Genomic DNA, 57671 nt, shown 5'->3' on the forward strand with positions numbered 1-57671 from the left:
GCGGCTGAGAGAGCCGAGAACAGCAGTGCTGATAATGCGCGGCGGTTTCTAAGCGGCCCCCAATTTTTTGCAGCGATTAACAAAACGCCCGTTACCGCAAGGTCAAACGCGAATGCGTTCTGATTCCGGGCGAATCCTTGCAGGGGTATGAAAACGACATAGGTGGGAAGTGGGTAGATCGAGTTGAACAACAAGCCAATCAACTGCAATGCGCAAATCGTTACAGTTGCGCATATTAGAGCCCCAGCGATCTTCTCACGCCCGGTTTCGCCTGCGAGCTTCACAGTGGCAGCTCCCAGCGACGCATATCCGAGGATTACAACCCATCCCCATCCGCGGGTGAAGACCGCCCAACTTCCAAGATGCCCATACGCAAATGCGTCGATTATCCCGACCGCGATGGAGCCGGTCAGTAGGATCAGCGAGGACCACAATCTTGAGGGGAAAAGCTCTCGAATACGTCCTGCTGCAACCGTCAAAGCAATGACGGTAAATGCAACGATGACGACAATATCCGCGACGTTGATATTGATCAGTAGATCGCGGTCAGAAACAGGCACGCGAACCCGGAAGAAAATCAGGACCGCGCACGTCAGCGCGAGAAACTGAATGGTGATCGAGTCGGTGAGGAGTTTTCGTCCGGTTGACGGTGTTGACTCTTCAGGGGCGGGTGCCTCGGTTCTTGCTGTCAGTGGCAGCGCAGCCAATCCAAAAAGTCCGGCCACACCTATGTAAATCACGCCTACGAGGACGGAGGCTGCGACCGCGACCGATGGTTCGATACCCACGATGGACAACGTCGCCGCTGCACTCAGCTCGCGCAATCCGAAGCCCGCGAAGCTGATAGGCAGACTTGTAGCGAGCATTACAATCGTCAGTGCGGAGACCAGCTCGATCGATGCGGTGGTGTGATCGAGCGCATCAAACAAAACGAGATAGGCGGCAAGTCCTGCACCGAATCCAAGGATGGTCCAAAAAGAACTCGGCCCCAACCTCGCAATGAGCCTCAACGTCTCCGCGGCTCCTTCCATCGCGCGGCCGCGAAGCACGGTGGCTAGGACTGTGACACTAACAATGACAATGCCGACGGCGGAAAAGATCAGGTCGCCTACGCCTTGAATGAAGTCGACCTGGATACCGCGGTACAAAATGAATACGGCTATCAGGCTGAGAAGAAAGAGGATGCCAGCGGCGAGAACGCGCTCGATGTAGGTGGCCACCACCGTGATGCCGAACGGCACGCCCGATCGCTGGAGAATTGCAGCGCGGGAAAGGCTCTGACCGAAAACGTTAAATGCCAAGGTGGCGAGGTTGCCAGCGGCGAACGCCAGGAAGATGTCGCGCCAGCTTGCGGTAAAACGGAGCGCTCGAATGGCGCTCCGTGACCGGATCAAGGCGAATAAGTTGGCAAGGATCGCGAGCCCAGACACCCATGCCAGCGTTCCGGGTGAGATCTTGGAGCTGAGTGCGAAGACGTCTTTGAGATCAACCAGCCAGAGGATTCCGGCGAGGTAAATCAAGGTCAGAGCCGCGATGGCCCAACGCTTTTTCATCTTAACGGCTGCTCCCCGTGGAACTCCATAATACCACAGGTTGAATCCGGCGGAAGCCCTCCGTCATAATTGCGGCGAACAGTTGAAAGCTTTGTTACAAACCCAAGGAATTTGAATGTTTCGCATCATCTTTGCGGCCGCACTCCCCTGTGCGCGCCGACGATTGCCTATGCCGAAACCTGCATCGCGTCGGTGATGCCTACGGCGGCCAGCGAACGGCTTCCGACGAAATCATGAACCCGCGCGCGATGACGGCGGCGCATCGGACGCTCCCCGTTGGCTCACGAGTTACCGTGACCGATCTGCACACCGGTCGGAGCATTGAGGTCCGCATCAACGATCGCGGCCCGTTCATCCGTGGCCGCTGGATCGACCTCAGTTATGGCGCTGCCCGCGCGCCCGGCATGGGCGGGACGGCGAGGGTGACGGTGCAGTGATTAACCCCAACATGGTCGTCAACACGATTGCCGTCCTGGTGCTGATCGGGCTCGTCGCGTGGCTCCTGGTGGAGTGGCGGTCGTGGTCAACCTCGAATTGCGGAAGCGTAACGGCTGGATCACACACTTACGCGCGAATATCGAGGGGCAGTACGGATAGAAAAAAGACCCGACCGGGCAATCAACAAACCGGCCGGGCCGAAAGTTGAGCGCTACCCCGTGCGAGCAGGGTAAGCGGCACTCAAATACCAGAAGTTGCATATCCCAACAAGAAGGCCGGCCGGATGGGGGATCCTGACCGGCCAAGTTAGGCCATCGAGAGCATCACCAACTCGACGGCAGAAGCCTCGCTATCTCATAACCATCAGGAAAATCGAATGTTCCTTCGCATCACCGCTTTCGCGGGCGCTTTGCGGTGCCTGCTGTTGCTGCCTGCGCGTGCCGAGATCGTGTCTCATCCATCCGGTTGCCCGACGCGGGCGTTTTGCGGCTGCGGTGCGGCTGTCCGGGTATTCGGGCGGCCAGTGCGTGATCTGTGGCTGGCGAGGAATTGGTATCGCTTTCCGCGCTCGGTGCCTGCGCCGGGGATGGTCGCCGTTCGGCGTCACCACGTCTTTGTGCTCGAGCATCACATCAGCGGTTCAACGTGGATGGCCTACGACGCGAACAGTGGGGGCAGGCGGACACGCATTCACGCCAGATCGATCGCAGGCTTTGCCATCGTGAACCCGCACGGGAGCCGATGGGCCAATGCTGATTAACCCGCGCACGCTCGTGAATACCGTCGTGAGCCTACTGCTTATCGGCCTGATCGCCTGGCTAATCTGGGAGCATCGCCATGATTAACGCGCGCGGCTGAGTCGTTTTCGGTCTGGCGGCGGCGGTGCTTCTATGTGTCTCGGGCTTCGGGCCGTCCTAAACAGCAGCACGGTGTGAATCTTCGAAATGTATTAGAAAAATCAATGCATTAATCTTTGTTTACATCTCGATGAAGAATCCTGGTGAGGACTACTCTTAACTATATTAGCCCGTTTAAAGCTCGTCATGGTTGTGACATTCTCCCGGCGACGTGGCCGGGGGACTATTGTGGCGGACGACGATTTTCAGCGGTTTGTAATTCTCAATCGTTTGGCGAGTGCTTCTACATCGCATGCACCTCCAGAATATAAGCCGCCGCTGGTCGGGGGCGAGGCCCTTCTGTCTGTTTTGCAAGACAGGAAAAATGCTGGCCACGCCATCGAGTTTATCGGCGGCGCCGATGCTGAACGGGATGCGGATGAGACAGAGGATGCACGAATTGCGCGATGCAGCGGGCTCAATTTCATTTGGCTCCGCGATATCAAAGTTAAAAAGTCAGGTCAGTATTCGTATGCGAAGCTGCTGCTGGAATACGTAGATCAAGGAAAACGGACATTTTCTGTCGTCGACACTGAAAGTCTGGAAGGGAGAGATATTGCAGGTAGGAAGAACGAACGTGGTGGCGTCTCCGCTCATATTGTCGTTCGCCTTCCAACTACACAGCATGATGATGGGCAATATCGCTGCGCTATAGAGGTTGCACACTCAATCAATCGATCAATGATCGAGAGCTTCATTAACCGGCAATTGCGACGTTGGGCACGCGCGGACGAACTCACTTACGAAGTCCATTCTCCTGATAAGAAAAAACCTGGGAGGATGAACACCAAGACATACAAATATACACCGCGGCTTGAGTTGCTCGCGGATGTCGGTAGGTCGCTGTCCTTCGCCACGGCGGGCGGGCGAGAGCTTGCTCATATGATCTTTTCGAAGCGCTCGGCTAAGCAATCAATCGGCGGCAAGGACCATGTACTGGATGAAGAAATCATTGCCGACGTTGTTCTCAAGATAAACGCACATCGCGGACCGAATGATCCAGTTGAGCGCATAAAGTGGCTCACTGGCCTGCGAACCCTCTATGAAACGAATGGGTATAAGACCAAGCTGACATACCGTCAGATAAATGGCGGGACGATCACGGGAAAGGTACATCAAGCTTTGGCCGGCGCTACCGACCTATTGATGTGTCAAAAAGAGCTGATGTCGCTAAAGCATGACTACCGCGACTGGTATTCCGAAATAGATGATCAAGTAGCCGATCAAATGGCCACATTCGTGGACAAGGATGAGCTATGGGAACGCGGCAAATAAAGCTTCTGGACGTACAGCAAGGAGGTAAGCAGTCACGCCTGCGCTTGCTTGCGCCATTGCGATATCTCGAAATTCGTCATCCGGAAAAGTTCAAATACGACGTCATCATACCCGTCGTCGTCGGAATACTTTGTTGGGCCATCTATATGGTCATTGATCCTCGCCCCGCCCTTTTTGGGGAGGGAGGTCTCCTGAGATTTGCCCGAGATCTGCTCGTAATGGCGGTCCCCTTCATGATCGGCGCACTTGCAGCCGTGTCAATGGGAGCGCCAGGTCCGAATATAGACAAACGCCCGATCGGTGCAGAGCTGTGGCTCGACAATGATGCGCTTACGATGCGCCAATTTCTATGCTTTCTGCTTGGCTATCTCAGTTTCCTTGGACTTGTGACGCTCTTCGCTGTTGTAGGAGCAGGTTTGATGAAGGATGCGGTGCTGGCTTGGACAGCCAAATTGCCGTACTTGCGTTTTGCCCTTCATGCAGGGGGCGCTTTAACGCTATCGATGTTGCTTTCCTTGCTTTCAGTGACAGTGCTGTGGTCGCTTTACTTTCTGACGGATGTGGCGAACCGCAAAGGCATATAACCGTTGCTCTGTCTGGCGTTATGTAAAGCCGCGCTCCTCAACTGGGGCGCGGCTTTTTTATTGTTCATCGTCTGAAGAGAGCGAAGGCGAGAAGCGCTATCGGTAGAACGCCCAGTATCACCACAGCAATTCGGAAGCGAGTTTCTTTGTCCATGGAAGGAATTTCGCGCCAGGAAATCCCGAACCGCATACCCCAGAGAGGGTATTGCAATCGCTCTAATCTCGCGGGCTGCGATTCGTGGGAGCGAGAGATAGGCCTTCCGCTGCGACTTTGTCGCGAATTGAATCCTCGGTCCGCCCGAGCTTCATTGCAATCAGGCTGGTGGGCGTATTCTCTGTGATGAGCGTCTTCAGGGTCTGAAGATCGTCGCCGCTCCACGGCTTGCCATCGTTTTCTGCTGCCATTGTGCACCTCCATTATGGTGCCAACATCGAAGCGACAATCCGGTTCCTCTCACATTCTCCGCCGCGTAGGCGAACCGAAAATCTCCACAAGCTCGAGACCGCTTGCGTCGTGCAGATGCTTGCCGATGTTCTCCGGCATACGCATGTCGAACTTGACGCCGCACACGGTGCACGTCATCGAGTGTTCGTCCTCATTGTAGGCTTTCCACCCGGAGAGACCGCCGCCGTCGCTATCGTCGATCATCTGAAGCGCGCCCATTCCGTAGCATTGACGCCCGCCGATCGCCGGTCGCGCTTCAAATGCCTCTCATCTGGAAATGGGCAACCAAGTTTCTTGGCCTGCGCTTTCACGCCGGTGACGCTGCGGCGGAACGCGACGGAGGCTCGTGCGGCGGAGATGCCGGCCGCCACCATATTTCTTAAGCGCTCGATATCTTCAGCCTTCCATGTCCGGCTTGTGACGTGTTTCGGCATTGAGTTCAGGCTCGATCTGGGAAGTTGACCGTAAACGCTCAAGCTCCACCTGATGTTCCATGGCGACCTCTCGGAGAGCCGCGGCTGTCGTGGGATCGACCGCCGCGGCGAGTCGAAAGCATCTTTCGATTTGGTCCAATAGATATAAGCGGCGGTCAGCGGGATCTGGCGACATTGCAATCGAATCGATAATTTCGACGAGACGCTTAGTTAACTCCCTTGACCATCATCGTTCCTATGAAAAGGATCGGCCGGGCTCGTGGAACCTCAATTAGCCCGGCCGGCCTTTGCCACCTGCCTGTGAAACCAGGCGGCAAACCTACACGGGAGGCTTTAGCGGACTGTGAGCCCAAGCCTGTGCATCTTCGCTCTTGAGTGGGTCTGTCGGCGCATCGCATTTCGGACATTGCCAGCTCTTCCGCCGTCCTTGGATGACGCGGGTCATAGGCGAACCACAGTTGGGGCAAACCGCTTCGTCGGTCACGACACCGCTCAAAATAAAGGAAACTGCTCGACGTGATATTAGCAGTTCCGATCCCCGCTAGGTAGCCTGTTGAGCGAGGCTGTCACGTCCCGGGTGCCAGTTTCATTGCAGGGTAATCTTGCCGGTCTTTCGGAAGTCGTCCAGAGCACTCACTGCCTCCGCGTTGGCGGCCCGAACGTCTCGATCATTTCGATCTTACCGCCGTGGACATGTTTCAGAACCTCGTCCAGCTTTCGCATGTCGTAACCTTTGCCGCAGGTCGAACAGATCGTCAGATGATCGATATCAGCTTTCGGCTCCCAGCCTGTTGGAATGCCATCGCTCGGTTTGTCGTCGCTCATCTCGCCAGCCGCTTCCCGATCTTCAGGACCTTTTTCTCACGCTTCAGCGCTCCGTCCGGTTTTCCATAAATTAGCTGGGACATTCCCCACTGAGCATGCTGTATCGGACCGGTTCGTGTTGCGGCCAGCAAAAGCGCTTCAGTCGCGGTAAGAACAGGACGTGTTTTTTGCTGCGCTTCAGGGAGGGCAAGAATGTAGTCGCGGGCATCCGCTAACGTTTCTAGTGGTCTACCAGATGGCACCTGCACCGGTTGATGGAACCGATCTTCCCAGGACACAACGCAACTCCGGCACGCTACTAACTGCATTCAAGATCATCTGATTATTTATGTTCCACAAATTCTTATTCGTGCCTCCTGCGGCCCAGCAAGCCGATTCGAAGGCATGATTACGGGCACTGTTGCTGCGGCTTCCGGGGGACGGGCTTCTTCGAATTTCATGCTGGAACATGATCCGATGACGGGCACTGGGCGCTTCTCGGTTGATCGGGTCGGCTTAATCACCTCGCGCGGCAAATATCCCAGAGAGCGCGATAGAGAACAGAACTGCGGAAGCTAGAAGAAACAGCCCGCCAGCGATGAATGCGTACCCTATGACGCCGGCGACACCGCCTAGTAGAAACGCGATAACAGTTTGAACGTGGAGCAGCAGTTTGGATCGGTCGTTGCTTGCCTGGTCAAAGGCTTCCCTTCCGCGCGCGACGTCCAAGAGATTGCCCAGTTCAATTCCAATGTCAGTGGCCATTCCTGACACGTGGGTGGTCCGCACACGGGCATTTGATATCCTGGTCACCACAGCATTTTGAAGCCCCATAAGAAAGCTGAGCGCCATCACGATAAGGGGAACGCGCCAGGCCTCACGCAACCAGATGTCCGCCAACCCAAGCGGTGCCAAAAGGACCGCTTCGGCCAAAATGCTGTACGCAAATATCCCTGGTATTTTCCTCCGCCTACCTGCGTTAATCAGCAGGCTTGAGACAGTAGCACCGCTAATGAACGCGATGACGATCGCGAAGAAACCGAAGGCCGGCAGGAGGTGGCCAGAAGCAACCCGATCCGAGAATATTGAAACGTTGCCCGTCATATTCGCGGAAAAGAAGCCGACCGCATGAAACGCGGCAGCGTTGAGCGCACCAGCAATTGTTGCGAGACTTACAGCTAGCCGGCGGTCGAACGCTTCGGTCCGGCCTGAGCCCTGATGTACGAGCATGTTGTCAGATCAGTCGGTAGGAGTTGTACCGTCCTATCACGGTGGCCAGCGATTTGTCACTGGCATGGGCGGCCTAGTAACTCGGGACGCGATGAGTCCGGCAATCGAAGGCGGCCCATCTTTGCCTGAGCCCCCCGATGCTGCCCCATTGACGACGCGTTTAGGAACGCGGTCAACGTCGCTTTGGGCAATTCGCAGTAGTGATAATAGACGGTCTGAAGCTGGACGATCATGTACTGATTGCAGTCGTCGTAGCACACGCGATTGATGAAGCTGCTGCGTGTGATGTCCTGGCAGGTGAATTCCTTTAGGTCGATCGCGCCGCGATACTTCACTTGGACCGTCTCGGCGCCCGCCCAAGAGGCAGATAACAGAGCGGCAGCGATCAGGGAGAACAGCCTCAGCATTGGACAATCACGGGGGAAATACCGCACCAGTTTCGCGCCAGAAACGATGCGCTTGAAGGGGGAAAATTCAAATACAACAAGAACACTATGCGAACAAACTGTGCCTGTTTTTGTGCCTGACAAAACCGCTTCTGTTCACCGTTTAGGCCGGGTTTGCCGTGGCCTAGAAAGTGCAAAAACCCCGCATAAACACCGTATTTATTGGTGTTCTCCATGCTCAAACCGGCGGTAGAGCAGCGGTTTTGTAAACCGAAGGTCGGGAGTTCAATCCTCTCAACCGGCACCACGTTTCCCTGACTTTTCATTCCTTATGGTGTGGCGGCAACGCGCGGTTTCGCGCGGCCGGGACCGTGCAGCCACCCGCAACCCTCCATTAACCTCAACTTTCCAAAACCTTATCGCAATTCTTCAACATTGAACGTCTGCCAAGGCTTGCGCATTAGCCTTACCGGACGATTAGGGCCCGCCTTTAACCCCTGCCGCGAAGGGCTGGATTAGGGTTGGCCGTCATTTGAAAGGCTGCCCTGGAATGCGCGTGTCAGTGACTTTGGCGATTTTGCTCGGAACGATGGCCTCGGCGATGGCCGACAGCGGTGCGCTTATCGTGATTCCCGGACGGCCGGGCGTCCCCGTGATGATCAATGGCCGCGATGCGTCGTACGGTGTCGTCGAATACGAGTGGGGTCTCGCGCATCACTTCAAGCCGCAGACCATCGTCTATGGCGGCTGGGATGAGTACATCGCCCCGGAAGTCGGTCATTATTATCCGAGTGCGGGCCGCACGCCGGGCTATGGCCGCCTCGAAATCGAACCGCCGGCCAACCGTCGCCTGCCGCAACCGGCGGAAAGCTATCGCCAGTCGTGGTCGGCGCAATCGCCGCAGCCCGCACAGCAGAATATTCCGTATGATCCACCGCCGGTGATCGTTGCGCCGGAAATCCGTGGCGGTCGTCCGAATCGGTTTCAGCAGTTCCGAAATTAAACATCGCTGATCAACAGCGGGTTTTTGAACAGGAGAGTGTCAATGCGTCAGAAAATTGCGGGGTTGATCGCGGGCTTGGTCCTTGCGGCGACCATGTCGGCGGCGCCAGTGCAGGCATGTACGGCGACCGATCCATGCGGCAGCTATGGCTATTATGGTTATGGCAACGGATGCGGCAGTGGCTTGGGATGTGGCTCCAGCTACGGTTATGGCGGTTACCGCTATGGCTACGGTTACAGCGTGCGTGAGCGCCTGCCGGATCCGACCGCGGGATTTCCTTATCAGAGCCCGCAATACTACTACGTCAATCAGGGGCCGACCTACACCGGTCCCGGCAACTACGCTCCGTTCCCGACCTATCAGGAACGTGCGGTGAGCGGTTGGGGGGCTTACAGCCGTCCTTACTATTACGGCTACTATGGCGGGCCGTACGCGAATGCGACCCATCACTATTACGACGGCGCGCCGGGCATCAGCGGAGCGAGGGTTTACACCTATCGCTGGGGCCGCCGCCACTACGCGCATCGCGGCTATCGTCCGCACCGCGCGCCGAAGTATTACTACGCAACGCGTTCCGGCGTCCGGTACGGACACGCCAGCCGGCATGGCTATCCGCATTTCCGTCAGGTGCCGCGCGACAGCCTGGCGCGCGGCGCGCACGTGCCGATGAAGCCGCACACTTACAAGTTCTGATCGCACGTTCTGACCGCGAGCTCTGATCGCTCGCGATCCGCAAACGAACAACGCCCGCTTGCAAGTTAAGCGGGCGTTTTGTTTTGTGTTGAACGAGCGTTAGCTCATCAGGCCGAGACGCGTACTGCCGATGTAGAGTGCAAGCGCCGCCGCATTCGAGACGTTGAGGCTCTTGATCGCGCCGGGCATGTCCATGCGCGCAACCACCTTGCAGGTCTGACGCGTCAACTGGCGCAACCCTTTGCCTTCGGCACCGAGCACCAGCGCGAGCGGCGCCTGCAGCGCGACGCCGGCGAGATTTTCGGTGCCTTCGCTGTCGAGGCCGACAGTCATGAAGCCGAGGTCGTTCATTTGGGTCAGCGCCCGTGCCAGATTCTGCACGCTGACGATGGGAACGAGTTCGAGGGCGCCGGAGGCGGACTTCGCCAGCACGCCGGTGGCTTCCGGGCTGTGCCGGGCCGTGGTCACGATGGCCTTGACGTCGAACGCTGCGGCCGAGCGCAGGATCGCGCCGACATTGTGCGGATCGGTGATCTGGTCGAGCACCAGCACGATGCCCTCGCGCGCAAGCGTATCGAGATCCGGTGAGGGCAGGGCATCGGTCTCCGCCAGCAGACCCTGATGGACGGCATCCGGGCTCAGGCGGCGGTCGATCTCCTGGGGCCGGACCATCTCCGGCGTCACGCGGGTGTCGATGTTCTCCTCCGCAAGGCGCCGGGCGGCGTTCTCGGTGAGGAACAATTTGCGGATGCGGCGGGCAGGGTTGGCCAGTGCGGCCGTCACCGTGTGCCAGCCATAAAGAATCACTGGGCCATCGGCCTGGTCGTCGCGGTCGCGCCAGGCCGGCCGGCCGCCAGGGCCGCGGTTCTGGCCCCGGTCTTTACCGCGGCCTTGCTGATTTGCGCCCCGAAAGCGCGGTTTTCGCGTGGAATCGCTCATGCCGGGGTTGTCCCACGCGGTTGGAATAATGGCAATTTCCGGCGTGGCGCCGGGCGTGAAAATGCCGTCATAATTCTCCCCGCCTTGGTTGACTTTACCCCACGCCTTCGCCCATAAACGCGCCGACCGGGCGCCCGTTTTCGGGCTCGCTTTTTACCGTCATCCATGGCCGTCCAGCCGCCCAATTCGGGTGTGTGAAGGGCCGACGACGTTAAGCGGGGGAGTGTCCCGAGTGGCAAAGGGAGCTGACTGTAAATCAGCCGCCGTATGGCTTCGAAGGTTCGAGTCCTTCTTCCCCCACCATCTTGAAAACGCTCGCGGAATTGATTTTCCGCGGGCGTTTTTATTTGGCCTCGTCTGATCTCGTCTGATCCAGGAACAGTCGTCCGCGCGATCCGTTGCCATTGGGGGAAAACGGAGGTCGCCATGAAGATCGCAGCAACCGCTCTCGCGCTCACGCTCGCATGGATGGTTGGTCCGCTCGCGCATGCTGTCGCCGATGACCCCGGTCCGGATTGGATGCCGCGCGAGCAGATCAGACAAAAGTTGATCGAGGCGGGTTACACTGAGATCACCGAACTCGAAGCCGATGATGGCCACTGGGAAGGTGAGGGTGTGAAAGGCGGCAAGCGGGTGGAATTTCATCTCGATCCCAACTCCGGCGCGGTTCTCTCTGAAAAGGTGAAGAAGCCTAAGAAAGAGTGACGCGCTTCGACGCGGAGTCGTTGCAAGAGACGACGTTCGGTATTGCTGACGCGAAGGCGACTCGCACTCTCGACCTCAAGATATGCTTCGATCTACCAGCGATGCAGCGCTCTTCGATTGTGGTTTGAGAACGCAACGTCTCATTTGAAAAAGAAGTGTTCTGAGTCGCGCATGGAGTTGTTCTCCGCGCAAATGAATTTTCTTCTTCTTGCTCGCGCCTTCAGCAAATCTCGCACTGCGAGATTTGAATCAACATCGCGCGCCACGATCGCGTGGCGTTGTGAACAGGACATTCGTGTCAAATCACGACCTGGTTAATATGGTTAAGAATTCGTCACCAAGTTGTTATGCGTCGCCTCTATAGGATGGAACCAAGCGACGGACGTGCGTCTCAACAGGCGCGCGTGCGTATTTGGCGGCGCGCCAGCGCCATTGATTTGAGGGTTGATCGGCTATCTCGGTCCCGCATGCGTCGGGTGAGATGTCCGGCTGGAGTTTGACGACGATGATGACGACGGCGGTTCCGTTTTCTCACCGACACCACACGATCCAATCTGAAACCGTGCCGGGCACACCGCTGGTTTATTCAATTCACTGATCTGCGAATTTCTCGTTGCCCGGTTTTTGATCGGGCAGCGTCTCACCTCACCAAACGCTCATCGCTTCGCTTTTGAAGCCACCCTTTTGTGCGCCTAAATTTCCGGAGAATTTTCATGGCTACCAATCTCAGCGCAGGTTCGATCGCTTTCACCGGTTACAACGGCAGCGGCAACGACAATCTTTCTTTTGTCGTTCTGACAGACATCGCGAGCGGTACGGTCATTAATTTTACTGACAATACGTGGAACGGAACCAGCTTCGTAAATAGCGAAAGCATCTTCACCTGGACTGCGACTGATAATGTTGCTGCGGGTACGGTGATCGATCTGGACAATCTCAAGAACGGTAATGCCAGCGCTTCAGCCTCCATTGGCACATTAAACTTCACGGACAGCAGCAATCTTGGTCTCTCGAACGATAATGAGACCGTATACGCTTACACCGAGTCCGCAGGTTCGCCCAAGTTCCTCGCCGCTATCTCCAATGTCGGATTCACCGGCAACAACGGCGACAAGTACGGTACTTTGACCGGCACGGGACTTACGGAGGGGGTCAACGCGATCGCCTTCTCGGGTGGTGTTGATACCGTGGGCTATAGCGGTTCACTCAGCGGAATGGGAAGCTTCGCTGACTATCTGAGCGCGATTAACAATTCGGCGAATTGGGCTGCGGTCGCAGCCGGAGCGTTCCCCACAACGCCTTTCACCGTCGCACCCCCGGCAGCTGCGCAGACCGTTTCATTTACGGGCACCACATCCATTACTGTTAATGAAGGCGATGCTGGCGCGCAGACGGTCACCTTCACTGTCCAGCGCACCGGCGGTACGGCAGGTGATTTCCATTTCACCGTCAAGGTTGTCGGATCCTCCGGACTCGTCAATGGCGACGACTTTGGTGGAACGATGCCGGGCTTGATCGAGGGTGTAATCCTTGATGGACAGACCACGGCCACGTTTACACTGACCTACACTGGCGATACGCGCTACGAGGCAAAGGACGGCATTACCGTTCAGCTTATTGCGGCCAGCAACGACGAAGCCCCCGCTAGTGTCGCTACCGGCAGCAAGGGACTCGGCCGCCTCACTCTGACCAACGACGATCCTGTTCCGACCAAGATCGCGGCAGGCGACATCGTCGAAGGTTCGGTGTCGTTGACCGGCGACCAGACGTTCGTGATCGAAAAGGGCGGACTGATGATCGGCAGCACGGGCACCGTGCCGATCACCTGGGCCGGCACCAATTCTCACGTGACGATCGACAACTCCGGAACGATCCAGGCCGGAGCGGGCGGAAGCGCCATCAGTCTTAGCTCGTCGGCCACCGGAACCATGGAAATCGACAACCATCTTGATGGCCAGATTCTCGGATTGCTCAATCTGAACTCGCGTCCCGGGGCAACCGTGACCATCAATAACGACGGTCTGATCAATGGCGGTATCGGTTTTGCCAATAAGATCGGCGGGGGCGGAGGCACCATCAACAATAGTGCCACCGGCATCGTCACGGCGGATACGGCGGATGGCACCGCGATAGGCAATGGCGGCAACGTCGAGATCAACAACTGGGGCAAGATCGTTGTGCCGGCCGATACCGCGGCGTTGAGCGGCGGCGATGCCATCGACTTCAAGGAAACCCAGAACAATAGCGTGCATAACTATAACGGTGGCCTGATCGAGGGCTCCCATCACGCGATCACCGGCAGCCTCGGCGTCACGGTTATCAACGATGCGGGCGGCACCATCATTGGCCGCAACGGCTCGGCGGTGAACATCGACAATAGTGAGGATCCAGCCAACACGGTTTATGTGACCAATCGCGGCGCGATGGAGGGGCGTTCCGCGGGATACGCGGACAGCGACGGCGACGCGATTGACAACGATGGTCTGTTGCGCCTCGACAATTACGGCACGATCAAGGGTCTTGGCGCGAACGGTACGCACGACGGCGGAGCCAACGTTTCCGAAGGCGTGGCCATCGGCGGCGGTGTGATCAACAACTACGCGGGTGCAACGATCTACGGCTATGGCCGTGCGATCCAGGCTGACGACTCAGCAAATGGCGGGGCGCTAGCCGCGACCACGATCACCAACGAAGGTACCATTCAGGGGGACGGCAACGGCCCGCAGAACTTCGATCCGGGTTCGGATGCTGGCATCGTCATTGCTAACCGTGAGGCAATCGACATCCTCGGCACCTTCGCCGACACCATCACCAACAGGGGCACGATCATTGGCGGCGTCTTCACCGACGGCGGCGATGATACGCTGACCAACAGCGGCACGATGACGGCGCTGAAGACCGTCGCCATCGACATGGGCGACGGCAACGACAAGGTGGTCCTGCAGGCCGGCTCGAACATCACCGGCAGCATTCTGCTCGGCGCGGGCGACGACAGCTTCACCGCTATCGGTGTCACGAAGCAGGCCAACGTCGACGGTGGCGACGGCAACGATACCATCGTCGGCACCGATGCCGGGGATATCATTGCCGGCGGTGCGGGTAACGACACCATCACCGGCGGCAAGGGGGCTGACCAGCTGAGCGGCGGTGACGGTGACGACACCTTCAAGCTCGGCTTGGACATGCTCGGATCGGGCACCCGCACCATCGTGCTGGGCGACGGCACCACGGCGACGGTGTCCATCGACGGCCTTGCTGGAACACAGGACGTGATTTCCGGCGGCGCGGGCTACGACAAGATTGTACTGGATAAGGCGGGCACCTCTGGTTACGTGTTCGATACGACGCCTGCCGCTGGTTCGTATACCGGCATCGAGGAAATCGACGGAACATCCGGTAACGACGTCATCATGGTGACGGCGACATACCAGAGCGACGCGGTCGGCGGCGGCATCAAGCTCGATGGCGGTGCGGGTAACGATACGCTCGGCGGCGGTGCCGGCAATGACACCCTTCTCGGTGGCGACGGCAACGATCTGATCTCCGGTCTCGGCGGTAACGACACTCTCCAGGGTGCGGCGGGCAACGATACGATCTATGGTGGCGATGGCGATGATTACATCAATGGCGGCAGCGGCGCGGACGTGCTGTACGGCGATGCCGGTGTCGACACCATCTACGGCAGCGACGGCAACGACGAGATCCATGGCGGCGACGGCAACGATCAGCTGCAGGGCGAGGGCGGCGACGATACGATCTACGGCGATGCCGGCAGTGACTTCGTAGTCGGCGGCGACGGCAACGACACCATCCATGGCGGTGACGGCAACGATCAGCTGTTCGGCCAGAACGGCAACGACACCATCGAAGGCGGTGCAGGTGCTGACAAACTCAGCGGCGACGGCGGCAACGACACGCTGATTGCGGGCGCCGGCGATACGGTGCTTGGCGGCACGGGCGACGACGCCATCTACGTGTCCATCCAGGACGGCAATCCGGCATCGATCGATGGCGGAGACGGCAGCGACACCGTGCACCTAGGTGGTGTGGGCGTCGGCGCATTCGGCAAGACCGCCAATGTCGAGACGCTGGACGTCGATGCCGGCATCTGGACGGCGGATGGCACCGCCAACTACGACGCGATCACCATCGCGGCCGGTGCGGCGCTCATGAATACCATATCGGTCGAGCACAGCATGACCATCACGGTTGGCGGCACGCTGAACTCTGGCGATGACCGCGCCATCACCGCCGACGATGGGCTCGACGACGGCTCGACATTGATCGTCAATGTGCTGGAAGGCGGCGTCATCACCTCGGGTGACGATGCGATCCGCATCAAGGACAACTTCAAGAACGGCACTGTCACCATCGACAATGCTGGAACGATCACAGCGACAGGCGGCCAGGCCATCGACCTGACGGATGTCACTGCGAAGAGCACCGCGATCACCATCACCAACGAAGCCAGCGGCATCATCACGGCGATCGATGCTGACGCAATCCGTGGCGGCGGCAATACCACCATCGACAACTTCGGTTCCATCACCTCGATAGCCACTGGTGACGACGTCAACGACGCCATCGACTTCCAGGATGACGGCGGCGGCACGGTCCACAACCATGCCGGTGGCAGCATCATCGGTGCGCACCACGGCATTACCGGCTCGAAAGCTGTCACCGTCATTAATGACCTGGGCGGCACGATCATCGGCCAGAGCGGCAGCGCGGTGAACATCGACAATGATGTGACCAGCATCGTGACCGTGACCAACTATGGCACCATGCTCGGTATGGCCAATCCAGAGCAGGCGGACAGCGACGGCGACGCGGTCGATGTCGACGGTCTGCTAAACCTGGACAATTACGGCCAGATCCGCGGCATGGGCGCGAACGGTTATCACGACGGTACAAAGGCCACGGACGCCAATATCTCCGAGGGCATTGCGGCCGGTGGCGGCACGATCAACAACTACGCCGGTGCGACGATCTATGGCTACGGCCGTGCGATCCAGATCGACGACTCCGCCAATGGTGGAGCGCTGGCTTCGACTACGATCTACAATGAAGGCACCATCCAGGGTGATGGTCACGGCCCGAGCGGCGTTTCGCCGGAAGACGCTGCGACCATGCAGGCGAGCATCACCGGTCGCGAGGCGATCGACATCCTCGGCACCTTCGCCGACACCATCACCAACAAGGGACAGATCATCGGCGGCGTCTTCACTGACGGCGGCGGCGACACCTTCAATGCTTATGTCGGTTCGACCGTCACCGGCAAGATCGACCTCGGCGACGGCAACGATACGGTCAACCTGCTCGCGACCGATGGCAACACTGCCACCGGCATCCTCGGCAGCGTGACGAACGCCGAGAACCTGATCGTGGAGGGCGGCTCCTGGGCTGTCACCGACGCTTCGTCCTTCAGCAATATCGATGTGAAGGGCGGCGCCAAAATCCGGAACGTTCAGGGCGTAGCTGATTCGTTAGCACTGACCGGCGGCCAGCATTTGACGGTCGAGCAGGGTGGTTCGGTCGAATCCTATTCGATCGGCTTCGATAACGACGGCAATCCGGAGGAAGTGCTCGGGACTTCGCTTCTGCTGAAGGGGGATTTGAACGCGATCATCGACAACTCCGGTACTATCAAGGGTATCGCCGAGGTTGGAACGATGGACGGCGTGATCTTTGTGCCTCCCACGGGCCACGTGACGATCAACAATCACGAGACCGGTGTTATTTCGGGTGGAATGGTTCTGCTAGGAGCCGCGAACACGGTCGATAACTTCGGCCAGATCATCGGAGCCGATGACAACAACACCATCGCGATTAATGCCACCATTGGAGAGACGGTCACCACGATCGTTAATCACACTGGTGGTTTGATCACCACGCGTGCTGATCAGAATGTGATTCAAGCTGGCGACGGGACGACCATCGACAACGCGGGCACGATCCGCAGCATGGACGATTACACCGACAGCGAGGGCAATCTGATTGCAGGCAAGGACGCCATTGCTTTCAAGAGTTCCGATGCGGGTGGTTCGGTGCACAACGAAGATGGCGGTCTCATCGAAGGCTCGCATCACGCGGTGTCCGGCAAGGGCTCGCTGACGGTTGTCAACGATGAAGGCGGCACGATGATCGGCCGCAACGGCTCGGCGGTGAACGTCGACAACAAGTCAGGTGTCGCAAACACCGTTTTCGTGACCAACCACGGCACCATGCTCGGCCAGTCGATGGGCTACGACGATAGCGACGGCGACGCGGTCGATGTCGACGCTCTGATAAAGCTCGATAACTACGGCACGATCCGTGGTGAGGGCGCCAACGGCACGCACGACGGCGGTGCAAATGTTTCCGAAGGCGTGGCAATCGGCGGAGGCGTGATCAACAACTACGCCGGTGCAACGATCTACGGCTATGGCCGCGCGATCCAGGTCGACGACTCCGCCAATGGAGCCGCGAAGGCCGCGACCACGATCACCAACGAAGGCACTATCCAGGGTGATGGTCACGGTCCTCAGAACTTCGAACCAGGTTCTGACGCCGGTATCGTGATCGCAGGTCGCGAGGCGATCGACATCCTCGGGACCTTCGCAGATACCATCACCAACAAGGGAACAGGTAAGATCATCGGCGGCATCTTCACCGATGGTGGCGACGACATCTTCAACGCTTATGTCGGTTCGAGTGTCACCGGCAAGATCGATCTCGGTGACGGCAACGACACCGTCAATCTGTTCGCGACCGTTGGCAGCTCGGCCACCGGCAACCTCGGCACCGTGGTCAATGCCGAAAACCTGAACGTCAAGAGCGGCAGCTGGACGATTGCCAACAGCCAGAACTACAAGACCATCGACGTCGCCACTGATGCGACGGTTGCTGCGGCATTGATCCTGGGGGCCGGTGAGACCCTGACAATCGAGCAGGGCGGTACCGTTCAAGGACCGACAAGCGCGGTGGTGGTCAATGGCGGTACGTCGGATACCCTCGTTATCAACGACGGCAACATCAAGGTCTTGGCAGCCGCCGGCCAGAAGGACGACGCGATCACGGTCAACAGCGGGACGGTGACCGTCCACAACACCGGACACGGTGTGATCGAAGGTGCGCGTCATGCCATCACCGGTCCGGGTGCCATCACCGTCATCAACGATGCGGGCGGTCTGATCGTCGGCCATAACGGCTCGGCGGTGAACATGGACAATGGTTCGTCCGAGGCGGAGGCGGCTCACGTTACCAACTACGGCACGATGCTGGGAGACTCGGCTGAGATCGCCGACAGCGACGGCGATGCGGTCGATGTCGACGGTATCGTCTATCTCGACAACTACGGCATGATCCGTGGCGAAGGTGCCAACGGCACGCACAAGGGCGAAGCCAATGTGTCCGAAGGCGTGGCAGCCGGTGGCGGTACCATCCACAACTATGCCGGCGCGACGATCTACGGCTACGGCCGTGCGATCCAGATCGACAACTCCAGCAATGCTGCGGCTTTTACCTCGACGACGATCATTAACGACGGCACCATCCAAGGTGACGGTCACGGCCCGAAGAACTACGAGACAGGTTCGGCCAACAACATCAACGTCGATAACCGGGAGGCGATCGATATCCTGGGCAGCTTTGCCGACACCATCACCAACACCGCGACGGGTAAGATCCTCGGTGGCGTCTTCACGGACGGCGGCGCCGACACCCTGACCAACAGCGGCACGATGACGGCGCTGAAGGACATGGCGATTGACATGGGCGCTGGGGACGACACGGTAACGAACAACGCGACGGGGACCATCACCGGCAGCGTTGCCCTGGGTGACGGCGACGATCACCTCAGCAATGACGGTACGATCACCGTCACCAGCGGCAACGCCGTGTCCATGGGCGCCGGCGATGACTATATGGGCCTCAGCGGCACCATCACCGGCAATGTGGATGGCGGGGCTGGCAACGACGAGGTGAACATTCAGTCGACTGCTCACATCAACGGCACGGTCTCTCTGGGTGACGGCAACGATCACTTCCAGAGCTTGGGTGAGATCAAAGCCGCTGACGCCAGCGCTGTTGCGATCGACATGGGAGCAGGCGACGACACGGTCAACCTGTATACCGGCACGACAGTGCAGGGCACGATCGAGCTCGGGACCGGAAATGATATCCTGAACTCGACCGCGAACGGCAGCTATGTCGTCGATGGCGGTGACGGTAACGACTCCATCGCCATGTCATCGTCCCCTGGCGGCGGCGATGACGTCCTCAACGGCGGGGCCGGCAACGACTCGCTCGATGGCGGTATCGGCAACGACACGCTCAGCGGCGGCGAAGGCGACGATACGTTGCTCGGAAGCGCCGGCAACGACACGCTGATCGGCGGAAACGGGTCGGACCTCTACTACTACTGGTCCGGCGGCGGCGACGACACCATCATCGAAGGTGCCGGTAATGCGGGTGACTTCGATACGCTCAGCCTCCGCGACTTCAATATCAACGACGTGACGTTGGCGCGGAGCGGTGATGACCTCGTCGTCACCATGCAGGATGGTAGCAAGGTCGTCGTCTCTGATCAGTTCGCAGGCGGCGGTGTCGAAAACATCGTCTTCAAGGATGGTGCGATCGATCGCAACGGTGTCATCGACGCGACCAATCACGCACCGACGGTCGACGCGACGGTGGTCACCGTCGACGAAGATCACAGCATCGCTGGTCAGATTTCTGCAACCGACCCGGATGGCGATAAGCTGACCTACTCGACGGCTAACGACCACGGCCAGCATCATGGCTCGCTCTTCCTCGGGTCGAACGGTAAGTGGACCTACACGCCTGACCATGACTTCAACGGTCATGACACCTTCACGATCACGGTGAACGACGGTCACACCTCGGTGGATACGACGATCGATGTGACGGTTAATCCCGTCAACGACGCACCGGTCGCGGTGGACGACACCGGGCGTGTCGGCGAGCACGACACGGCGACGTTCGACCTCACCGCCAATGACACCGATGTTGATGCCGGCGACGGCCATCCGAACCTCGTTCATTTCGAGGTTGATGGTGTGGATGGCATCAACGTGAGCAAGGAAGCTGCAGCCGGCGCCTTCCAGATTGTGGACGGCAAGCTGGTGTTCCATGGCGGCGACATTTTCGGCGCTCTCAACGATGGAGAACACGCAACCGTCACTATCAGCTACACCGCTGAAGACAGCAGCGGCGCGCCGACGACGGGCGAGTTCGTGCTCACCATCGATGGCGTGACGGACATGCATCAGGTCAACGGAACCGACGGATCGGATGTGCTGTTCGACACTGCCGCCGACGATCACATCATCGGCGGTAATGGTGCCGACGTGATCTTCACGGCGTCCGGCTCGGATATCGTCGATGCAGGTGCCGGCAATGACACCGTGATGGCCTTGACCGGCAATGCGACGGTTAACGGCGGCGACGGCAATGATACCATTGTCGGCGGCACCGGCAACACGGTGCTCAATGGTGATGGTGGCAACGACACGATCACCGGCGGCTCCGGAAATGAAACCCTGAATGGCGGCGCCGGCAACGACACGCTGATCGCCAACAGTGGAAACGATCGGCTCATCGGCGGGCAGGGCAACGACCTGCTCATCGGAGGAACGGGCAGCGATACGTTCGTCTTCAAGCCCGGCGACGGTCAGGACAGCGTGGCCAACTTCAAGGCCGGCAACGGTTCGGTTCACGATGTGATCGAGGTCGACTCGCACACCTTCGCGAACTTCGATGCGGTCATGGCTGCAATTCATGACACCGCCTCGGGGGCTCAGATTCAGTACGGCGACGGATCGACACTGACTCTGAGCGGCATCACGAAGGATCATCTGGTCGTGGATGATTTCCACTTCGCCTGAGAATTCGGGACGCTCGCCGATAAAACAGATGTGGAAACGAGGCGCCAAAAAGCGCCTCGTTTTTCTTTGTCAGAGGACTGTTACAATTCTGATTTATGTCACTGGGGAAATGGCGTGAATTTCATGCCGTTGCGTTTGTTGAGTGTCGCCCGGCGTGCTGCGCGTGCAATGTCGTCAGGCTTTTTGTGTTCGGCCACGCCATGGTTTTTCCAAATATGTCCGGTTCCTCAGTGACGGCTGCGCGCGGATCTCTCGCTGCTTCCGCGAAATCCGAATTGGGGCGGGCGCTCTCAGCCTGCCGCAGCGCATTCATTGCATTCGGTCTGTTCAGCGCGGTTCTTAATCTCCTCGCGCTGACCGGCTCGTTGTTCATGCTCGAAGTGTACGACCGCGTGATCCCGAGCCGGAGCGTGCCAACCCTCGTTGGTCTCCTGTCGCTTGTTGTTGTGCTTTACCTGTTCCAGGGACTGCTCGATGCAATTCGAGGCAGGCTATTGAGCCGGATCGGAATGCGTCTTGATGCAACGCTGACGGAGCGTGTTTATCGCCTTGTCGTGCGACTGCCGTTGCAGGCCCCATCGGGGGGTGAAGGCATTCAGCCCGTTCGCGATCTCGATACGATCCGCAGCTATCTCTCCGGACGCGGAATGACAGCCTTGTTCGATATTCCATGGCTGCCGTTCTATCTCGTCATCTGTTTCGCCTTCCATGTCTGGATTGGCGTCACCGTTCTCGTTGGCGCCATCGTCCTGGTCGCGCTGACGTTGCTCACCGAGATGTATTCCAAGAACAGCGTGCGGGAAGCCACCCAGGCCGGCGCCGAACGTTCCCGCCTTGCGGAATTGAGCCGCCGGAACGCGGAAGTGATCACTGCGCTTGGTATGACGGATCGTCTGCACACTCGCTGGCAGGCCATGAATCGGGGTTACGTCGTCAAGCAATTGAAGGCGAGCGACGTCACCGACGGTCTCGGCTCGATCAGCAAAGTCTTCCGGATGCTGCTGCAGTCTGTGGTGCTCGCGGTCGGCGCTTATCTCGTCATCAACCAGCAGGCGACCGCGGGCATCATCATTGCGTCGTCCATTCTTTCGGCGCGGGCGTTGGCGCCGGTCGATCTCGCGATCTCGCAGTGGAAAAGCCTGGTCGCTGCCCGCCAGGCACGCGCGCGGCTGGAGAAGCTGTTCAACACCTTGCCCGTCACTCCCGAGCCGACGCCGCTTCCGGCCCCATCGAATACCCTCTCTGTCGAAGGTGTGTCAGTCACGCCACCGCAGTCGACGCGGACGATCGTTCAGGACATCACCTTCGCGCTGAAAAGCGGAAGCGGTGTTGGAATCATCGGTCCGAGCGCATCGGGCAAGTCGTCGCTGATCCGGGCTCTGATCGGCGTGTGGCCCGCCGCACGCGGCAGCGTACGGCTCGATGCCGCCGCACTTGATCAGTGGTCACCCGAGAGCCGAGGACGCTACATCGGCTTTCTGCCGCAAAATGTTGAACTGATCGAAGGTACGGTCGGCGAGAACATCGCGCGCTTCGATCCGCAAGCCGATCCAGCCACCGTGGTCAGTGCGGCGAAGGCTGCGGGCGTTCACGAACTGATCGTGCGCCTGCCGCAGGGATACGACACGCCGGTGGGCGAGCAGGGCCGCAATCTGTCGGGCGGTCAGCAGCAGCGTATTGCACTAGCGCGCGCGCTTTACGGCGATCCGTTCCTTCTCGTGCTCGACGAGCCGAACTCAAATCTTGATTCCGAGGGCGACGAGGCTTTGACGCAAGCCATCCTCGGCGTTCGCGCGCGCGGCGGCATCGTCGTTGTCGTGGCACATCGTCCGAGTGCGCTGGCTGGTGTGGATCACGTGCTGGCGTTGACCAGTGGCCGCCAGCAGGCGTTCGGTCCAAAGGATGAAGTGCTGTCGCAAATTCTCCGGCCCCATCCGGCTCCGATGCCGGGCAAAGTCGTAGCAGTTGCGGGAGGCCAGCGATGACCGCCACAACAATCGCGGCTGAATTCGACCCGATCCGGTCCATTCGCAAGCACTCGATCCTCGGTGCCCTCGGGTTGCTCTTGGTGGTCGGTGGTGCCGGCGGCTGGGCGGCAACGACGGATATTTCCGGCGCGCTGATCGCTCCGGGTTCGATCGTCGTCGATTCCAACGTCAAGAAAGTCCAGCACCCCACGGGTGGTGTCGTCGGTGCGCTCAATGTCCGCAATGGCGATTACGTTCATGCCGGCGATGTGCTGGTGCGTCTCGATGAGACGATGTTGCGTGCCAATCTCAGCATTGTCGCGAACGGTCTGGATGAATTGGTTGCGCGTGCGGCGCGTCTTGAAAGCGAGCGCGACGGTCTGGATCAGGTCCGCGTTCCGGCCGAGTTCGAGAGCCGGCAATCCGATCCCTACGTCATGAAGGTGATGGAGGGCGAGCGGCGGCTGTTCGAAATGCGCCGGACGGCGCGGGCAGGGCAGAAGGAACAGCTTCAGGAGCGCATTGTTCAGCTGAACGAGGAAGTGAAGGGTCTAGAGGCGCAGCAGGCGTCGAAGGGACAGGAGATCGACCTCATTCAACGTGAGCTCTCCGGTGTGTCCGAGTTGTGGGACAAAAAGCTGATCCAGCTCACGCGCCTGACATCGCTGGAACGGGAGGCCGCCCGGCTCGGTGGTGAGCGAGCCCAACTGATTGCTTCGATCGCGCAATCGCGCGGGAAAGCCGCTGAAATCAACCTGCAGATCCTGCAAATCGATCAAACGCTCGCCAGCGATGTTGCCAAGGAGCTCCGCGAGGTCGAGGGAAAGATCGGCGAATTTAGCGAACGCAAGGTTGCCGCGGAAGACCAGCTGAAGCGGATCGACATCCGGGCACCTCAGGACGGCACCGTTCACGAACTGAATGTTCACACCGTCGGCGGCGTGGTTGGTCCCGGCGAGCAGATGATGCTCATCGTGCCGTCGCATGACCTTCTCGCTGTGGAGGCGAAGGTCGCGCCGCAGGATATCGATCAACTCGTCCTGGGCCAGACGGCATCGCTGCGCTTTTCGGCGTTCAATGCCCGGACCACGCCGCAGCTCGACGGGATCGTCAATCGGATATCCGCCGACACCATCACCGATCAGAGGACCGGACAGTCCTACTACAACGTCCGCATCGGTATTCCGCCGTCCGAGATTGCGCGCCTTGGCGACGTGAAAATCGTCCCCGGCATGGTGGTGGAGTCGTTCATCAAAACCAGCGACCGGACGGTGTTGTCCTATCTCGTCAAACCGCTCGCCGATCAGATCACGCGCGCGTTCAGGGAGCGATAAGGCTGCTGCTTGAGCGGCGCAACGGCGGCGCTGCTTGGTAAGCCGGGTCAGGACGCGTGGGATCGGATCCAGACATTGCGCTTGCCGGGCGGCTTGGTGTTTGGCACGCTCGGGGAATTGATCAATCTATTTCGAGGCAGAAATGTCCAATTGGATTCTCAAGACCCTTTCGGCGCTTGCATTTGTCGCCGCTGTTGCCGGCTCCAGCGATGCGATGGCTTTCGGTGAAGAGCCGTACTGGCCGGGCATCGGCCGCGAACCGGCCATCGAGTCAGGCTGCTGGCGCTGGAACTGGCAGCAACACAGCTGGTACGAGCATTGTCCGGTCTATGTTCGGCCTAAGGCCTACATGTATCCGCGCTCGTCGCGCGTGGTGTTGCGTACCCGCGGATAAGGCGGCTTCGCATCTTCCCGATCAGCCGCCGAGGTAGCCCTATGGCCCACATCTGAGTCGTGTGGCGCTGAGGCGTGCGAGACAGGCTGCGGGCGAGGGAATTCTCAACGAGCGCAGATCTCGCGAGAGCGTACCCGGGGGCGAAGCAGGATAGTTGGGGATGACTCAAAATGACGCGCCGGCCAGCGCGTCATTTGCATTTCTCAATAGCGCGGGATCGTCGTTCAGGACCGCTGAACGGCGCAGGCGACCGAGCTGTTGTTGCCGAAGTTGACCGAGGCGTTTTCGCGCCAGCCATCGATCCAGAAGCCCTTGCCGGCGTAGCGATAACCGACGCCCATCGGCACGAGCCGGACGTAGATGGAGCGGCGCGGACCTGTGTGAACCGACGCCGTCACAAGCTCACCTGCGACGCTCACGGCGATCGGGCAGATTGGGTACTCCCGGCCGTTTTCACACGCCAGAACGATATCGGAGCAGCCTCTCGCGCTCCCTCCGGGGGACACCATCAGCCCCAGGTCGGCGGCCCCAGCCGTTAACGTGCTGACCGCAAGCATTGCCGCTGAGGCGGCGGAAGCTTTGAAAACATTCAAGAATCTGGCGCGCATGCTGCCCCCAAAAAAACTAAAAAATTCAAACGCATTAACCAATCAAGAGTCGTCGGCCGGGTCAATGCCCGCCGGAACCCCGGACTAAAGGAATGCCGACCGTGGCGATTTAACCACAGTAGGAAGACATCCTTCATTCACCATACGGGTTCCTTGACCTGCAACCTCTGATTAGGAGAAAATCAGCGTTAAGAAGCTCTTAACAATCCCATTCGGGATTGATTTTTCTTTTTTATTTTTTTGAGGCATTGGCATGAACGGACCTTTCCAGGTTGCGCAGGCGAATACTGCAACTCAAACCCCGGGTAAGCCGCCAGCACGCATCGTCAAAGTTACGAAGCCCTTCGGCGATCAATCAGTGGTCGTGCCGCTGAGCTACGACGGAAGCGTCAAAGCCGATCTCTCATCCATCGCCGGCGAGAACATCACGCTGGTGCACATTGGCGAGAAGCTGATCATCCTGTTCGACAACAAGTCGACGGTCACGCTTGAGCCGTTCTTCGATGCCAATGGCGCGCCGTTGAATGAACTGACGGTTGAGGTTTCGCCGGGCCGGGATCTGACCGGTGCCGAATTCGCCGCGCTCTTTCCCGTCACTGAAGACCGTTCGATCCTGCCGGCGGCGGGCGACGGCAATGGCTCCGGCGCGCAGGCATCGGGCGCCAACTTCACCAGCGTCACCGTTGATCCGCTCGCCGCGGGCAACCCGATCGATCTTCTCGGTCAGGAAGATCTGCCGAGCTTCACCATCAACACGCTGCTTCGGCAGAACGACTTCATCAACGGCATTCCGTCGGCCCGGCTCACCGGTGTTGTCGCGTTGGACGAAGACGAAATTCCAGGCCTCCCCGGTAACCCCGGCGGAGACGGCGACATCAATGCGCCGCACACCTTCAGCGGAACGCTGAATGCCTCGTTCGGTCTTGATGGCCCGGGCAACATTGTGTTCGGCACCGCGACACAGGTGATCAACGGCATCACCTTCACCTTTACCTGGAATGATGCGACCCACACGCTGACCGCCAATGATGGTCACGGCGATGTCTTCAAGGTCGTCGTCGATCCGACGAGCGGTGACTACACCGTCACGCTGGTGGGCCCGCTGCATCACCATACGGACGCGCTGGCAGACAACACCGAGACCAGCGACATCTTCAATCTCCCCTACACGGTGACGGATTCCAACGGCACCACGGCGACATCCACGCTCAGCCTCGAAATCAATGACGACACGCCGGTCGCGCATGACAGCGCACCGACCAACACCTCGACCGGTGAAGCCGAAGGAGAGGAAGGCGGCAACGGCGAGATCCAATTTGCGACCATCGATGATGAAGGTCAGGCGCAGGGAAATACCGGTGGCGACCTCAACGGCAATAAGAACGGCGATACCGACGGCGAAACGACCTCTGTGTCCGGCAAGCTCGACATTGCGCCAGGCGCCGATGGCCTGAAGGCCGTTGCGTTCACTGGCTCTGACGGGCAGCCGCATGTGGCGGTGGTTGGCGCTGATGGCGCGGCACCTCAGGTGATCTTCGTCGATCCGGGCACCGGCATCGGCACACCGGAGACTGTGAAGCTTGTCTGGCAGGCGGACGTCAATGGCGGCGGCAAGCTGATCGGTATCACCGATAATCATTTCACCGTCGAACATCCGGCCTTCACCCTGACGGTCGATGCAGAAGGCAACTACACTTTCGACGTTTCTGCACCGTTCGTGCATCCGTCAACCACCGATGGTTCCGAGGGCACCCAGATCGGTTGGGAAGACAACATTCGGATCGAGTTCAGCTACACCGCAACTGACGGCGACGGCGACAAGTCGTCCGCGACGCTAACATTCAACATCGATGACGACACGCCGACTGTTGTTGTCACGACTGAACGCGGCAGCGAAGGTCAGCAGGAGCATGGGTTGCTCGTGTCGCTCGATGAATCGATCGGCGGCGACCGCGGCGCGAATGGTGCTCCTGACGGGGACCGCGATGTCACAGGTAACACCCTGCCGGACCCGACCGGCCACGATCCGATCGGCAAGGTGTCAACCGCGGCGGGTGAGGGTGAAACCCGCGGCGGCCTGGAATCATTGTTCAATGTTTCCATTCACGCAGGCGCTGACGGCGTTGCGAGCGCAGACGGCGGCAAGGCGATCACCTATTCCTACACATTCAGCCTGACTGGCGGCGGCGAAGGGCAGGGCGCAGGCGTTGAAACCACGCTCAAGGTCACGGGCCATGAAGGTTCGATTTATCTCTTCCAGGAAGACGCCACTCACATCGTCGGCCGCATCGGCGGCCCAGAGGGTGACATCGCCATCCGCATCACATTGGATCATTCGGACAGTCTGTCCGGCGGCCAGCTCGTCGTTGAGCAGTACATGCCGATCGATCATGGCGCTGACGGCAACGACTTCGATTCCACGCAGCTACTGCAATTGAGTGGGGGCGCGAGCCTTGGCGTGACGTTGACGACGACCGTCACTGATGGTGATGGCGACAAGGCAACCGACTCCGCGACAGTGGTGCTCGCCAACAACGACACCAGCAGCATCGGCTTCCAGGACGACGGTCCTGCGGCGCTGGAGATTTCAGTGGCCAACGGTGCAGGCAATGGCCTGTTCTTCGGTGGCTTCACGCCGAACAACGATCAGTGGGGCGCCGGTAGCGGCATCAACACCACTGGCGAGGCGGAGGGATGGCATATTGGTCCCGCAACTCTTAATGGCGCAACCAATGTGCAGCTTGAGCGCGTCGGCGACGGCTACCGTGGCGCTGACAGCCCGACCGACAGCGTCATGGTTGACATGGAGGCGACCCCCGGCAACCTGAAACTGACCCAGGACATTTCCGGTCTCAGCGCCGGAACCCATCACCTGACATTCGAGATCGGCGCGGCGAGTGATGCTGACGCCGGCAGCGCCAAGCTCGAAGTGTTCTGGAATGGCGTCTCCCTCGGCATCTACACGCCGCAGCCGGGCGTGATGCAGACGATTTCGATCGATGTCACCGCGATCAACGGCAACAATCAGTTGACGTTCGAAGAAGTCGGCACAGCCGGTGACAACACCGGTACGTTCCTCGCCAACGTCAAGCTGGGTGGTCTCGTCATCATCGACGAAACCCAGGGCATCGATCCCGGCAGCGATGACGTCGACGCCTCCCAGGTCAGCGCACTGTTTGCGTCGGTCCAGGGTTTGAAGGGCTCCGACCCCGACATGGGCGGGCAGCCGCAATATGCCCATGGCAAGGACCCGGTCATCGTGCTCGGCACGCCGGATTACGGCACCGACGGAGCTGGCTCGGTCAAGGTTGAGCTTGGGGTGTCCGCGCCGACTGGCGTGGATTCCGGTCTCATGACGACCGACGGCAAGGAAATCTATCTGTTCGCTGAAAATGGCCTCGTGGTGGGCCGTTACGATTCGGACGGTGACCATACCGCTGATACGGCGGCCTTTGCATTGCACATCGGCGCCGACGGCACGCTGTCCATCGTGCAGTACGTTTCGCTGCATCATCCCGATACCGGCAGCAATGACGAGGGCATCTACCTGAAGCCCGGCACCGTTCAGGCGGTCGTCACTGTTACCGACGGAGACGGCGACCACGCGACCAGCAGCACAGATATTTCCGGCACTGTCCGCTTTGAGGACGATGGTCCGTCGATCAGCGGCGGCCAGCGTGACTGGACTTTCGATGAAGACCGTCTCGCGAACGGAAATGACGCGTTCGACAATCCGCAGGACGCTGATCGATTCGAGGTTAGCAATAAGGCGCTGGGCGTCCATTGGGGCGCGGATGGCGCGAAGGCGCTGTCCTTCGTGACGACGGGTGAGCATCTCTCAACGGATGCGCATCCAACCATCACTGTAACCAATGATAGCGGTGCGGCTGTTTCGGCCCCTCTGTCATCGGGTGGTGTCGCGCTGACCTATGAGATCACCTCCGATGGCCACGGCGGCGAGATCCTGACTGCGTACAAGGGCACCGATCATTCGCCAACGAACGTGATCTTCACGCTCTCGCTCGATCCGAATGGAGATCCATCGGGCGCATTCTCGTTCGAACTGAAGGGACCGCTCGACCATCCGTTCGGCGACAACAACGATAGCAAGCTCAATCTGAACTTCGGCTTCTCCGCCGCCGATGGCGACGGCGACACTGCATCGTCCTCGATCACGATCCGCGTCACCGACGACGTTCCGGTGGTGGCCTCCGGCGGCCAGCGCGACTGGACCCTGGATGAGGACGTCCTGCCGCATGGCAACGATGCGTCCGACAATCCGGCAGACACCAATGATTACACCGCGATCAACGACAAGCCGCTCGGCATCAGCTGGGGTTCGGACGGCGCCAAGGCGCTGACGCTCGCGGCATCGGATGCTGAGCATCCGACCATCACCATCACCGACAAGAACGGTACTCCAGTCGCGGGAGGCCTGACCTCGGGCGGCGTGGCATTGACCTACGAAATCACGCCCGATGGCCATGGCGGCGAGGTTCTGACCGCGTACAAGGGAAGCGATCACTCGCCATCGAACGTGATCTTCACGCTCTCGCTCGACCCGAATGGCGATCCATCGGGCGCGTTTTCGTTTGAGCTGAAGGGGGCGCTCGACCATCCGACCGGCGATGGCCAGAACACGCTGAATCTGAATTTCGGTATCACCGCCACCGATGGCGACGGCGACACCGCGTCGTCCTCGATTACGATCCGCGTTACCGACGACGTCCCGGTGGTGGCCTCCAACGGCACCGAGTACATCACCAACGGTGATTTCCACGATGGAAATTGGAGCACGCCGGCCTGGTGGGGATCCTCCGCAACTGACGTGCCCGGCTGGTCGATCTCAGGTGATCCGAGCCTGCCGCCGACGAACGGCATCCAGTTCGAACGCCCGGTGGATGGTTATCTTGGGCTGCACTCGTCCACCGGCGGCGACATGATCGACATGGGCGGCTCGCCCGGCAACTACGATCTGACCCAGCAGATCGGTGCGAACGGTTCGCCTCATCTCGTCGCGGGCCAGCAATACGTGCTCGAACTCGAGGTCGGTGCACCGTTCCCGTCCACCGCAAAGATGGAAGTGTGGTGGAACAACACGCTCATCGGCGTCATCGACACCAACGTGTCGAGCGGCCAGATGGAGAAGTTTGCGTTCATCGTCACCGGCAGCGGCAATCCGGCCACCGACCAGTTGACCTTCAAGGAAGTCGGCGAGGGCACTGCGCCGATCGACGGCACCTTCAATGGCCAGCCTCTGCAGGGCGAGGGCTACCACGGCACCTACATTGCGAATGTGAAGATGTTCGCGCTGAACGGCGTCGTCGATGAAGATGCGCTGAATAACTCTCAGGCCCACGGCATCGGCGATTCACAGCCCGGCGACGGGCCGGATGGCACCGCCGTTGGTGGCAACGTCACCGTCGGCGGCACGCTCGGCGTCAAGTGGGGCTCCGATGAGAGCGATGTGAATGACGTCAACGGCATTCAGGACGGTGCCAACAGCGCGCTGACCGGCCGCAGCCTCACCTTCACCGATGCGAATGTCTCCGTTCTCGGTGTCAATTCACTGACCTCCAACGGCGAGGCGGTTCACTTCGCGCTCACCGACAACAACACCAAACTGGTTGGATACGTCGACAACGGCGACGGCCATTACGGCAATGGCGACCGGCTTGTGTTGGACGTGACGCTGTCGGACGACGATTCCGGCTCGTTCAAGTTCACGCTGCACGACAACCTCGATCATGCACCGGGCGCATCCGAGAACGATATCGCGCTGCAGTTCAATTTCACGGCGACGGATTCCGACGGCGACAGTGCCAAGGGCACCTTCGCTGTCGGCGTCGACGATGATCTGCCGATCCTCGTCAATGGCGGCGCGGTGTCGGTCTCGGTTAACGAGAACGACATTCTGACTCAGTGGTCGGTCGGCACCGATGCGAACATTTTCGACGCAGGCCCGGCCAAGGTCACCGGAACGCTCGCTGGCGCTGTTAAATTCGGTGCTGATGGGCCGGGTCACGGAGGTTTCGCATTCGCCGACAAGGCGACGGTCCTCGCCTACATGGAAAGCCTGCACCTGTACTCCAAGCAGACCGCGCTTCCGGAGAATGGCAAGGAGCTGACCTATACCCTGGTCGGCAACGTCCTCACCGCCAACGAGCCCGGACCGCAAGGCAACCCGGTCTTCACGCTGACGCTGAATCCGGACGGTTCATTCGAATTCCGTCTCTACGACGAACTCGTCCATGTGGCGGGCGGTGATACGAACACGGACCTGCGGTCCGGCGATACAGGTTCGATCTCCGGCATCGACTTCGGCCACATCATTGTCGCCACGGATGGCGATGGCGATTCCGTCACGCTCGACGGCGGTTTCCAGATCAAGATCGTTGATGACGTTCCGGAGGTTTCGATCTCGCGCACGTTCCTCGGCGTCGTGCAGCATGACGAAACCCCTGGCGTTCAATTCCTCGAGGACACCAACGACGCAGCGGTCAAGGCCATCTTCACTGGCGCAGGTGGCGTCGTAAATCCGGGCGATGATCCTCATGTGAGCGGATCGGGCGCTATCGGTTATGCGCACAGCCTGCTTCCGCTGGTGAATACGGCGGTGAGGGTCGGCGCCGATGCGCCGGCGGCGTCGCAGACCCTGTCACTTCAGTTGATCGATGGATCCACCGGTAAGCCGGCCACTGATGGCTTTGAGCGCGATTCCGGTCTGACCACCACGGATCACCACAAGATCATTCTCTCCAAGGAAGGTGACCTGATCGTCGGCCGGGTGGATGCCGATGGTAACGGCCACGTCGATCAGACTGACGTTGCCGCGTTTGCGATCCATATCGATCAGGACGGCGGCGTCAGCATCGTACAGTATCTGTCGCTGTCTCATCCCGATACCTCGTCCAGTGACGAGAATGTGGACCTCAACGGCTTGATTGCTGCGCAGGTCAGCGTCACCGATTCCGACGGCGATACCGCAACGGATTACGTCAACATCGGCGACAAGATCCGTTTCGGCGATGATGGTCCGACGGCAGTCAACGACAGTCAGAAGAGTGTTACAGAGGGCGGATCTGCGATCAGCGGAAACGTCATGGCCAACGACACTGAAGGCTCCGATGGCGCCACGGTGACGAAGGTTCATGTCGACGGACACGACTATTCCGTTCCGCAGAATGGTTCGGCAACGACCGTGACCACGTCGCTCGGTGTTTACACGTTCGACAACCATGGCAACTGGACGTTTACAGCGAACAGCAATCTGAACAATGCCAACGGCGTCGATGCTTCGTTCACCTATACGTTGACCGATGGTGACGGCGATACCGACAGCGCGAAGCAGACGATCAACGTCAAGGATGGCGCGAAACCGACCGTCAGCAGCGATATCACCATTGCGCTGGATGAAGAGGCGCTTGGCAATGCGAACGCCACAGGGACGAATCCGTCCAGCACCGCCGAGCAGGACAGCAGTCATTCGCTGAACTTCACGTCGGGCTCCGACAACATCCAGTCGATCGCATTCGCCGCCGGGACCAACGGCATCACGACGAACGTCGATGGCATCAGCGGTAAGGACATCGTCTGGACGCGCGTCGATGATACGCATCTGATTGGCAAGATCGGCGGCATCGATGCCATCAGCGTCGAGCTTACTGTCACGGGTGGTCTGCCCGACCCTGCGGGCGGAAATACCAGTGCTGTATCAATCAAGGCTACGCTGCTGGATAACTTCCCGCACCCGAACGGTCACGACGAAAACACCATCACGATCAGTGGAATTAAGGTCGTTGCCACCGATACGGATGGCGACACCGCCACCGGCAATATCACCGTCACCGTCAAGGACGACGTACCGCAGGTTACCGCGCTTGCCGATAAGATCACGGTTGACGAGGCCAATCTGCCGAGCGACCGGAATCCCACCAATCCACCGCATACAGGTGTTGGCATTGCCCAATCTGGCGGTGGTTCGCTTCACATCAATTGGGGCGCGGACAACGGCGAGGCCAAGTATTTGACGTTCGCCAAGGACGAGCATGGCAACGTCATCGGGCCTGACTTGGAATCGGGCGGCGTCAAGCTGCTTTACGAAATTCAGTCTACGTCCGACTATGAGCAGCTTGTCGCGTATAAGGAAGGCGATACGAGCCACACGCCGGTGTTCCTGGTCACGCTCTACGAGAGCGGCGAGGGCACCTATATTTATACCCAGTTCCAAAGCATCGATCACAGCGGATCGGCCGCCGACACCCGTGAGTTCAACTTTACTATCGTTGCTCACGATGCCGATGGCGACACTGTTCAACAGACGCTGACGATCGATGTGAAGGATGACATTCCAACCGCAGGCAACACGTCGCTTGCGGTCGATGAGGATAATCTTTCAACCGGGAATGCCGACGTTCAGGACGGCGATAATCTCGCCAATCCGTCTCCAGTCGCCATCGATGGTCATCTTTCGTTCACGGCCGGCGCTGACGGCCTGAAGTCGCTGACGTTCGAAACCATGACGGGCGCGGTCCAAACGACCGGCGGCGCCGCCATCACGATGGGCCACGTTGCTCTGAGCTATGTCTGGATCGGCAACACGCTGTGGGCCACGACGGATGCCGGACATCCGAGCGATGCGAATTCGGCGTTCAAGGTCACCATCACCGATGCGTCGACCGGTGCCTATACGTTCACGCTGCTGCATGCCGTCGATCATCCGCTGACGGACGATTCCGCCGCTGCGCCGGACAAGATGTCGTTCGAAGACAATCTCGACATCAATCTGACGTTCACCGTCACCGACGGGGACAACGACTCCAAGAGCACAGGCACGCTGTCGATCAACATCGACGACGACAGCCCGGTCATTGGATCGCCGGAAGACAAGCTGACGAGCGAAGTGGGCCTCACTCAGACGACGCCTGCGACCGCCCATGGTTCGCTGGACATCCACTTCGGCGCGGATGGTCCGGGCACGCCCGGCGCTCCGGCCAACCATGGCACGCCGCATACTATTGATTTCAATGACGCGGTGAACGGGCCGCTACCGGGCAACCAGTACACCCACGATGGCTTTACCTTCCATACCGACCAAGGCATCGCAAACGTAGTCGATAATCTCGGTGTTCAGCACGGGATCCAGCTATATGGCAGTGCGATTACGATCGAAAATGGCGGCCAGCCATTTACGATTACCCAGATGGATCTGGGCATCTACGGTACGAGCAACAAGGTGGAGGCGGACAACCTGCGCCTGACCGGCGTCGATGCGAATACCCATGAGACAATTGTTGTGATCTTCAACGTCGGCGCGTTGATCAACCTTGGCGATCCAGCAGCCACATTCCACGCGGCGGGTACTGCTTTTGATAACGTTTCGCTGTCGTCGCTCAAGATCGAGCCTATAAACGGCTGGTCGGAGAACAATACACTTAATTTAAACGGCTCCGTCGTCGTCGATAACGTCGTTCTCAACACCGGCAGCGCGCCGCTGACTCATGGCGCGGTGTCCTTCACCGATCTTGATACGGCGGTCCACAACGTCACGATCGAGAACAGCAACCACCAACACGTTGATCCGGCGACGCTGACCTCGCATGGCCAGGAAGTCCATTACGCGCTGCTCGATTCCATGACGCTGGTAGGCTACACGGGCGACTCGGCTCCGACCGCGATCGACGGCGCGAATGTCGTGTTCTCGGTGAAGCTGTCGCAGGATAGCAATAACCCGAACGGTGCCTATGACTTCACGCTGCGGCAGCCGCTCGACGATTTGCCGTCCGGCGAAGTTTCGGATCTGAACGTCACTTTCGGCTTCACAGCCAAGGATGGCGACGGCGACGCGGTCAACGGCCACTTCACTGTCGATGTGAAGGACGATGTGCCGCACGCGATGTCTGAGACGCAAACCGTCGCGGAAGGTGCATCGATCGAAGGCAAGCTGGCATTCGATGGTGGTGCCGACGGCGCAACTGTCACGCATATCGGCGGCGTGCAACTCACCTTCGATCCGGCTGACCACGGCTACTCGCAGTCGATCCATATCGACGGCGGTTCCATCAAGGTGAAGGCCGATGGATCGTACGTCTTCACAGCGGACGAGGCGGTGCACAATACCGACGGTGCCGCGGTGGATGCGCATACGACGTACACCGTGACCGATAGTGACGGCGACCCGTCGACGGCGGATATCCATATTGGCGTGACCGACGCCAACAAGCCGACCGCTGGTGAATCTGCCGCGACCGTAGACGATGACGGTCTGAGCGGCAGCAATCCGGTCCAGGCCCAGGGTGACGGTGATATCGACGCGAACCACAACGATGCAACCGATGACCACAACGAAGCCGTCTTTACCGGAACGCTTGCCGGCACCATGGGCAAGGATGGCGCTGGTGCGTTCAGCTTCACGGACGGCGACGGAAACATTGGCGGCGAGAAAGTCGTGTACACTTGGTCGAGCGACACGCACACGCTGATCGCGACGGTGACTGAAAGCCCCTACCAGAGCCGTCTCAACACCGTCTTGTTCACGGTGAAGATAACCGATCCGGCCACGGGCGACTACCAGGTCACGCTGAACGAAAACGTGCTGCACACGGCGGGCGACAACGCCGAAGGCGGCGACGCCGGGATCCAGTTGCCGTACACCGTCACGGACAGTGATGGTTCGACGGCCGATGGTCACCTCACGATCACGTTCAACGATGACGCGCCGACGGTTGTGGCGGATGTTAATACCGTACAGTCAGGCGATGCGGTGCACGGCAATGTCATCACCGATGCCGTGGGCCACGACGCTGTCGGTGCCGATGGTCTTGGCTCGATCGTATGGAGCGGTGCCTCCAGCGAGGGCGTTCTGACCGGCAACCACGGTGTCCTGAAGGTCGGAAGCGACGGATCCTACACGTATGAGGCATTCGCCAATAATCCGGGGCAGGATTCCTTCTCCTACACCATCACCGATCGCGATGGGGATACGTCGCAGACGACGCTCACCATCACCGTGTCTGACGGCAGTCCGCATCTCGTGGCGACGACCGCCGAGGTGGACGAAGCGGCGCTTGACACCACGAAGGATATTCGTCCGGGTGATGCGCCCGACGATATCCAGGCCTCGACCCACACCGGATCAAATCCAACCAGTGATGCTGAAACAGTCAGCGGCAGCCTGACGCTGGGCGACGCGGACACACCGCATGTGACCAGCATCACGGGATCGGGAGCGGCGCAGAATGTCGGCGGCGGTTCGATCACGGTGGACGGCGCGTACGGTGTCCTGCAGATCGATGCCGATGGGCACTACACTTACACGCTGACCTCGAACGACCCGCATCACAGCAGCCAAGGGACGGGCACCGACCAGCAGAAGGATCTGTTCAGCTATACGGTGACGGACAGCCACGGCAACACCTCGACCTCGACGATCACGATCGACATCAAGGATGACGTGCCGCATGCGACCGCGGGCGATCCGCTGAGCTTCGCGGAAACGGCCGGTCCTCAGAATGGCACGTTGGACTTCGTGGCTGGTGCGGACGGCGCGACCGTGACGCACGTCAAGCTGCCGGGATCCAGCGAGTTCGTAGACATCTCGACCTGGGCCTCGGATGGCCATGGCGGCTACACCAAGGACGTGACCGGTGTTGGCGCTTATACCTTCCATGGCGACGGTTCGTGGACATTCGATCCGGAGAACAATTCGTCGACAGGAAATATCGACGGCTCGTTCACCTATCGCGTCACTGATGGCGATGGCGATATCTCGGAGGCGACGCAGACCGTCACGGTCACCAACGCGAACTCGCTGCCGACCGCCGGAACGGCGACGGCCAGTGTCGACGACGATGGCCTGCCGCACGGCAACCCGGGCGACGCAAGCAATGGCGACGTCACCCTTCCGTCTCCGGAAAATGTCGCGCATGGCCTGCTGCCGCACAACTACAAGGCGGATGGCCCGGCGGATTCCGATCCGATCGGCTTCGCGCCGATGGAAGGTCAGCACGGGACGGTGGGCACCGAGAGTGTGACCTATCACTGGGATGCCGACAGCCACACGCTCACTGCAACGTCCGAAGACCGCGGTGATATCTTCAAGATCGTGGTGGATGAGAGCGCCGGTCAGGGAGAAGACAACTACGAACTGACCTTGCTTCAGCCGGTCTTGCATGACGACGGTGGTGGCGAGAATGACGCCACCGTGCAGCTGACGTATCAGGTCAAAGACTCGTCGGACGACACGACCGAGGGCACCCTGACGGTGACGTTCAACGACGACACTCCGGTGGCGCATGACCAAACGGCCAGCGTCACGGAGGGCAGCACGCCGACGCTGAATGCCATCCTGGTTATCGATCTGTCGGCGAGCATGGACGACAATTCCGGCGTTCAGGGGCTGACGCGCCTCGAATTGATGCAGCAGGCTGTCACGAACTATCTGCACAGCTCGGGCGTGCACTTCAATGAGATCGTGATCTACACCTTCAACAACGGCGCTCACTATGAGGGCACGTTCACCAACGTGCAGGACGCGATCAACGAGGTGAACAGCTACGACTCCGGCGATCTCGTCGCTGCGACCAAATACGACACGACGGCTCAGCAGGTGGCCACTCACTTCCAAGACAATGTTCACCTGACGGAAGCGGATCAGACCCATTTGCTGTTCCTCAGCGACGGTGATCCGACCGGGGGTTCTGCGGTCGACACGCAAACGGAGAAGAGCAACTGGCAAAACTTCCTCAATGATGCCGGTGTCGACAAGGTCTACGCAGTCGGCTTCGGTGGCATCGACGACACCAGCTTCCTGAATCCGATGGCGCCTCGATCGGGCGACCAGGCGATTGCGGTCGAAGACCCTGATCAGCTCGCGGCGACCCTGGAAGGATCTTTGCCGAGCGAAATCTCCGGCAATATTCTGTCCGGACAGGACAGCACCGTCGGCACCATCGACGACATCTCGTTCGGCGCTGACGGTGGGCATATCCACTCGATCAAGGTCGGCGACGTCACCTACACCTATGATCCGGAGACCGGCAACATCAGCGCCAGCGACGGACACAGTGTAGCGCAGCATACGCCGGAACTGACGGCGACCACGTCGCTCGGCGGCACGCTTGAGTTCAACTTCCACACCGGTGCGTGGGAATACAGCGCCCCGCCCAATGGCGTGACCGAGACGACGGACGAGAAGTTCACCTACCAGATCGTCGACGGTGACGGCGACTCGGCGAGCGCTACGCTGACGGTCACGGTGGTCGACGTTCCGAACCAGCCGCCGGTGCTGCACCTGAATGAGCCTGGCACAAGCGGGAATGTCTCCGATAATTTCTCGTCGTCGAAATATAATGGCGGATCGGGCTGGAGCGGTTCCTGGGCTGAAAGTGATGACGGAGGCGGCAGCAACGGCGGTGTGTCGAGCGGTGACATACGCATTACCGGCAACAGCGGGAACGAACGTCTCCGCTTTGGTGACAATGACGATGACAACAACAGCGGCGGTGCGGCGTCGATTTCTCGTGATGTCGATCTCACGGGTGCAACATCTGCCAAACTCACCTTTAGCGTTGTGCAGGACGGTGCTGACAGTGGAGAGGATCTCATCATCGAGGCCTGGAACGGCGCAACGTGGCAGGAAATCGGCCGGGTGCTCGGAAGCGCCAGCAACGGCACGACCAACTTCGACATCGATCTGACTGCAGCGCAGATCGGGCCCGACTCCTCCGTCCGCTTCCGGATGGAAACAGGTCTTGAAGAGGATGAATTCTACTACATCGACAACGTGAACATCGCGTACACGAAGGTTACGACGTCCGTGGATCACGTTGGAAGTTTCACCGAAAACGGCGACGCGATTTCGATCGCGCCGGCAGGGCCGACGATCACCGACACCGACGACAGCACGATGCAGTCGGCAAAGATCGTGCTGACCGACGCCAAGGCCGGTGACGTTCTCGCGGTCGGCGGCCTGCCTACAGGTATCCACTACAGCATCGATACCTCGGTGGCGGGGCAGATCACAGTGAACCTGTCGGGCCACGCATCGCTCGCCGACTATCAGTCGGCGATCAAGGCGGTGACCTATCAGAACACGTCGGACAATCCGGGATCGGATGACCGCGCGATTCATGTGACAGTGACGGACGATCACGGCAACGCATCCAACGTTGCGACGACGACCGTTCATGTAACGCCGACGAACGATGCGCCGACGACGAACGATGTGTCGGTATCCGCTAGTGAGGGGGCAAGCTCGGTTGCAATCTCCCTGACCGGAGGCGACGTCGATGGTACGGTCAACTCGTTCAAGATCTCCGGGTTGCCGAGCGGCGTGACCCTTTACAGCGACGCGGCACTCCAGCATGCGATCGGAAACGGCGATACGATCTCGGCCTCGAACAACTCGGCAACGGTTTACTTCAAACCTGCGTCGTCGGACGATACGGCCGGAACATCGTTCAAGTATGCCGCCGTCGATAACAACGGAACGCAGGACGGATCGCCCGCGACGGCGACTGTCAGCATCACGCCGGTCAACGACGCGCCGTCCGGCACCGACAACGAAATCGTGCTGTCCCCAGGCGGCAGCAAAACGTTCTCGGCCGCCGATTTCGGCTTCTCGGACACGCACGATAGTCCAGCGAATGAACTGAAGTCGGTGATCATCACGACCGTCCCGAGCGATGGAACGCTAAAGTTGAATGGCATTACCGTGGTTGCCGGCCAGGAGATTGCAGCTGACAAGATCTCGGGTCTCAAGTTTACGGCGGGCTTCGGCGACATCGGTGACAACTATGCCTCCTTCACCTTCCAGGTGAAAGACAACGGAGGCACCAACAACGGCGGTGTCGACACTGATCCGACACCGAACACCATTACGTTCGATGTCAACACGGCGCCGGTCATCTGGGCTCCCGCAGCTTTCAACTTTGGGCCAGCTTCGACGAATAACGCGGACATGGTCACAAAGTTGAACCTGCTCAAGTTCGCGGATGCCGGATCTGACACTGCAGCTATGACAGTGACGTTGCAGACGAACGACGGCAGCGCCCGGTTCCTGGCAACAGGCAATTCGGATGTCACGGTGGGTGGCAACAACACGACGTCGATGACGCTGACCGGTACCCTTGCGGCGATCAATGCCTTCATCGCCGACAATCACCTTACCTACGATCTGAACAACGATTCATCCGATAAAATCACTGTCACGATTACGGACAATCACGGCGCGAGCGATACCGCAACGATCAATGTCAACGACAACTATATCGGCGGTGGGACCGGTCAGAACCTTCCGTTGGCCGACACCTTCAACATCCATCAAACGCTGATTGATTTGGGTAGCGGCAGCGACAACATCACGACCGGCTGGAACCATCTCGCGACTGATCCGACGACTTACCGCGGCGGAGAGAATGGCAGTACCACCGACACGATACGCGTCGTTTTCACCGGCGATCAGTTGAATGAGATCCTCAACAACGCGACCCAGCGGGACAACTTGCGGAGCTTCCTCACCGATCCAGATCATCATGATCTCGATCTGAGCGGTTCGTCATGGCACGCCAAGGCGGATCAGTTTGAGAGCGCCAACCTCGGTCTCGCAGCGCCGGATCCGACGGAAGGACAGAATAACTATCTCGATCTTGCCACCTGGAAAGCACTTCCGACTGCCGTTGGCAGCGGAACGACCGGTGCGGACCTCATGGTCGGCACGGCGGCTGGACAGACGCTTGAGGGCCTCGGTGGCAATGACGTGCTGGCCGCCTACCACGGTGGCTCCAACACTCTGAACGGCGGTTCGGGCAACGATCTGCTGCTTGGGGGAGATGGCAACGACATCCTCAACGGCGGTCAAGGGAATGACATCCTTTCCGGCGGCAAGGGGGCAGATACCTTCAAGGCCGATCTCGGCGCGCAAGGCACCGGTCATCAGGATACGATCGTCGACTACAACTTCAGCGAGGGTGACAAGCTCGATCTGTCGTCCTTACTGGATGCCGCTTTCGACCCTGGCGATAACATCAATTCCTTCGTCAAGGTGTCGGTGTCAGGTGATGATCTGCTTGTCCGGGTGAATACATCAGGCAACGGCAATTTCACCGATGCGCAGAATACGTTCTTGCTTGCCGGTGCTCACACGAGTGGTGGCGGCGATCCGATCAAGATCTACTTCGATGGTCACGATCACGTGGTGACCGGCTAAGCCGCAAGACAACAACATCAAAAGCCCGCCGGATCATTCCGGCGGGCTTTTTCTTTGAGAGAGTCGTGAGGCCGTCCTTCCCGCGGCTGCTTTCGTGATCGTGGTCGATCGCCTGCTGCGGCCGCTCAAATCTCCTGCGCCGGCGGTTCGCTGATCAGAATCTTGATGCGCTGTGTTTCGGCGGGGATCCCCGGATATCGGACTTCGATCGTCACGGCATCGACGCCCGTGAAACCCGGTTTCGAGCGATAGAACGCAACGCGGCCTGGGACTTCCAGCGCAACGCAGTGCTTGTAATTCGTTCCGCTGATCCTGCCGCGCTTGACCGTGACGGTGCCGTGCGTTGGTTTGGAAATGACGCGGATCGCGGGCAGTGGCCCCGACGTGCAATCAGGTTCGAGGTTGATAAAAACCCCGATGCGGATGTCCTTTCCGGGTGGGCCCTTGGCGATGCGTTCCACAACCTGTTGGGCGACAGCGCCTGTGTTCATTCCCGCAAGAAGCCCCCAGGCGGCCAGACAGCTTGCGGCAAATGAGATCAATGCGCGTCGTGGCCGTGCCAAAGCAAGAACCGCGTCAGTTGCCATCGCACGGCCTCCATATGACTTGGATCAATAACTTCAAAAATCACGCAAGTTCTCAATCAGTCCAAAGCATAGCACGAAGCGGCGCGCCTGACATGAGGAGACGCACCGCGGATTCATCGACCGCGGCTGGCCGTCGTTAGAGGCCCGAAAAAGAAAGAGCCCGGCGGGCCGGGCTCTTTTGCATGACCGATTGGAGTGTCCGGTGCTCGATCCCTTACATAAAGATCGGCAGTGTTTCGGCCCCTGCACTCAGGCTGAGCGCGGTCTCTGGACTGTTGAATTCCGTATTTTCGATGCTGGGAGGCTGTAGCGATGCATCGCCCGCAGCGTCGGCGCTGACGCTATCGGCTGCCGGCGCGACCGCCTTGCCATCCTCCTGCGTTCGCTGGCTCAGGTAAGGCGAAGCGAACATGTTCACACCGCTGTGGTCGAGTTCGACCAACGGCGTAAAGTGCTGCAACTCGCTGTCGGCTGACAGCGCAGCATAGCGATTGTCGAGCACCGTCCACGTGCCATCGATGTGCACTGCAAGCACGGCGTGATCCTCGCGCACGGCGCGATCGCGGACCAAAAGTACGCGCAGATCCTGTTCGGCAACGCCCGCTTCACGCAGCAGCACATACTTGGCAATCGCGTAGTCCTCGCAGTCACCGCGGCCGCTGCCGAGCGAAGCCAGCGGCGAGGACCAGACGTCGATCGCGGCATGCTGGATGAGATCGCGCGTGTAGCGGATCGCGGTGTTGATCAGCCGATTGGCGGCCTCGATGCGCGCCTTGCCCTCGCGGCCGCGCACGTCATCTACCATCAAAGAGAATTTGCGCGCCGCTTCACTGCACGTGGCGCCGTCGGTTTTACAATTTGCAGCGTCGCGCATGTCAGCTGCGATGTCGCTCTGGACCGAGCGCCACTTGCGCCACAGCACGCCTTCCGGCGCGCGGAACGTGAACAGGCCAAACGGCTCGTTCGTGGTTTTTGGACGTTCCACGGTGATCATGTCGCCCGGGGCATCGGACACCACGTCATCTGTCGTGATGGACGCGAGGCGAACCGTTGGCACCGGCGGCGCCTTACCGTCGAGCTTGGCCAGAACGCTGTTGATCGAGAAGAACTTCGCCCCGTTGGTTGGCGCCCGCACCGGTTCGGCCGCAAGCGGCGCCATCATCGAGGGCGTGATCAGATCGTCAAAAATGTATTTCCGTGGCTTGGCTTTCGCCGCAGCCTCGGCCGGCATTGCTGCACCCGCGATCAATGTGAGGCATGCAATTGCCCCGATGGCGCAATGCGCCCGTGAAACAAACGACATAATAAACGCCCCTGTATCCCGGGTCTGTCGGTCGGCCTTGGGGCCGATCCCGTCCCGTGTGATGGGGCGATCATGGGCGAGTGGAATGAGGGGTGCGTTAAGCGGCGTTCACTGCTGGGGCTATATTGGGCGGCAAGGGAAAGCCCATCACAACGCAAAGAGCGGCGATTGAGGCAAATTGTCCCTAAGTCTGTAACGGCGCGTTAACGCTGACGAAGTGTGAAGCGTTTGAACGGCGAGCGCGCCTTAGCGCTCGCGGAGTGCTTCCTCGCGCAGCATGCGCGCGGGTTTCACGAGATAGTCGAGCACCGATTTCGATCCGGTGAGGACTTCAACCGTCGTGACCATGCCGGGGATGATCGGCAGCGGATGCTCCGTCGTGCCGAGGTGGTTCTTGTCGGTGCGGACGATGACCCGGTAGAACGCCTCGTTCTTTTCGCCGCCGCCACCGCGCTCCGCCTTGTCGTCGACAATGGCGTCGGCGCTGATGCGCTCGACCTTGCCCTTAAGCGAGCCGAATACGGAAGAATCGTAGGCCGTTACCTTGACGACGGCATCCTGGCCGGCGCGGATGAACGCGATGTCTTGCGGCCGGATGCGGCCTTCGACCAGCAGAGTGTCGTCGAGCGGAACGATGTCCATCACGTTCGCGCCGGGCTGCACCACGGCCCCGATGGTTGTGACATTGAGCTTGTTGACGATGCCATGCACTGGCGAGCGCAGGTCGGTGCGAAACACGCGGTCCTTCGCGGCCTTGATGTTTTCGTCGAGCACGGCGAGATCGCCGCGCGATTTCGCAAGATCTTCGTCCGCCTGGGCGCGCAGCGTGGTCTTGGCGTTTTCCAGCCGTGATTGTGCTTCCTGGATGGCCGCAGAGGCCTTCGCTTTCGACGCCTTGATCACTTCGATCTGTCCGCGCATTTCGCTGGCCTGGCGGTCGACGCGCAGCATTTCGATTTCGGGCACGACCTTCTGTTGAAACAGATTGCGGGTGAGATCGACTTCGCGCTGCAGCAGTTTCAGTGTTTCGGTGAGCTTGACTTCGGTGGCGTTGTATTCGTCGTATTCTCGGCGGCGCTGGGTTTCCTGTTGCGCGACGACGTCGATGTCCTGTGCGAGCTTGCGAGCCCGCGCCTCGTACAGACTTCTTTCGGCGGCGACAGCCTTGGGCGCCGATTTTTCGAGATCAGCGGGAAATACGAGCTTGTCCTTGCCCGCGGCTTCGGCTTCGAGACGGACGACGCGCGCTGCGGTAGCTGCGCGCCTTTCACGGATTTCGCCGAATTCAGACGCGAACTTCGTGTCCTCGATCCGCATCAAGGTTTGGCCCTGGTTCACCATGGCGCCTTCATCGACGAGGATGGCGCCGACGATGCCGCCTTCGAGCGATTGCACGACCTGGATCTGTCGCGTGGGAATGACGCGCCCGTTGCCGCGCTTCACTTCATCTAGCACGGCAAAGTGCGCCCAGATCAGGCCAATGAGGAACAGCGCCAGGGTGCAGATCAGGATCAGGCGCGCCGTGCGTGGCGTGCGCAACTCGACGGCCGCGCGGATGTCGTTGGCGAAGGCGAAATCAGACTGCTGCATTGGTCTTCACAGCCGGGGCTTCGAATTTGACGGGCTCGTTCCGCTTTGCGCCTGCCTGCAGCGACGCCAGAATGGCTTCGCGCGGGCCGTCGGCAACCAGCTTGCCTTTCTCGAACACGAGGATGCGGTTGACGAGCGAGAGCAGGGACGGGCGGTGCGTGGACACGATGATGGTCATGTCCGATTTCGCGAGGCCTTTCAGCCGCTCGAGGAATTCGGTTTCGCTGCGCACGTCGAAATGCGCGGTCGGCTCATCCATGAACATGATCTTCGGCTTGCGGATCATCGCGCGTGCAAGGCCGATGGCTTGCTTCTGCCCGCCGGAGAGGCTGCGGCCGCCCTCGGCCACCGGCATGTCGTAGCCGAGCGGATGACCGGCGATGAATTGCTCCACACCCGAGAGCCTCGCAGCCTCGATGACCTCTTCATCAGTCGCGGAGGGTTTGCCGATCGTGATGTTCTCGCGCAGCTTGCCGAAGAACAAGTCGGTGTCCTGCATGACGAAGCCGATGCCCGCGCGCAGGTCGGCAGGGTCGTACTGCCGTGCTTCGATGCCGTCGACAGCGATGCCACCTTCCGTCGGATCATAGAATCCAGTCAGCAGGCGGCCCACCGTGGTCTTGCCTGAGCCGACGCGACCGATGATCGCCACCCGCTCACCCGGCGAGATCGTGAACGATACGCTGTCGAGCGCTTTCTCCTTCGAGTTCGGATAACTGAAGCTGACCTTGTCGAAGGTGATCGCGCCGTGCTCGATCTTGCGCGAGACGTAGGAGCGCCCCGGCGGCCGCTCGCGCTCGAGCCCCATCAGGCGGTCGATCGAACGCAGCGAGCTGATGGTCTGGGTTGCGCGGGTGATGAGAGAGGCAAGGCTGGAGATCGGCGCCAGCACGCGGCCGGACAGCATGTTGGCGGCGATCAGCGAACCCATGGTGATTTTGCCGTCGAGGATCAGGAACACACCGATCACCACCAGCAGCATGCTGGTGATCTGCTGCGCGGAGCTGGTGATGGTCAACGCCAGCGACGACCAGAAGTGTACGTCTTCGCCGGAGCGCGCTGTGGCGGCAACGGAGCGTTCCCACGCTGTTTGCATCCGGGATTCCGCGCCCGTCGCGCGGACGGTTTCGATGCCGGAGAGCGACTCAATCAGCACGCCGTGACGCGCGGAGGATTCCGCCTGCAGCCGCTTCATGGCGCGGTCCAGCGGTCGCTGCAGCAGGAAGCCGGTGCCGATGACGATCGGCAGCATCAGCAGCGGGATCCACGCCAACGGCCCTGCGATGATGAACAGCACCACAATGAAGATCAGCGCAAACAACAGGTCGGTGGCCGCGATCACGGTGCCCGAGGTGAAGAACTCGCGCACGGAATCGAAATCCCGCATCTGGTTGGCGAGAATGCCGACCGAGGCCGGCCGGTTCGCCATTTTCACCGCGAGGATGTGTTCGAAGATATCGGCGGCGAGCACCACATCGATCTTCTTGCCGGTGAGGTCGACAATGCGGCTGCGCACGATGCGGATCACGAAGTCGAAGGCGATGGCAAGGCCAAGACCGATCGCAAGCGCGACGAGGGACGGGATTGCCCCGTTGGGCACAACGCGGTCGTAGACGTTCATCGTGAACAGCGGCGCCGCCAGCGCCAGCATGTTGACGAGAAGTGCCGCCAGCGCGACGTGGGTGTAGTTCGAGCCGAAGCGGCGCACGACCGACCAGAACCAGTGAGTGCGCGGCAGATCGCCGGATGCCACGGCGCGCGGATCGGCGGTGGCGACGGGTTTGACCAGGAAGAAGTAGCCTGAATAACGCGCAGCGAGGTCCGCAAGCGGCAGGCTTTGCGGCAGTTGCGGATTGGCCGGATCGACGACCTGCGCAATCTGCGTCATCTCGTCGAGCTTCCGGAAGATCAGCGGCACGCCATCCTTCATCACCAGCAGGGCCGGCAGCACCAGCGCGGGGATGTCCGTAAGCGCCCGCTTGGCGGGAGCGATTTCGAGCCCGGCGCGCAGGCCTGCGCGCTCCACGAGCGATGCAGTCAGACGGCCCTCGATGATCGGAAGACCCGCGATCAGAGCTTCGCGGCTGATGGCGCGGCCATGATGGGCGGCAAGATAGATCAGCGCATCGGCGAGCGGATCGCGCTGGTTGTCGACACGTTCATGCGCATCGGTTTTCGGAACGTCACGATATGTCGCCGCACTGGGATTCACTGGGGCACGCCCTGGCCAATAATAATTTTACTCAAATACTCTCATAGCGCAGCGCACATGGCCGCAGCATGAAACCTTTTGGTAAGCCTAATGCAGATCGCGGAACCGTCACGAGTACGGCTCCGCGTCACTGGTCCGCGCCGACTGCCGGCGCGGGCGTTAAGGTAAATGTGCTTGTCAGCGGGTCGCGGAAGCCTGCGCTTTCGAGACCGACCACTTTGTCGTGTTTGCCAACCACCCGTTCACATCGTTCACGCTGTTCCAGCGTTCATCGAATGCCTTGCCATTGGCGGCAAAATTCAAAGCGGGGACTGGTTCTGCATGCACAGGCACTTGCAGCGGTTCCGGTCCCGAAACCGGCGTATGCAGGATGATCGGCGGCAGCTTGGTCGGGATCAGACCGAACGGCACTTCGTTGAGCGGCTCGGCATCAGCCGGCGGCGGCGCCTTCACATACTGAATCAATCCGCCCATCGCAGCGAGCAGTTGATAGTCGGCGAACACGGCGACGTTCTGGGTCGAGACCAGTGACACCAGACCGTTGAACAGCTGGTTCTGGGCGTTCAGCAGGTCGACCAGCGAGCGCTGACCGAGTTCGTATTCCTTCTGGTAGGACACGATGACCTTGCGGTCCGACGTGATCTGCCGGTTCAGGGCCGTGATGCGGTCCGCAGTCAGGGTGCGGGCGGCCCAGGCTTTGTCGATCGATTCCACCGCGTCGCGCTGCAGGCGCGCGTGCTTCATGGTTTCCTCGACATAACGCTCGGCCATTTCCGAGCGCTTCCAGGTGTCCTGTCCGCCGCGGAAGATGTCCCAGCTCACGACAACCTTGCCGCTGACGTCGTCACGCTTACCGACATAGCCATTGGCGTCGGTGCCGGAGGCTGCACGGCCTTCGAGATAGACGTTGGGGACGAACGCGCCCGACGTGCTCTTGAAGGCATACTTCGCGGCGCGGGCATCGGACTCGGCAGCCTGAATGGTCGGATTGAACTTCAGCGCAACAGCGAGCGATTCATCCTTGCTCTTCGGCAGTCCGGGCAGGCGGTTGGGCTGACGGAGATTGAACGGTTCGAGGCCGACAGATCGGCGGTACTTCGCGCGGGCCTCATCGAGGCTCTGGCGGAAACCGGCGAGGGTAGCGATCGCGTTTTCGACGCGCTCACGGGTCTGCTCGAGGTCGCCTTCACCGGCGCGACCGCCTTTGAAGCGTGCCTGAACGTTGGCGAACAGGTTCTGGTGAACCCGCACGTTGTCTTCGGCGATCACGATGAGGCGCTGGTAGCGCACGACATCGACATACGCTTCAGCTGCATCCAGCGCGAGCAGTTCGGTCCGTTCATGGACGCGCGCCGCGGCGGCATTCACGCGCGCGGACTGGCGCCAGATCTCATTGATCGAGGAAAAACCGTCGAACACCAGCTGGCGTGCGACGACGGAGACTTCCCGCCCGTTGCGCCAGTCACCGTTTCCCAGCGGAGCGGGTACCACCTGCTGGTTGAAGCGCTCAGGGCCGGTGCGGGCCTCGAGCCGGACCTGTGGCAAAAGTGTGCCCTGCTGCTGTCGCAATTCGGACTCAGTCGCGCGGCGATTTGCGGCTGCTTCGCCGACCCCGGGATTGGTCTTGATAGCCTGCTGAAGGGCGTCGTTGATTGAAAAGGCCGTCTGACTGAATGCGTTCTCGGGATTAAAACAGCTGAGAAGCAATGCCGGAATGGCGTACGCCAGTGTTCGCATTTGATAAAAGTCCCAACCGCAAAAAGGCTTAATAATTTAGAAACGATCGGGTTTGAGTAGCAGACCTCGCGGGATAGTGAAATGGTGGCTTTTTCGAGTCTTTTGAAATGTGGCACTTGGGCCACATTTTTGACCCTATTAGGTTAACGCCGAGTCGGTTTAAGGTATTATATTACTTCAATCCATCGGCACGTAACAGTTGTGACAGGCTGTCGGGAACGCCCTTTGCGCTGGGTGAGAATCAGAGGCGAAGGAGATGGAACTCTGAGTGCGGGGTGGGCGAATCGAGGTCGCCTGGCAAGTGAAAGCCCGCCTCCGGAAGCGGAAAGCGGGCTGAACAGAAGACGATGACCGGCGCTGACCGGCCGGTCCATGATCTCGGCGATCAGTGGTAATGATGGTGCCGGCGCTTCTTTTTCCTCACAGGCGGCGGCTGATCGTCGTAGCCATAGCCATTCTGACGATATCCCTGCTGCTGGAAGGCAATAATCGGGTTGAGTTGGCAATAGGCGCGCCGGCCGGAGGCGCTCGCCATGCATTGTCCATAGGTGTCGTAATAACAAGTGCCGGGCCCGGCCGCGAAAGATTCGACCAGACAGTAGCGATAGACCCTGGCTGCTTCTGCCGGGGACGAACTGAACGCATAAACACCCGCCACAGCCATCAGAGCCCACATTGCATTGCGCATCGAATTCTCCGCGAAGCGATTGACGTAGAAAATCAAACCCCGTCTTTGGAAACTTAGTTCCGCAGGGGTGAACACTATCTTGTTATTGTATCGTTGGTGTTGAGACCCGAGGAAGGCCATGCTACTGCTCCCCGCGTCGCGGGTGTAGCTCAATGGTAGAGCAGCAGCCTTCCAAGCTGAATACGAGGGTTCGATTCCCTTCACCCGCTCCAATCTCAAAACGCCCACCATCGCTCGGCTTTTGCCGCCCCGGACTCCAAATAGAGATCTGTCGCTGATCTTTTGACAAGCGCCGGACAAAAGGGCGTTCGTGCCGGGCTCTGCGACGATGGATCTCGCGCTGGTGGCGATCCGACAGCCATGATGAACTCCTATCCTTGAGAAGATCGGCGCGATCAACCGCTTTCCGGGAGTCTCTCAACGAGGGCCCGCCAGCGAGGTCTGCCTAAATGACGTTTTTGGAGACGGTGCCACAGGCGGACCGTTAGCTGCCTTGCTCAATGGCGCGGGCGGCTGCGCATGCAATCTTCTAGGCATTCTTCGAACCGTGCCGTCCGCTTCTTCTGGTCCGAAAAGTGGAAAGCACCTCAGACCAAAGGCCGAACAAAATCGGACCTTGGTCCAATCCAACGGCGAAGAAACTAGGACCTTCGTCCCGATATCCCTCGGACCTTATTCCGTTCCTCGCGCCGCGCACCGGTTCTAATGAACAGGATGTCATAGTCCTGGCTCGCGGCCAAATCCGCAGAGCCCAACGGAGTGAGGGCGTCATGGTCTCATACATCAAGAGCGATCTCGAATTCATCTTGAAGCAAATCAAGATTGCAGAGGCCCATGCCGCGTTCACCCAGGGTGTCAGCACCGGCGATCCCCTCAATCCGGCGAAACCGCTTTTCGGTCCGGGCGGATCAGTGCCGGCTTATAACGTGTCTTGGGGGCTGCGCACTGTCGACGGAACATACAACAATCTGCTTCATCCCGACTGGGGGTCTTCCGATACCGAATTTCCAGAAAATCTGGGGACGGATTTCAGGCCGGCGGAAGGTGGGATGCTTGATCCGGACGGCCCCGGACCGGCACCGGCCTTTCCTACTCAACCAAACTACAATCCCTCCAACGACCCGAATTCTGTCGTCGTTGATGGCAGCGTCCGCACGATCTCCAATCTGATCGTCGATCAAACACTCAGCAATCCCTCGGCCATTCTGACGGCCTTGCAGCGTGCAGGTATTGTCCCGCCCGATCAGCAAATGGCCGTCACGGCCCAGATTACGGCGGCTTTCGAACCGATCGAACCGTTGTTCGAGGCACTGACCGCAGCCGAAGTCGCAGCGGCGGCAGCAAGCGCCGCCGCAGCAGCGAATCCTGGCGATGCTGATCTGGCCGCGGCCGCAGCGGCGGCCGAAGCAGCCCGAGCCGAGGCTGAGGCGGCGCTCACCGATGCGCGTGCCGCGCTCGATGCACTGCTTGAAGCCAGCGGCATCGAACTCGACGGCGTTAACGTCTCGATTCCGAATGCAGCACCTGACGAAGGCCTCTCAGCTTCGTTCAACTCGTGGTTCACGCTTTTCGGCCAGTTCTTTGACCACGGTCTCGACCTCGTCGCCAAAGGCGGCAGCGGCACGGTGTTCATCCCACTGCAGCCGGATGATCCGCTCTATGATCCGGCAAGCCCGACCAACTTCATGGTGTTGACCCGCGCGACGGTCCTGCAGCCAGGTGCAGACGGTGTCATGGGCACGGCTGACGACGTTGAACGGCCCATCAACAACACGACGGCATTCGTCGATCAAAACCAGACGTACGCGTCCCACGGTTCACATCAGGTATTCCTGCGTGAGTACGCGTTCAATGCGGCAGGCGATCCGGTGGCAACCGGTAAGCTCATCCAGGGCGGCACCCAGGGCATGGCGACGTGGGGTGACCTCAAGGTGCAGGCGAGGGACTTGCTCGGAATTCAGTTGGTCGATTCCGATGTCGGCAACGTGCCGCTGCTGGCGACCGATGAATACGGTAACTTCATTCCCGGTGCGAACGGCTTCGCGCAGATCGTCTTTCCTGGCGCGTCGCCGGGTAGTTTCGTGCTGGTCGAAGGTGATCCGACAGCCAATGGCGGACTTGGTGTTTCGGTCGCGGGCGCGGTGCGCACGGGTCACGCTTTCCTTGCCGATATTGCGCATGACGCCGTTCCTGACGGGCTGGCCGATGGTGATATCGAAATCGGACTCGACAACGGTGACGGCTCCGCGACCGATGGCAATTACGATAACGAACTTCTCGACGCGCATTTCGTTGCCGGTGACGGCCGCGCCAACGAGAACATTGGCCTGACCGCCGTCCATCATGTGTTCCATTCCGAACACAATCGGCTGGTTGACCACACCAAAGAGGTCGTACTCGCAACCGGCGATTTGGCTTTTCTCAATGAGTGGCTCGCTGTGGATGTCGCCGCCCTGCCGACGACGGCGGAGCAGATCGCGGCGCTTGTGTGGGACGGAGAACGTGTCTTCCAGGCGGCAAAATTCGGCACCGAGATGCAGTATCAGCATCTCGTTTTCGAGGAATTCGCGCGTAAGATTCAGCCCAACATCAACGTGTTCTTGGTCCCCGACGGCTTCGATGTCACCATCGATCCCTCGATCGTGGCCGAGTTCGCCCACGTGGTCTATCGCTTCGGTCACTCGATGCTGACCGAGTCGATCGACCGCTTCGATCCGGCCTTCAATGAGAACCATATCGGTCTGATCGAAGGTTTCCTCAACCCGCTCCAGTTCGAGAACAATGGAACTGGCGCTGCGGTCGACGCAGATATCGCGGCGGGCGCCATTGTCCGCGGCATGACTCGCCAGGTCGGCAACGAAATCGACGAGTTCGTAACCGGCGCGCTGCGCAATAATCTGCTGGGCTTGCCCCTCGATCTCGCGACGATCAATCTGGCCCGCGGCCGGGATACCGGTGTTCCTTCGCTGAATGAAGCCCGGTCCCAGTTCTACGCGGCGACGAACCAGGACGTCCTGTTGAAGCCTTACGAGAGCTGGGTCGATTTCGCCGGCCATCTCAAGCACGAAGCATCAATCATAAACTTCATCGCGGCCTACGGCACGCATTCGCTGATCACTGGTCAGGATACCATCGAGGGCAAGCGCAACGCTGCGCTGACCATTATCACCGGCGTCTCGGTTGGCGGGCTTGAAGTGCCTCCTGATGCGGTCGAGTTTCTCAATGCGACCGGTGCCTATGCCGGTGGCAGCCTCGGCGGCCTCAACGACGTCGATCTCTGGATTGGTGGGCTGGCGGAAGCGATCATGCCCTTCGGCGGCATGCTGGGTTCGACCTTCAATTTCGTTTTCGAAACGCAGATGGAAAAGCTGCAGAACGGCGACCGCTTCTACTATCTGCAGCGTCTCGATGGTCTGCATCTATTCGGTGAAATGGAGAACAACTCCTTCGCCGCGATGATCATGCGCAACACCAATGCGACGCATCTGCCTTCGGATGTGTTTTCGACACCAGGCCTTATCCTTGAAGTCGATCAGACCAGACAGTTCAACGATCTGGACGGTGACGGGACTCTCGAGAGCGCCGACCCGGTGGGCAGCGGCATCCTGACTCCGCTGGTGGTCCGCAACAATCCGGCTACGCCGGGCACCGATACCAATTATTTGCGTTACACCGGCGGCGACCATGTCGTGCTCGGCGGCACCGAGGCCGCCGACATTTTGATCGCCGGAATCGGCGACGATACGTTGTTCGGCGACGGCAACAACGACAGGCTGGAAGGCGGCTTCGGTAATGACATCATCAATGGTGGCGCCGGAGACGACATCATCGTTGACAGCGGCGGTGACGACAACATCAAGGGCGAGAACGGCAACGACGTGGTCCATGCTGGGCCGGGTCTCGATCTGGTTATGGGCGGCGCCGGACAGGACTTCATTTTCCTGGGCACCGACATGGGCTCGGAAGTGTTCGCCGGGGAAGGGAACGATTTCATCTACGGCAACAAGAATGCCGAACGTATTCTCGGCAACGAAGGCAATGACTGGATCGAGACCGGTACCTTCGACGGTGCGCCGGGCGACAACTTCGACGAAATCTTCGCTCAGGATGGCATCGACGGCCATGACGTGTTTCTGGGTGACGGCGGCTTCGATGAGTTCATTGCCGAAGGTGGCGATGACATCATGGTCGGCAGTGCCGGCCGAGGCAAAATGGTCGGTATGTCCGGCTGGGACTGGGCAACGTACAAGGACAATGACTTCGGCGTAGATGCCGACTTCACGCGTGGCATCGTATTCGATGAGAATCCGAATCCGCCGATAAACGGGACGCTGGACGCGTATGAAGCGGTCGAGGGATTGTCCGGCTCCAGCCATGACGATCTTCTCACTGGCTCCGATGTTCTTGCGGAAGAGCGTCTTCCGTTCGCGCAGGGAGGAACGGAAGGATACACCGGCAGTGCTCTTGACGCGGAGGGCATTGCTCTTATCGCAGGTCTTCAGGACGTGCTGGGTGCAGGCGTCACCTCCTTCAGTGCAGGCGAGATCATCCTCGGCGGCGACGGCAGCGATATCATCACCGGACGAGCCGGCGACGATATCATCGACGGCGACAAATGGCTGGACGTGCAGATTGGTGTATTTGCCGCGGGGGATACTGCGCATATCGGTCCGACATCGGCGCTGCACGACAGCATGACCACGCTGGCGACGGCTATGTTCGCGGGCAACATCAATCCCGGCCAGTTGGGCATCGTGCGCACGATCAGAACTGCCGACGGCGCGGGAGACACGGACGTCGCGGTATTTTCCGATGACCGGGCGAATTACGACATCATAGCGAATGCGAACGGAACTATTACCGTCGCGCACGCGAGAGGCACCGCCACGGATGGGACAGATACGCTCCGCAACATCGAAGTCCTTCGTTTTGCGGATGGTGATCTGACGCTGACGCCACCGGTGCTTTCACTGGATGCTTTCGACAGCGGCGAGTATCTGGATCAATTCACGAATCAAAATTACACGAACACGCAAGGTGTAACGCCGTGGGCGGGCTCATGGGCTGAAACCAGTGATCCGGTTGCCAATGTTGCGACAACAGGTGCCATCCAGGTCATTGGTGGCACCACGGACAGCCTGCGATTCGGTGAGAATGGCGGCAACGGCGCCAGCATTCAGCGAACCGTGAACCTTGCCGGAGCAACAACAGCGACGCTGACCTTTACATCCGATGCCAACAATCTCGAGGCTGGCGAAGGGATAACTGTTTTCTTCTCCGCCGACGGCGTCACGTTCAACCAGCTTGGTGGGCTTATCGGCGGGAACGGAGGCGTCACCAACCAGACGTTTGACCTGACGGGTCCGTTCACGGCCAATGCGGCGGTGCGCTTCGTGACCACTGCGATGAACAACGCGAATGAAAACGTGTTTGTCGACGACGTGAGGATCAGCTTCGTACGGCCTGTAACCCCGCCGAACGAGGATTTCGCGACAACCTTCACCGAAGGTGGTGCTGCTGTCGCGATTGCCAGCGGCCCGCTGGTCACCGATGCCGATAGCACTCAGCTGGTATCCGCAAGGATTGTGCTGACGAACGCTCAACTGGACGATCAACTGGTTGTCGGGGCGTTGCCTGCGACAATCACTTCCGCGATCGACCTTTCAGTGTCGGGTCAGATCATCGTCAATCTGATCGGTGCAGCATCGTTCGCCGACTATCAGGCTGCGATCCAGGCGGTGTCGTTCGTGAATGACTCGCCGAGCCCTACGGCCGGGGCGCGAACAATCAACGTTACGGTGAATGATGCGATCTTCGACAGTAACATTGCCACTTCGACGGTAACGGTGGTCGGGGTGAACAATGCTCCGGTTGCGGCTGATGACGCTGTGATCACCAATTTCGCAGCCAACGCAGTTTTCAGCATTCCTGAGTGGGCATTGCTTGCCAACGACGTTGATCCAGATGGTGATGCGCTGGACATCACGGCTGTCGGCGGTGCCAACAGCATTGGAAGTCTATCGCTCGCGACAAATCCCGGTTCCGTCACCTTGTCGGACACCGGCGGCGCCAACGGCTCGTTCACATATACCCTGAGCGACGGGAGCCTGACGGACGGCACGGGAAATGACGTGACGATCACGAGAGACACCAGCCCGGCCACTGTGGACGGCACCACCGGGAACAACATTATTGTTGGTGACGGCACCAACAGCGCGTTCAATGGTCTTGCCGGTGATGACATCATTTTCGCGGGAGGCGGTACCGACACGATCACCCAGACAGGTAGTACCGGTGGGCGCGACTTTGTCGATGGTGGCGCAGGCGTCGATACCTATCAACTGAACGGCGCTGCAGGTGCCGAAACATTCGTTATCTACAGTCGCGCCGCGGCGATCGCGGCATTCGCCGGGTTGGTGCTTAACGATCTCACCGAGATCGTGATCACACGCAACGGCTCCGTCATTGCGGAGCTGGACAATATCGAGGAAATTCGCGTCAACACTCTCCTCGTAACCTCTCCTCCCGGCACCGGTGGATCGAACAGTGGCGATACCATCCAGGTGGTCGGTGATTTCACCGGCACGAGCCTTAATTTCAATACGATCACCATCGATGGCGATGCAGGTAACGACACCATCGATATTTCGTCCCTCGATTCGGCGCATCGCATCGTCTTTAGATCAAATGGCGGTAACGACACGATCGTCGGGACGTTGAGACCTCAGGATGTGATCGAACTGCCGGACGGCGCGACGCGCGATGACTATGTGCAGACGGTGGTCAACGGCGTAACGACGTTGAGCAACGGAAATCACAGCGTGACCTACGTTGCCGACGGAGAGGGACCGCAAATCGGCCCCGATGACGAGGGTACGCCAGACGAAGATGACGGCTCGCCGCCGCTTCCAGGAAGTGTGCGCTCGGGAACGGCGCAATCCGACACGTTGGTCGGTACCGCCGGTGACGATAATATCGTCGCATTCGCCGGAGACGACGTTGCGATCGGGGATGGCGGCGCCGACGCAATTTCCCTGGGCGACGGTGCGGATTTCGCCAATGGCGGAGCCGGCCGGGATGTGATCTTCGCCGGTGCGGGCGACGATCAGGTGATTGCAGGTGCCGATGCAGATATCGTGTACGGTGACGCCGGAGCTGACCGCATCCTCGGTGATCAGGGTAATGATCTCCTTACCGCCGGGGCGGGAGACGATACAGTCTTCGGCGGCGCCGGTGACGACCTGATCGTTTCGGAGGTCGGTGACGGCAACGATGTCTATTTTGGTGACGAGAGCGATGGCGGCGTTGGTCGCGACACCCTCGATATTTCGGCTGCGACCGTCGGCGTGACAGTCAATTTGGGTGCTAGCGCACTTGGAAAAGGCAGCGCCGTCAGCAGCCAGACGGGCAACGATACGCTCTGGGGCATCGAAAACGTCAATACCGGTTCGGGCAACGACACCATCACCGCGAGCAATGCGGTGAACGTGATCGATGGCGGTGCAGGAAACGACGTCTTCAAGTTTACGTCGACCGCTGCGGCGAACGGCGACACGATCCTCGGATTTGAACCCGGCGATCGGCTGGATCTCAGCGGCATCGATGCCAACAGCGGTGCCGCGGCGGACCAGGCATTCACCCTTGTTACGGGGGCTGCCTTCACGGCGGCAGGTCAGCTCGCGGTATCCTACGAAACCCGGGCAGACGGCGAATATACGGTTGTCACCGGAAATACGGGTGGAAGCACAGAGGCTGATTTCGCGATCTCGATC

The 57671-nt window shown here is 59.7% G+C and carries 28 protein-coding genes and 2 tRNA genes (2 of these 30 only partly in view); 15 read left to right on the forward strand and 15 right to left on the reverse strand.

The features are described 5' to 3' along the window. On the reverse strand, positions 1-1553 hold the 5' portion of the coding sequence (locus ACP0KA_RS17760) for a lysylphosphatidylglycerol synthase domain-containing protein (RefSeq protein WP_424630051.1). Its footprint begins 721 nt before the window's first position; only the first 1553 of its 2274 coding nucleotides appear in the window; it begins with the start codon at positions 1551-1553; the stop codon falls past the left edge of the window. Between the two features lie 179 nt (positions 1554-1732). On the opposite strand from ACP0KA_RS17760, the gene ACP0KA_RS17765 reads away from it, so the two are divergent. The 4 genes from ACP0KA_RS17765 (at position 1733) to ACP0KA_RS17780 (ending at position 4746) form a co-directional block, all read left to right on the forward strand. Further along, entirely contained in the window at positions 1733-1990 is a 258-nt protein-coding gene (locus tag ACP0KA_RS17765; RefSeq protein WP_424631647.1) for a septal ring lytic transglycosylase RlpA family protein, read from the forward strand. Between the two features lie 377 nt (positions 1991-2367). After that, the gene (locus ACP0KA_RS17770; RefSeq protein WP_424630052.1) at positions 2368-2751 is read left to right on the forward strand and encodes a hypothetical protein; all 384 of its coding nucleotides are present in this window, start codon (positions 2368-2370) and stop codon (positions 2749-2751) included. Between the two features lie 325 nt (positions 2752-3076). Beyond that, positions 3077-4162 carry a hypothetical protein gene (locus ACP0KA_RS17775; protein ID WP_424630053.1) on the forward strand — a complete coding sequence of 362 codons (1086 nt, stop codon included), beginning with the start codon at positions 3077-3079 and terminating at the stop codon, positions 4160-4162. Further along, complete coding sequence (locus ACP0KA_RS17780) at positions 4144-4746, forward strand: hypothetical protein (RefSeq protein WP_424630054.1); 603 nt, start codon at positions 4144-4146, stop codon at positions 4744-4746. The genes ACP0KA_RS17775 and ACP0KA_RS17780 overlap by 19 nt, the downstream gene beginning before the upstream one ends. 216 nt (positions 4747-4962) lie before the next feature. Here the strand turns inward: ACP0KA_RS17780 and ACP0KA_RS17785 are convergent, their stop codons facing one another. From ACP0KA_RS17785 to ACP0KA_RS17810, 6 genes are all read right to left on the reverse strand, one after another. Beyond that, a complete protein-coding gene (locus tag ACP0KA_RS17785) occupies positions 4963-5151 on the reverse strand; it encodes a hypothetical protein (protein WP_424630055.1) in 189 nt (62 codons plus the stop codon). 49 nt (positions 5152-5200) lie between these two features. Then, complete coding sequence (locus ACP0KA_RS17790) at positions 5201-5395, reverse strand: hypothetical protein (RefSeq protein ID WP_424630056.1); 195 nt, start codon at positions 5393-5395, stop codon at positions 5201-5203. A gap of 863 nt (positions 5396-6258) precedes the next feature. Next, positions 6259-6450 (reverse strand): hypothetical protein, encoded by a 192-nt coding sequence (locus ACP0KA_RS17795; RefSeq protein WP_424630057.1) that lies wholly within the window; start codon positions 6448-6450, stop codon positions 6259-6261. Then, on the reverse strand, positions 6447-6728 hold the full coding sequence (locus ACP0KA_RS17800) for a hypothetical protein (RefSeq protein ID WP_424630058.1): 282 nt from the start codon (positions 6726-6728) through the stop codon (positions 6447-6449). The genes ACP0KA_RS17795 and ACP0KA_RS17800 overlap by 4 nt, the downstream gene beginning before the upstream one ends. A 217-nt stretch (positions 6729-6945) precedes the next feature. Then, positions 6946-7659 (reverse strand): YoaK family protein, encoded by a 714-nt coding sequence (locus ACP0KA_RS17805; RefSeq protein WP_424630059.1) that lies wholly within the window; start codon positions 7657-7659, stop codon positions 6946-6948. Positions 7660-7715: 56 nt separating this feature from the next. Next, a complete protein-coding gene (locus ACP0KA_RS17810; protein ID WP_424630060.1) occupies positions 7716-8189 on the reverse strand; it encodes a KTSC domain-containing protein in 474 nt (157 codons plus the stop codon). Between the two features lie 406 nt (positions 8190-8595). On the opposite strand from ACP0KA_RS17810, the gene ACP0KA_RS17815 reads away from it, so the two are divergent. Together ACP0KA_RS17815 and ACP0KA_RS17820 are read left to right on the forward strand one after the other, a co-directional pair. Next, on the forward strand, positions 8596-9048 hold the full coding sequence (locus tag ACP0KA_RS17815; RefSeq protein ID WP_424630061.1) for a hypothetical protein: 453 nt from the start codon (positions 8596-8598) through the stop codon (positions 9046-9048). A gap of 42 nt (positions 9049-9090) precedes the next feature. Continuing rightward, positions 9091-9741 (forward strand): hypothetical protein, encoded by a 651-nt coding sequence (locus tag ACP0KA_RS17820; protein ID WP_424630062.1) that lies wholly within the window; start codon positions 9091-9093, stop codon positions 9739-9741. Positions 9742-9840: 99 nt separating this feature from the next. On the opposite strand, the gene rlmB is transcribed toward ACP0KA_RS17820, so the two are convergent. After that, positions 9841-10680: a 23S rRNA (guanosine(2251)-2'-O)-methyltransferase RlmB gene (gene rlmB / locus ACP0KA_RS17825; protein WP_424630063.1), complete on the reverse strand. Its 840-nt coding sequence runs from the start codon at positions 10678-10680 to the stop codon at positions 9841-9843. Positions 10681-10897: 217 nt separating this feature from the next. Here rlmB and ACP0KA_RS17830 point away from each other — a divergent pair. The 6 genes from ACP0KA_RS17830 to ACP0KA_RS17855 all read left to right on the forward strand — a co-directional run bounded on the left by ACP0KA_RS17830 (position 10898) and on the right by ACP0KA_RS17855 (position 24967). Then, a tRNA-Tyr gene (locus ACP0KA_RS17830) sits at positions 10898-10983 on the forward strand. Between the two features lie 123 nt (positions 10984-11106). Continuing rightward, positions 11107-11385, forward strand: a complete 279-nt coding sequence (locus ACP0KA_RS17835) for a PepSY domain-containing protein (RefSeq protein WP_424630064.1) — start codon at positions 11107-11109, stop codon at positions 11383-11385. A gap of 713 nt (positions 11386-12098) precedes the next feature. Next, positions 12099-21272 carry an Ig-like domain-containing protein gene (locus ACP0KA_RS17840; protein ID WP_424630065.1) on the forward strand — a complete coding sequence of 3058 codons (9174 nt, stop codon included), beginning with the start codon at positions 12099-12101 and terminating at the stop codon, positions 21270-21272. Between the two features lie 215 nt (positions 21273-21487). Beyond that, positions 21488-23257 carry a type I secretion system permease/ATPase gene (locus ACP0KA_RS17845; RefSeq protein WP_424630066.1) on the forward strand — a complete coding sequence of 590 codons (1770 nt, stop codon included), beginning with the start codon at positions 21488-21490 and terminating at the stop codon, positions 23255-23257. Beyond that, positions 23254-24573: an HlyD family type I secretion periplasmic adaptor subunit gene (locus ACP0KA_RS17850; protein ID WP_424630067.1), complete on the forward strand. Its 1320-nt coding sequence runs from the start codon at positions 23254-23256 to the stop codon at positions 24571-24573. The genes ACP0KA_RS17845 and ACP0KA_RS17850 overlap by 4 nt, the downstream gene beginning before the upstream one ends. 142 nt (positions 24574-24715) lie before the next feature. Continuing rightward, positions 24716-24967 carry a hypothetical protein gene (locus tag ACP0KA_RS17855; RefSeq protein ID WP_424630068.1) on the forward strand — a complete coding sequence of 84 codons (252 nt, stop codon included), beginning with the start codon at positions 24716-24718 and terminating at the stop codon, positions 24965-24967. 224 nt (positions 24968-25191) lie between these two features. Here the strand turns inward: ACP0KA_RS17855 and ACP0KA_RS17860 are convergent, their stop codons facing one another. After that, positions 25192-25575 carry a hypothetical protein gene (locus ACP0KA_RS17860; RefSeq protein ID WP_424630069.1) on the reverse strand — a complete coding sequence of 128 codons (384 nt, stop codon included), beginning with the start codon at positions 25573-25575 and terminating at the stop codon, positions 25192-25194. Between the two features lie 253 nt (positions 25576-25828). On the opposite strand from ACP0KA_RS17860, the gene ACP0KA_RS17865 reads away from it, so the two are divergent. Continuing rightward, complete coding sequence (locus ACP0KA_RS17865) at positions 25829-41782, forward strand: DUF5801 repeats-in-toxin domain-containing protein (protein WP_424630070.1); 15954 nt, start codon at positions 25829-25831, stop codon at positions 41780-41782. Between the two features lie 125 nt (positions 41783-41907). On the opposite strand, the gene ACP0KA_RS17870 is transcribed toward ACP0KA_RS17865, so the two are convergent. From ACP0KA_RS17870 to ACP0KA_RS17895, 6 genes are all read right to left on the reverse strand, one after another. Then, a complete protein-coding gene (locus ACP0KA_RS17870; RefSeq protein WP_424630071.1) occupies positions 41908-42369 on the reverse strand; it encodes a hypothetical protein in 462 nt (153 codons plus the stop codon). Between the two features lie 214 nt (positions 42370-42583). Then, on the reverse strand, positions 42584-43672 hold the full coding sequence (locus ACP0KA_RS17875) for a transglutaminase-like cysteine peptidase (protein ID WP_424630072.1): 1089 nt from the start codon (positions 43670-43672) through the stop codon (positions 42584-42586). Positions 43673-43918: 246 nt separating this feature from the next. After that, positions 43919-45262, reverse strand: a complete 1344-nt coding sequence (locus ACP0KA_RS17880; protein ID WP_424630073.1) for an HlyD family type I secretion periplasmic adaptor subunit — start codon at positions 45260-45262, stop codon at positions 43919-43921. Beyond that, entirely contained in the window at positions 45249-47474 is a 2226-nt protein-coding gene (locus tag ACP0KA_RS17885; RefSeq protein ID WP_424630074.1) for a type I secretion system permease/ATPase, read from the reverse strand. Before ACP0KA_RS17885 ends, ACP0KA_RS17880 begins: the two co-directional genes overlap by 14 nt. A gap of 177 nt (positions 47475-47651) precedes the next feature. After that, entirely contained in the window at positions 47652-49211 is a 1560-nt protein-coding gene (locus tag ACP0KA_RS17890) for a TolC family outer membrane protein (protein WP_424630075.1), read from the reverse strand. 385 nt (positions 49212-49596) lie between these two features. Then, the gene (locus ACP0KA_RS17895; protein ID WP_424630076.1) at positions 49597-49899 is read right to left on the reverse strand and encodes a DUF3551 domain-containing protein; all 303 of its coding nucleotides are present in this window, start codon (positions 49897-49899) and stop codon (positions 49597-49599) included. Between the two features lie 138 nt (positions 49900-50037). Here ACP0KA_RS17895 and ACP0KA_RS17900 point away from each other — a divergent pair. Together ACP0KA_RS17900 and ACP0KA_RS17905 are read left to right on the forward strand one after the other, a co-directional pair. Beyond that, positions 50038-50111, forward strand: a tRNA-Gly gene (locus tag ACP0KA_RS17900). Between the two features lie 558 nt (positions 50112-50669). After that, positions 50670-57671, forward strand: the 5' portion of a protein-coding gene (locus ACP0KA_RS17905; protein ID WP_424630077.1) for a peroxidase family protein. Its footprint extends 42 nt past the window's final position; the window shows 7002 of its 7044 coding nt (coding positions 1-7002); its start codon is at positions 50670-50672; its stop codon lies off the right edge, out of view.

The organism is Bradyrhizobium sp. SYSU BS000235, assembly GCF_049747295.1.
Classification (GTDB): domain Bacteria; phylum Pseudomonadota; class Alphaproteobacteria; order Rhizobiales; family Xanthobacteraceae; genus Afipia.

Coding starts and splice junctions, on each gene's coding strand:
- ACP0KA_RS17785 (WP_424630055.1), bottom strand. CDS start 5,151: ATGGCAGCAGAAAACGATGGCAAGCCGTGGAGCGGCGACGATCTTCAG.
- ACP0KA_RS17850 (WP_424630067.1), top strand. CDS start 23,254: ATGACCGCCACAACAATCGCGGCTGAATTCGACCCGATCCGGTCCATT.
- ACP0KA_RS17770 (WP_424630052.1), top strand. CDS start 2,368: ATGTTCCTTCGCATCACCGCTTTCGCGGGCGCTTTGCGGTGCCTGCTG.
- ACP0KA_RS17835 (WP_424630064.1), top strand. CDS start 11,107: ATGAAGATCGCAGCAACCGCTCTCGCGCTCACGCTCGCATGGATGGTT.
- ACP0KA_RS17790 (WP_424630056.1), bottom strand. CDS start 5,395: ATGATCGACGATAGCGACGGCGGCGGTCTCTCCGGGTGGAAAGCCTAC.
- ACP0KA_RS17840 (WP_424630065.1), top strand. CDS start 12,099: ATGGCTACCAATCTCAGCGCAGGTTCGATCGCTTTCACCGGTTACAAC.
- ACP0KA_RS17875 (WP_424630072.1), bottom strand. CDS start 43,672: ATGTCGTTTGTTTCACGGGCGCATTGCGCCATCGGGGCAATTGCATGC.
- ACP0KA_RS17780 (WP_424630054.1), top strand. CDS start 4,144: ATGGGAACGCGGCAAATAAAGCTTCTGGACGTACAGCAAGGAGGTAAG.
- ACP0KA_RS17880 (WP_424630073.1), bottom strand. CDS start 45,262: ATGCAGCAGTCTGATTTCGCCTTCGCCAACGACATCCGCGCGGCCGTC.
- ACP0KA_RS17815 (WP_424630061.1), top strand. CDS start 8,596: ATGCGCGTGTCAGTGACTTTGGCGATTTTGCTCGGAACGATGGCCTCG.
- ACP0KA_RS17820 (WP_424630062.1), top strand. CDS start 9,091: ATGCGTCAGAAAATTGCGGGGTTGATCGCGGGCTTGGTCCTTGCGGCG.
- ACP0KA_RS17895 (WP_424630076.1), bottom strand. CDS start 49,899: ATGCGCAATGCAATGTGGGCTCTGATGGCTGTGGCGGGTGTTTATGCG.
- ACP0KA_RS17860 (WP_424630069.1), bottom strand. CDS start 25,575: ATGCGCGCCAGATTCTTGAATGTTTTCAAAGCTTCCGCCGCCTCAGCG.
- ACP0KA_RS17890 (WP_424630075.1), bottom strand. CDS start 49,211: ATGCGAACACTGGCGTACGCCATTCCGGCATTGCTTCTCAGCTGTTTT.
- ACP0KA_RS17865 (WP_424630070.1), top strand. CDS start 25,829: ATGAACGGACCTTTCCAGGTTGCGCAGGCGAATACTGCAACTCAAACC.
- ACP0KA_RS17795 (WP_424630057.1), bottom strand. CDS start 6,450: ATGAGCGACGACAAACCGAGCGATGGCATTCCAACAGGCTGGGAGCCG.
- ACP0KA_RS17855 (WP_424630068.1), top strand. CDS start 24,716: ATGTCCAATTGGATTCTCAAGACCCTTTCGGCGCTTGCATTTGTCGCC.
- ACP0KA_RS17870 (WP_424630071.1), bottom strand. CDS start 42,369: ATGGCAACTGACGCGGTTCTTGCTTTGGCACGGCCACGACGCGCATTG.
- rlmB (WP_424630063.1), bottom strand. CDS start 10,680: ATGAGCGATTCCACGCGAAAACCGCGCTTTCGGGGCGCAAATCAGCAA.
- ACP0KA_RS17845 (WP_424630066.1), top strand. CDS start 21,488: ATGTCCGGTTCCTCAGTGACGGCTGCGCGCGGATCTCTCGCTGCTTCC.
- ACP0KA_RS17805 (WP_424630059.1), bottom strand. CDS start 7,659: ATGCTCGTACATCAGGGCTCAGGCCGGACCGAAGCGTTCGACCGCCGG.